Genomic DNA, 56,279 nt, shown 5'->3' with positions numbered 1-56,279 from the left:
CCGGCGAAGATGGCCTCGTAGTCGGTCCCCTGCTCGAGACCGGCCTCGTGCAGCATGTACACGGGCATGAAGTACCCGGAGCTGGAGGCCTGATCGGCGAACGCGACCGTCTTGCCCTCGAGGTCCTCGACCTTCTGGATGGGCGATTCGTCGAGCACGACGCAGGTCGAGACCGGCTTGCCGTCGCCCTGGAAGGCGACCAGCGCATCCACCTCGCCGGTGTTGACGGCGAGGGCCGACGGGAAGCCGCTCATGATGCCGATGTCGACGTGGTCGGCACGGATGGCCTCGACGACACTGAGGTAGTCGGGCACATCAGTGATCTCGACGTCGCGGCCCGTCGCCTTCTCCAGCAGGTCGGCGAACACCTCGATCGGGTTCTCGGCGGTGGGGTCGTCGCCGACGGGGATCGTGGCGATCGTGAGAGGAGCGTCCGGATCGGCCGGAGCAGCCTCGGCGGTCGGGCTCTGGCAAGCGGTGAGAGAGAGGGCGGCCACGCCCAGGAGGCCGACGACGGGCAGGGTGAAGCGGCGCATGATGACCTTTCGGGAGGAGACGTCTCGGCATTCCGAGAACATCGGTATTCCAACCCCTGAAGGTGACGCGCAATTACGAGACTGCCGTACTCCGAATGGAACGCTGCGTGAACGGACGGTATCGACGCTGCGGGCGGAGCGGGCCAGCTGTGTCCCCGGAGGTTCCTGCCTTGCCGCCGCAACAGCACGGGCGGCAAGAGCCCGCCGAGAAGTAGGCTGAACGCATCATGGACGAGTTCATCCAGGGCTTCTGGACCTTCGCGCAGCACTACTGGTGGCTCATCTTCCCGATCATGGGAATGGCCGGTGGTATCGCGAAGACGTGGGAGCGCAGCTCCAAGCGACGACACGAGCGCCGCCTGGAGACCCTTCGCATGAAGGCGCAGCTGAAGACCGCCGAGATCGAGGCGCGCGCGCTCACCCAGCAGGCCAAGCGCCGCGGACCCTCTGTCGTCGACACCACAGCGTCCGTGGCACCGAGCGATCTGGTCGCGCGCCTGTTCGCCGAGCATGACGAGATCACGGCACGCTGGCTCGACTACGAGCTCGACGTCGCCAAGCTGATCGCCTTCCCCGCCATGAGCGATGGGCGCCAGCCGCTGACCGCCGCGTTCCTGCGCGCCAAGAAGACGGCCGATGCCCTGCGCCCCGCCTCCGCCGACGCCAGGGTGTCGGAACAGCAGGTCACCGAGTACCTCCAGGCCGTCGGCGACTACGCGGTCGCTTTCGAGATCGCCGAGAAGGATGCCAGACGCCTGCGCGATTCGACCTTCACCGAGCCGGAGCGCAAGCGTCTCGAACGCGCACAGCAGCTGCTGAAGGTCGCGGTCGACGAATCCGCCACGCAGGCCGAGCGCAACGTCGCCTACAAGCGCGTGCGCGAGGAGCTCGACGGCCTCATCCTGCTCTCCGACGACGCGGTCACCGTGCTGGAGAAGCAGGTGGCGAAGGAGCTTCCCGCGCAGGCGAGCGCTCCCACCGCGACCCCGCCCGCCGCCCCCGCAGCCGAGCAGGCGGCGGAGCGCGTGCCGGAGCCTATGCCTGTCGCCGACCCGCTGCACCGCACAGCCCCGCGGACCCTCCCGCGCGACGACGCATGACTCCGGAGAACGTCACCGGCCCGATGGCGCACCATGCCGAGGCGCCCGTCTGGTGGTCGGGCTGGGGCGGATTGCGCTGGGTCGACGGGGACGCCGGCGATCTTCTGTCGCTGCGACCGGATGGCGTGTCCCGCCAGCACATCGACGACGAGTACCTGGCCTTCGCCCGCCCGCGCTCCGGTGGAGGTCTGGTGGCGGTCGGCGCCCGCACGCTCTACCTCGCGGATGACGTCGACGGACAGATCCGGGCTGTCGCCCCGCTGGGCGACGACCCCGGTGTGCGCATGAACGACGGATGCTGCGACCCTCGGGGACGCCTGCTCGCGGGGTCGATGGCCTACGACGCGGCGCCCGATGCCGGAGCCGTGCTGCGCGTCGACGCCGACCTGACGACGAGCACCGTTCTTCCGCGGGCGACGATCTCGAACGGCATCGGCTTCTCGCCGGACGGCCGACGCGCCTACTACGTCGACACCGCGACGCACCGCATCGATGTGTTCGACGTCAGCGAGGGCGAGCTGCGGGGCCGTCGCGCCGTCGTCGCGATCCCCGAGGAGCAGGGTTCCCCCGACGGATTGTGCATCGCCGCTGACGGCAGTATCTGGGTGGCCCTGTGGGGCGGCAGCGCAGTGCACGGCTACGACGCCGCAGGGCAGCGCATCGCGACGATCGAGCTCCCGGTGCCCCAGGTCAGCGCCTGCACCTTCGGCGACGACGACCTCGGCACGCTGTACATCACGACCTCGGCGCAGGGCCTCGAACCCGGCCACGGCACCGAGGCGGGCTCGCTCTTCGCCGTGCGACCCGGTGTGCGGGGCCTTCCTGTTATCCCCTTCGCGGGCTGACGCACCCGACGACCTCTACCCGGAGCACGGTGCACTCAGCGAAAGGAACCGTGCCCCGGGCACAGGCCGCCGGGGAGAGCCGAGTCAGCCCAGGTGCACCCGCTCGGTGCGCTGACGCTGGCGTCCGAGACCCTCGACCTCGATCGTCATCTCGTCGCCGTCCTGCAGATAGGGGAACCGGCCGGAGAGCGCGACACCCTGCGGGGTACCGGTGTTGATCACGTCGCCGGGCTCGAGCACCAGATACTGACTCAGCTCGTGCACGATCTGCAGCACGGAGAAGATCATGTCCGCGGTCGACGAGTCCTGCCGCGGCTCGCCGTTCACGAACGACCGCAGTCGCAGCGCCTGGGGGTCGACCTCGTCGGCGGGAACGAGTGCGGGCCCGAGCGGGTTGAACGTCTCGGAGCACTTGCCCTTCGACCACTGCCCGCCCGAGACGTCGAGTTGATACGCGCGCTCCGAGACGTCGTTCGAGATCGTGTAGCCGGCGATGACCTCTCGCGCGGCATCAGGAGACGACAGGTAGCGGGCGGGCTTGCCGATCACGATCGCCAGCTCCACCTCCCAGTCGACCTTCTCGGCTCTGGGCGGCAGCAGCACGACATCGTCCGGTCCGACCACCGTGTTGGGGTGCTTGAAGAAGACGACCGGATGCTCGGGGGGCTCCGATCCGGATTCGGCAGCGTGAGCTGCGTAGTTCTGTCCGATGCAGATCACCGCTGTCGGACGAGCGACAGGGGCGCCGATGCGCAGCCCGTCGACGTCGGCGGTGACCAGTTCACCCCGGCCGAGCGCGGAGCGCACGCGGCCGATGCCGTCGGCGGCGAGGAAGTCGCCGTCGATCTCGGCGGTGAGGGGGGACAGGTCGTACACGACGCCCTCCTCTCGCACGTAGGGACGTTCGCGGCCGACGGGTCCGAGTCGCAGGAGCTCCATGGGGGCCTTCCAGGTCAGCGCGCGGTGGCGAAGGACGGGTTGACGATCGGCACGGACTCGCCGGCCAGGTAACGGATGACGTTCTCGGCCGCGTGCACCGGAAGGTCGGCCAGCGCCTCGGGCGAGTACCAGGCGGCGTGCGGTGTGAGCAGCACCTGATCGAGGTCACGCAGCGGCGAGTCGGCGGCGAGCGGCTCTCCCGCGAACACGTCGAGGGCCGCGGCACCGATGTGTCCCGCCCGCAGCGAGGCGGCGAGCGCCTCCTCGTCGATGAGCGGACCGCGACAGGTGTTCACCACGACCGCTCCCGGCTTCATGGTCGCGAGGGCGGCCGCGTCGATCAGGTGCCGGGTGTCGTCGGTGAGCGGCACGTGCAGGGTCAGGATGTCGGCACGCGCGACGGCTTCCGCGATCTCCACGGGCTCGCACCCGGCTTCGCGCACGGCGTCGGCGGGGGCGAAGGGGTCGGCGACGAGGACGCGGAAGCCCAGCGCGCGACAACCGCGAGCGACCATCGAGCCGATGCGTCCGAAGCCGAGCACCGACACCGTGGTGGCCGAGGGGCGCACAGCGAGCGGTCGTGCGTCGACGGCCTTCCAGGTCCCGGCACGCACGGCGCGGTCGTAGGCGGACAGGCCGCGCGCCTGGGACATGATCATCGCGATGGTGTGCGCTGCCACCTCTTCGATGCAGTAGCTCGGGGTGTTCGCGACGGCGATGCCACGAACGGTCGCAGCCTCGACATCGACCATGTCGTACCCGATGCCGACACGGCTGATGATGCGGAGGTTCGGCATCCGGTCCATCACATCACCCGTGATCTGCGCCCACTGCACGACCAGCCCTTCGGCGTCGGCACCGAGGGCGGCGATGTCGTCCGGGCTTCCTGATGCGGCGCGATCGGCGCGCAGTCCTGCCTGTCGGAGCGTGTCTTCGATGACGGTTCCCGGCAGGTCGCAGTCGCTGACGAGGATGAATGGCTCGGTCATGGATGCGATGCTATAGCATCTAGCAGACCGGCGCATCGCGATACCGATGTTCGGCCCTTTCGCTGGTCCGAAATCCTGGGCCGCCCGCTCGGGCGCCCGCGAGTTCACGCGTGAGGGGTCCCGAAACCCTCCGAATCTCCGTCTGAGCAGGGGGATCGCCCGCCGTGTTCGCCAGACTGGGGGGATCGAAGGGGAGTAGTTCCGGGCTCGCGAGAGCCTGAGGCCGCATCGACATACTGACGTTCACGATGATCGTCCGGTGCCCCTGTCTCCCGGATGAACGAGACCTTCGGCCCACGCGCGGCCGGAGCTCTGTCTTGTCCTCCCTCGGTCGCGCCCGACCGAAAGGACCGTTCCCCATGCCACGCGCATTGATCGGCCGTCTCGCCCTGTGCCTCCTGATCGCCGCCCCCGCCTTGGTGTTCCGCACACTGGGCTTCCACCCGAATCCCGTGCTCGACCTCGTCGTCTTCGGGGCGGCGGTCGTGGCGGCGAGCTTCGTGCTCGCCTGGGCCGCCGAGGCCGCGCAGAAGGACATCTCCGGCGCCCTCGCGATCGCCATCCTCGCCCTCATCGCCGTGCTGCCCGAGTACGCCGTCGACCTGTACTACGCGTTCCGCTCCGGCTCCGACCCCGAGTACGCGCAGTACGCCGCCGCGAACATGACGGGATCGAACCGACTGCTCCTGGGCTTCGGGTGGCCACTCGTCGTGATCGTCGCCCTCGTGATCGCGAACCGGGCACGACGCGGCGAAGTTCGGCGCCTCGCCCTCGAGCTCCCCGTCACCGCACGCCTGGACGTCGGCTTCCTCGCGGTGCTGGCGATCCTCGCGTTCGCCATCCCACTGCTCGGGAACATCCCGATCTGGTTCGGCCTGGTGCTCATCGGGGCATTCGTCACCTACCTGTGGCGGGCAGGCCGCGCGGAGAGCGAAAGCCACGACGAGTTCGTCGGCGCCGCCGCGCACATCGCGGGCATGCCGACCCGCGCCCGGCGGATCACCGTGATCTCGTTGTTCATCGTCTCGGCGGGCATCATCCTCGCGTGCGCCGAGCCTTTCGCGACCGGTCTCGTCGACTCGGGAACCGCGCTCGGGATCGACAGCTTCTTCCTCGTGCAGTGGCTCGCACCCCTCGCCTCCGAGGCGCCCGAGTTCATCATCGCGGTGCTCTTCGCCGTCCGGGGAATGGGGGCAGCCGCGATCGCCACCCTCATCGCGTCGAAGGTCAACCAGTGGAGCCTCCTGGTCGGCTCGCTCCCCCTCGCGCACTTCTTCGGTGGCGGAGGGTCCGATCTGCCGCTCGATGCCCGGCAGATCGAGGAGTTCGTGCTCACCGGCACCCAGACCGTGATGGGTGTTGCGATCCTCCTCGCCCTCCGATTCCACCTGGGATCGGCCATCGCCCTGGCGGCGATCTTCCTCGTGCAGTTCTTCGTGACCGACACCGGCGGCCGCTACGTGCTCTCCGCTCTGCAGCTGATCATCGCCGCCGGGTTTTTGATCGTCCACCGTCGGCACATCCTGCCCACCCTCGCCGCGCCGTTCCGTCGATCGCAGCCTTCGCCGGCGATGACCGCGGGCGGATCCGCTGACGGCGCCGGAGGTCGCGGATGACCGCCCTTTTGCTATAGCGTTTAGGGATGACTATGCGCCGCGTTCTGATCACGGGGGCGAGTTCCGGCATCGGGACCGCCGCCGCCCTCGAACTCGCCCGCGAGGGTGCTGCCCTCTGGATCACGTATGCCGGACGGGAGGCCGAAGCGCTGCGCATAGCGGAGGAGTGCCGGGCGGCAGGGTCACCCGAGGTTCACGTGTCGCGCCTCGACCTGCGGGAGCGCGAGTCGATCGACGCACTCGTCGGCGAGATCACGGACGCATGGGGATCGCTCCACGTGCTCGTCAACAACGGCGGAGTCTGCCCCTACACGCCTTACGACGACATCGAGTTCGATGAATGGGACATGGTGCTCGAGACCAATGCCCGCGGCACCTTCTTCCTGACCCGCGGCGCGCTCCCCCTGCTCCGGGCAGCGGAGGGCGACCGCTCGGTGATCAACATCGCCTCGATCGCCGGCCAGGTCGGCGCGCTGCAGACCGGCATCCACTACGCCGCGAGCAAGGGTGCGATCCTGGCCATCACGCGCAGTTTCGCCCGGCACCTCGCCTCGGAGGGCATCCGCGTCAACGCCGTGACCCCTGGCCCGGTCGCGAGCGCCATCACGGACCAGCTGCAGGGGGCGGGGCGCGAGAAGCTCGAGTCGGGCATCCCCCTCGGCGCGTTCGGGCAGCCGGAGGACGTGGCCTGGATCATCGGATCCCTCGCTTCAGAGCGAGCACGCTTCATCACCGGCGCCACCTACGACGTCAACGGAGGAGTTCGCATTGACTGACCGCACCCCCCTGGACCGCTCCGCCCTCGAAACCGTGCAGGCGCAGCTCGAAGCCTTCAACGCACACGACCTCGACGCGTTCGTGGCCACCTACGCCGAGGACGCCGTCATCACCGGTGTCGCCGCCGAACCCGTGGTCGGTTCCGCCGCGATCCGTGCGTTCTACGAGCCTCGACTGCAGAACCCCGAGCTGTCGTGCGTCATCGAGACCAGCGTGCTCTTCGGCACCCGATGGGTCGTCGCACAGGAACAGGTGATCAACGCCGGCGTCGCCACCGAGACCATCGCGACCTTCGATGTGGTGGACGGGCTGATCGCCAGGGCGTCCATGCTCAAGGCCTAAGGAGGCGGAGGTCGTCGGGTCTCGAGGTGGGGTCGGCCTAGCCGGCGAGCTCGATCACATCCATTCCGAACAGGCTGGTCTTGGGAGACTCGATCGAAGCCATTCGTGGAACGGGCTTGAGTGGTCGGTGCTCGGGAGCGATCATCAGACGGAAGGGCCCTCTCGCGAGCCCCAGGGTCAGTTGCGTGTCGTACCAGCACAGCGCCTGCCTCGGAGAAGCCTTTTGAATCCAGGAGTGCAGGAAGAGCCAAGCGAGAGACGCGAACGGGATCAGGATCCAGAGCGCGAGGCCGCGCACCAACAACACGAGGAGCCATCCCGTTCTACTGAGTGCGTTCATCGACGGATTCCCCCTTCCTGGTCAGCTGTGCCGTATTGAACGTAGCGGACCACAGACGAGAGCGGCGCTATCTCCGATGCGCGGTTACGAGCAGTGTGACAATCAGTCCCAGTTCGGCGCGGGCGGTCGATACGCGTCACGGCGATGGCGGGCGCGAACCACGACCAGCGTCTCCGGCGCTTCGAGGAAGAAGAGCACGCGGTAGTCGCCGCGACGGGCCGAGCGCAGCCCCTCGAACTCGTCTTGCAGCGGTTTGCTCATCCGCTCAGGGTTCTCGGGCAGCGTGTAGACGGCGAATTCCACGATCGCCTGAGCAATCTTCTGCGGCAGCCGATCCAGGTCCCGCCAGGCAGAGTCGGCGAACGAAGTGACCCACGTCACGGGCGCCGAACCCCGTAGCGCGCGATCGTCTCATCGGCACTGCGCAGGTTTCCATCAGCAGCCTGCTGGCGGGCGCTTTCGACATCGTCGCGCGTTCCCGGCTCCGACAGCCAGAACAACGTCTCGTAAAGCGACTCCAACGCGTCCCTGCTGATCAGCACGGCAGCGCCGCGGCCATGGCGCGTGATCTCGATCGTCTCGTGCTCTCGCTCCACCTGATCAACGAGCCGGGACAACTGATCCTTTGCTTCACTTAAAGGCACCGTCTGCATGTCCTTCATACTAGCCCAAACTTTGGCCTTGGAATAGCCAGACCTCTGGCCATCGAGAGCGGATAGCTGTGACCACTGGCTGTCGGCCGGTCACTCGTGCTCGGGCAGGACCGGCGACGACCAACCCCGATCACGACCCAGCTGTGCCGCCCGCGACACGGAGTCCGCACCGAAGCGGCCGCGCAGGGTGTCGAGCACCGTGTCGAGGCGCGCTTCGTCGCCCCAGTCGATCGGCAGCTCGGGCGCCACGTTCCCTGCACGGTCGAGCTGCGACAGTGAGATGCCGAGCAGGGTGATGCCGCCCGCAGAAATCTCGGGCTGCGCGGCGGCGAGCAGCGCGCGAGCGAGGGTGAGCAGCACGGCGGTGCGATCGGTCGGAGCCCGGAGCGAACGGGAGCGGGTGGCCTTCGTGAAGTCGCCGAAGCGCAGACGCAGCACGACCGTCCGGCACACGCGATCGCCGTCGCGGAGTCGCCTGCCGAGACGGTCGATGATCTGCGTGAGGATGAGGTCGAGTTCCTCGGCCGAGCGCGGACGAGTGCCCAACGCACGCTGCGAGCCGATGGATCCCCGACGCCGCGTGGTGTCGACCGGCCGCGGGTCGCGCAGCCGGGCCAACGCATGCACGTGCGCACCCGTCGCTTTGCCCAGCATCCTCTCGGCGGTCGCGGTCTCCAGCTCGGCGAGCTGTCCGACGGTGCGGATGCCGTATCGGTGCAGCTTCTCGGCCGTCACCGCGCCCACGCCCCACAGCCGCTCCACGGGAAGGGGAAGCAGAAACTCCTCTTCCCGCTCGGGCTCGACGACCAGCAGGCCGTCTGGTTTGCTCACGGCGCTGGCGACCTTGGCGAGGAACTTGGTGCGCGCGACGCCCACCGAGATGGCTAGTCCCGCTTCCGCCCGCACCCGTTCGCGCAATCGAGCCGCGATCTGCTCGGGACTGCCCGCGAGGCGTCGCAAACCGCCGACCTCGAGGAACGCCTCGTCGATCGACAGCCCCTCGACGAGCGGGGTGGTGTCGCGGAAGATCGCGAACACGTCCTTGCTCGCGGCGGAGTACGCCTCCATGCGCGGAGGGACGACGACAGCATCGGGGCAGAGCTCGCGCGCCTGCCGGCCTCCCATCGCCGTGCGCACCCCGCGCGCCTTCGCCTCGTAGCTCGCCGCCAGCACGACCCCGCCGCCCACGATCACGGGTCGCCCGCGCAATTCCGGGGCGTCGCGCTGCTCGACCGACGCATAGAACGCATCGAGGTCGGCGTGCAGCACGGTCGCTTCCCCACGCATCCGTTCTCCCGTCGACATGCGGATCGTCGCATGGACCGGGGACATCCGTGGACGTCGCGCCCGGCCCGCACCCGGTGTCGGTCCTCACAGGTAGGTTCGGCGCGTGCCGGAACCGGTGATGCAGTGGTGGGCGCGACGGCAGTTCTCCCGCGGTCGCGCGATTCCGTATGACGTGGGAACTTATCGCGCCGGGTGGGCCGCGTACCCGGAGCTGATCCGCCAGTACCACCCCGAGCTGAATCACGGCATCGCGCTGTCGCAGATCCCTCTCGCCGCCGACGTGCTCGTGTGTTGGGAGTGCCCGGTCGGCCATCGGTTCGCCGCCACACCGACCGAGCAGCGCGAACGTCCAGGACGCGTCCGGCGCCGCTCCGCGTGGTGTCCGGACTGCTCCGCGCTCGCCCGCCCGCAGCCGGTCGTGCTCGGGGAAGCTCGCGCCATCCCCCGTAGGCCCCGTCGCCCCGCGCCTGCACTCTGCACCAAGACGCCCGACCTGCCCTCGGGGACCGCGTTCGCGAGTGAGTGCGCGCCGAAGCCCGCCTCTGCCGCGGAGGGACGTCTGCGGGCGGGACTCGGGGTCGCGATCGAGTTCGACACCACCGTGAACGCCGTCAAGGTCTCGCGCCCGTTCTTCCGCCACACCGAGATCTGGCCGGACATCGTGTTGCCGGAGCTGCGCATCGCGATCGAGTACGACACGGTCGGCCGACACGGCCTGGAGCACGTCGGCAAGCGGCAGGACGCGGATCTGCGCAAGGACCGCGCCCTGCGTGCTGTGGGGTGGGAGGTGATCCGCATCCGCACCGGGAAGCTCGAACCGCTCGGTCCGCACGACCTGGCGCTGCCCTCCGTCGGAGCGAAGAGCATCGCCCGGATCATCGACGAGCTGCGGGTGATTCGGGGAGCTCTGCTGGTGGACGCGTATCTCCGGTAGGTGCCCCGTCAGCCCTCGAAACGCTCCCGCAGACCCGGGTCGAGGGCGATGTCGCCGAAGGATGCCGTCCACGCGCCGTCGACCGCGATGGACTGCCCCGACAGGTACGGCGCCTCGTCGGAGAGCAGGAACGCCGTGAGCGCGGCCACCTCTTCCGCGCGGGCGATCCGGCCCATGGGCGGCCCCTCGGCGAGGGCACGTTCTTCGGCGGCGGGGTCGGCGGCGCGTGCGATCTGCGCCTCCAGATGCGGGGTGCGCACGCCACCGGGAGCGACCGTATTGGCTCGCATGCCCAGAGCGCCATACGACACGGCCACGCTGCGGGTGAGCGCGTCGATGCCGCCCTTGGTGAACTCATAGGCGGCGTGGTCGGTGAAGCTGGAGCGCCCATGGATCGAACCGATGTTGACGATGGCGCCCGCCACACCTTGGTCGACGAATGCGGAGACGGCCGTCGAACAGCCCCAGATGTAGCCGAAGCCGTTGATGTCGAGCACCTCGCGCACCACGGACTCGTCGAGCTCGTGCAGGGGCGTCCGTTTCGTGATGCCGGCGTTGTTGACCCAGCCGGCGAGCGGGGCTCTGGCGCGGGCAGCAGCAGCCGCGCGCTCGTGCGTCGAGCGATCCGACGCGTCACCGAGCACCACCTCAGCCACGATGCCGTCTTCGACCGTGCCCGAGCCGGCAGAGCGCTCGAGCCCAACCACGATCCATCCGTCAGCCGTGAGGCGCTCTGCGATGGCACGGCCGATGCCCTTGCCGCTGCCCGTCACGACGACGCTGCGTGCAGATTCCGTCATGTCAATCCCTCTCGAATCGGAAGACGGCGGGATCGAGAGCGAAGCCGAGTCCCGTGGCATCCGTCGGGCGCACCAGACCCTCGAACGACGGACCACCGAGGATGAACGACGGCGCGGGGTCGTACGGATTGACTCCTCGCGCGAACGTCTCCACGCCGATCCCGAGGTGTGCGGTGACCTCGGGATACACGTGCCCGGAGACCGGGACACCGCGCTCGGTCGCCCATGCGATCATCTCGCGGGCGGGCGTCACACCACCGATCGCCACGACGTCGAGGCGCAGCGCCTCGACACCACCGACCTCGACCAGCGCCTTCAGCACCGCGGGATCGGTGACCTCATCGCCGACGGCGACCGCCAGGCCCGATTCCCGGCGGATGCGCGCGACACCTGCTGCGTCTTCCGGCAGCAGCGGGTCTTCGAGCCACGCGAGCTGCGGGTCGCCCCACTGCGCGATCTCCGCGAGCGCGGTGTCAGCATCCGGCCAGCCGAAACCCACATCGACGACCAGCCCTGTGTCAGCGGGCAGCTCTGCATTCAGAGTCGCCAGGAGTTCTCGCATGTATGCCGGATCCGGAATGCGCGAGATCTTCACGTTCGTCCATCCAGCAGCCTGCGCGAGAACCTCGTCGGCGACCTCCCGCGGAGCCCGGTCCGCAGACGGGTAAGCGGCGACCAGCATCGATTCCCGGGGAGCATCACCGGTGCCGAGCAGCTTCCACAGCGGCATGCCCGCGCGCCGGGCGGCAATGTCCCAGAGGGCGATGTCGACCAGCCCCATGGCGCGCCGCACCAAGCCCACCCGGCCGACGATGGCACTGCCGCGCAGCATCCGCTCCCACGCCGCCGCAGGGTCGTCGGCATCCGCACCCACCGCGTGCGGGGCGACGAGACGGCCGACGATCTCGCCCATCGGCGCCTCCCGCGAAAGGCAGTACGCCATCCCGGTCGTTCCGTCATCGGCTGTCACCTGCACGGCGGAGTACTCTCGCCGCACGACTGTCATCGCGCCGAGCTGCAGTGGCGCAGGGAGCGGCAGTACGGCGGTGGCCGTGTCGATGCGGGCGATCGTGGTCATTCGGGCTTCTTCGCCAGGGGCACGCCGTAGTCCACCATGAAGCCACCGTCGACATACAGCGTCTGCCCGTTCATGTAGCGCGACTGGTCGGAGACGAGGAAGCTGACCGCGGCCGCGATCTCACTTGCCTCCGCCAGGCGCTTCGCGGGGATACGCGACAGGATCGTGTCCAGGCTCAGCGTCCCCTGCTCGACGCCCTGCCGGAAGACGCCCGTGTCGACGTAACCGGGCGCGACAGCGTTGACCCGCACACCGCGCGACGCCCACTCCGCCCCCGCCGTGGAGGTGAGTCCGATGACGGCGGCCTTGGTCGTGGCGTAGGGTGCCCGCCCCGCGGAGCCGCGCGAGGAGATGGAGGAGATGTTGACGATGCGGCCCTCACCACGGTCGAGCATGCGCTTCCCTGCGGCCTGGAGCGCGGAGAACACCCCGTGCAGGTTCACGTCGACGACCGCGGACCACTCATCCCACGTGAGGTCTTCGATGCCACGGTGCCGCTGGATCCCGGCGTTGTTCACGAGCACCTCGATGGGCCCGAGCTCCGCCTCGATCTCACCGAAGACCCGGTCGACCCCGGCGTGGTCGGTGACATCGAGCTCCCGCCACAGGATCCCGGCGGGGTTCTCGCCCGCGGTCAGCCCGGGGACGCGGTCGGTCGCGACGACGAGGTAGCCGTCCGCGGAGAGTCGCTGGCCGATCTCCCAGCCGATGCCGGCGGATCCTCCGGTGACGATGGCGACGGGTGCCTGACTCATGCGTGCTTCTCCTCAGTCATACGTTTGCTATAGCAGTCTACGGCCGCTCCCGTCGCGATGTTCCAGCCGAAAGCCTCGAAGTAGGTGGAATATCGCGACCGGAGCTAGGCCAACAACCCGGCCACCACCGACACGGCATGGGACTCCAAGAGCTCGAGGGCGCCGGGAGCCAAGGGCGTCTGCCAGGACTGATAGGCGCCGCGGTCGTAGGCCTCGCGGGTCGGGAGGTACACGAACCCCGGGCCGTTCGTCAGGTTCATCACCACGATCGGCGTCTGGGGGAACCGCTCCCGCAGGGTCGTCTGCAGCCGCGAGTAGGCCTCACCCGGATGCCCCACGATCACGGCGTCCCCGAGCCGCCAGGCCCACACCGGATGCGACACGGTCGGCCCCTCGATGTAACCGTCGCGGAGGTTCCGCGCTCGTCCGAGGCGCTCCTCCCGCGAGCGCGGGTCGATGTCCTTCCACTCCTCGGCGAGTTCGTCCAGGGTGGGCAGGTCGCGCAGCGGCAGCTCGACGGCCGAGACGACTCCCGCCGCCTCCTCGCCGCCGTCCGCCGGGGTCCCTGTCCAGATCGCGAGCGGAGCACCCGACTCCACGACACCGTCCAACGTCAGCTCCTCGCCGGGCACAGGCAAGCCGTCCAACGCCGCGAGCACCGCGTGCCCGAGCGCGCGTCCGTGCCGGTCGGCCACCGCCACGTCGCCGGTGTACTGCTCCCGCGGGGCCAGCTCGCCCGACGCCCCCTGCACGAACAGGCACGGTGCACCGGTCGCGGCCTCCACGATCTCGCGCATCGCGCCGACGTAGTCCGGCGACACCTCGCGGTTCTGCCAGGCCAGGGTCGTCGGATGACAGGCGTAGTTCACCAGCGTCGCCCGCACCTCCCCGTCGACGCTGATCCGGCCGATGGTCACCGTGTCGTCGGCGGTGCCCTGGGGGTTGTAGCCGACGAGCGCGCGGCCTTCGAGGTCGAGCTCGCGCTCCGCCGCGAGGGTGCAGGTGCCCGTGGTCCACTCGATCAGTCCAGGCCGGGCGGTCTCCAGCGCCTCGCGCCCGGCCGCGATACCCGCGGCGGACAGCGCCTCCAGGTACCCCGGGATGAGCTCCCCGCCCGGCAGATGCGCGTCCGCGGCGCACAGCACGGCCCCGGCGTGGGTGTGCGAGAGCGAGAGCATGAGCTGATCGGGTTCGAAGCCCAGACCGTCGAGGATGGCGCCGCGCACGCCCTGCTCGTCGGCGACTCGGCGCCACCACGTGCCGTCGACGGCGAGGAGCACCCGGGGGCGTCCGTCCGCGGCCACCACCGCGAGCGCGGTCAGCTCGAACGGCCGGTGCGCCCCCTCGGAGCGCTCCCAGTCGGCCGGGCCCCAGTTCTTGGCGCGGATGCCGACGGGCGGCGTGATGTCGCGCCGGGCGACGCCGATGCCCGCCTGCGTGCGCGGAATGCGGATGCGGTCTCCGAGGTGCGTCGCAGCTGCCGTGTCGTTCACGCGTGGTCCTCCCTGATGTCCATGATGCCGTCCGTCACGCGCTCGTCAGCACGTCTGCGATGACGACGCGCGGTCCGGCCTCCGGTAGCGCCGTCTCGACGCCGCGCTCGACGGTGTCGCTGTAGAGCAGCGTCGACGGCTCGGCGAATCCGTCCGCCAGCCGTAGTCGTCCGCCGACGAACTGGCTGCCGGTGACGCGGGCGTGGTTGACGCCGGTGCCGATGTCGAGGTGCGCCGCGCCCTTCGGCACCGTCGAGGTGACCCCGCTCACCCGCCAGGTGACGACGCCTGCACCGGCGGCCCTGCCCAGCAGAGCCCCGTCCGTGCGCTCCGTGGAGAGCTCGACGCCGTCCAGGGCGATGAGCTGGTCGCGCACGGCGGTCGCGCTCAGGCGCACGTCGCGCACGGATCCGCCGCGGATGGCGACCTTGGCGGCGCCGAGCTCGAAGGGCGCACCCGGCGCCGGGCCGCTGAGGCGGCAGTCCACGAACTCGACCGGACCCGACCCGCGAGCCTTGACCCCGTCGATCCCGGTGATCGTGCAGTCCACGAAGCGCACGGGAGCCGTGACCGGGGTCTGCACGAGCACCTGGTCCTTCGGCAGCGCGAAGGTGGAGTCCGAGATCACGGTCGGTCGCGACGAGCGCTGCGACCGTTGTCCGATCGCCAGAAGTCCCGCAGTGCACCCTCGCACCTGGGCGCCGTCTGCGTTGATGGTCATGGACGCCTGCGGATCGAAGGTGGAGCGGCCGATCACGCGCACGTTCTCCAGCGTCAGATCGCTGATCTTGGTGCCGGCGACGAACCAGGAGCAGACGTGGTCGCGCACCGTGATGCGCTTGGCGGCGGTGCCCCACTGCGCGCCGGAGTTCGCGATGTCCATCAGACCCGAGTTGCCGATGAAGGTGAGGTCGTGCTCGTACTGCCCGTGCGTGGTGAACGGGTTGCCGCCCTGGTCGTCACCGTCGCCGTGGCAGTTCTCGACGATGCAGTAGGCGCTGGCGGTGAGGTCGTTCAGGTGCCGGGCGTTCGACGACGTGCAGTCGCTGACCCGTCCGTAGAGGCTGTAGATCTGCTGCGTGAGGTAGCCCGCGCCACCGTAGAACACGGTCGGCGGGTTCTCCACCGAGCAGCGTTCCGTGGTGAAGTGCGTGTTCCAGCGCCGCATGATCACGGGCCACCAGGTGCGGCTCGCGTGCACGTCGGCGACGTCGCAGTGGATCGCGTACTCGAAGGCGATCGGGTGGGAGCCGGTGAGCTCCCGAGAGTCGGGGAAGGAGCCGTCGGTGGGGCCGTCGAAGGGTCCGGCGCCGAGGAACCGCATGTTCGCGATGCGCACGCCAGCGACCGGTTCCATCTGCCGCCAGATGAGCTTCCGACCCTTGTCGAGCGGCCAGCCGTTGAGGTAGTCGATGCGGATATGGGTGCCGTCGATCTGCTGTGTCACCTGCACGAAGCGCTGGAGTTCGCGCTCGTCCGCCCCTCCGCCGGCGACGGGATCGCACTGCACCGCCCACCAGGAGTCGACGGGGAACCGGGACGCATCGGGCACGGAGACCGCGTCGGTCAGCTCGGGCCAGGCGTCGGCCAGCGCATGCTCGACCACGACGTCCTTCGACACCCCGGTGAAGAACATCACGGCGCCGAACGGGTTATCGTGACTGTTCGGCTCGATGCCGTCGGTCGTGATGACGTGTCCGCCGAAGTCGATCTCGAGGTACGACCGGCTGAACCGGTGCCGCCGCTGGAACAGCAGGTCGGTGCTCGCCTCGATCCGGCGGATGCGGGGATCGTTCACCATCGCCGCGAGCGCATCGTCGGCCGCGGTCTCCGGTCCCGCGATGCCGAAGACCCGGAAGTCGACGGTGCCGTCGTGCTGCAGCAGCCAGCGGCTTCCCCGCTTGCCGGCGATGACCGTACCGCCGTTCGCTTCGATCTTCGCGTTCTCGGCGCCGACGTAGACGAGCAGCCCGGCGTCGCCCGGCGTGCGGTACCCCGCGACGATCGCGACCTCACCGTCGCGAGCTCGGAGGCGGGACAGCTCGGCGACGGACTCCGCTCGCGTGAGATCTTTCGCACCTGCCACGACGGGGGCCGCCTGTGCGGGCGCCGTCACGGCGAGGGAGCCGGCCGCACCGAGTGCGACCGCACCGAGTCCTGCCATGAGGGCACGGCGACTCGAGGAGCGCACGGTCTCCTCCGGCACCAGGGGAGTCCGCGCGGTCATGAGAGCTTCTTCTCGGCCAGCAGCACCTCGGCGGGAACCGTGAAGTCCGCTCGCCGGCTCAGCACGAACGCGATGGTCGCCCCGAGCAACGTGAGTGCGGAGATCAGCAGCAGCCCCCAGATCGCGGATCCCGTGGTCTCACTGATCCACCCGATCGCATACGGCCCCGCGAAACCGGCGAGGTTGCCGACGGAGTTGATGAACGCGAGTCCGGCCGCGGCCGCCGTTCCCGTGAGCACCATGGGCGGCAGGCTCCAGAACAGCGGTGTCGTCGAGAACAGCGCCGACATGCCGACGCACAGGGCGGCGAGCGCGAGCACCGGTGTGCCCTGCGCCGCGACCGCGGCCATGAGCGAGAGAGCGGTGATCGACAGCGTGATGCCGATCTGCAGCGGGATGTTGCCCTGCTTCCTGGCGGCACGCTCCCACGGCAGCATGACCAGCGCCGCGCACAGGTTCGGCAGCGCGACGAGCCAGCCCGTCGTGGTGTTGGAGAAGTCGCCCATGCTCTTGACGATCGTCGGCAGCCACATGCCCAGCCCGTACGCACCGAACACGACGCCGAAGAACAGCACGATCAGGGTCCACAGACGCCCGTTGCTGAACACCTCGCGCAGGCGCAGGCGCCCGTGCTTCTGCTCGGTCGCCGCGGTCTCGACAGCCAGGGTGTCGGTGATCCAGCGCTGCTCCGTCTTGTCGAGCCAGCGCGCGTCCTGCGGGCGATCGGGCAGCCAGAAGAAGACCACGAAGGCGAGGAGCACGGCGGGGATGCCCTGCAGCAGGAAGACCAGCTGCCAGCCGTCGAGCCCCCACATCCCGTGGAGTTCGAGCATCCAACCCGACAGCGGTGCGGCGACGGCGTTCGCGATCGGGTTCGACAGCACGAACACGACCAGCACCTGGGTGCGGTATTGCCGGGGGAACCAGAGCGTGAGGTAGAGGAGCACCCCGGGGAAGAACCCGGCCTCGGCGATGCCCAGGATGAACCGCGCGATCGCGAACTGCGTCGCATCCTGCACGAACGCGGTGAGGGCGGCGACGAGCCCCCAGGAGACCATGATGCGGGCGATCCACTTGCGGGCGCCGAACCGCTCGAGCAGGAGGTTGCTCGGCACCTCGAAGAGCAGATAGCCGATGAAGAAGATGCCGGCGGCGAACCCGAAGGCGGCCTCGGTGATCTGCAGCGCGGCCGTCATCTCGAGCTTGGCGAACCCCGCGTTGTTGCGGTCCATGTAGGCCACGAGGTACAGCAGCCCGAGGAACGGGCCGAGGCGCCAGATGGCCTTCTTCATGGCGGAGGCTCCGACCTCCTCGGGTGTGCGCGTATCGGGGGCGGTTCGGGTCCCGGACATGACAACTCCTTCGTCATCGGTGGATAGGCTTGCTATAGCATCTAGCAAATCAGGCGCCGTGTCCACCCATCGACGAAATGCCATAGCATCGATCGAACGATTGCGCGCCCGCTCGACTAGACGGCACCGCGCATCGAGAAGGGCAACCGAATGCGCAGCGTCTCGGATCAGAACATCGCCGAACAGGTGGCAGACGAACTGCGCACGGCCATCCATTCGGGAGAACTCGCCCCCGGCGAGCGTCTGGTCGAACGCAAGCTCGCCGATCGACTCGGTGTCAGCCACATCCCCGTGCGCGAGGCCCTGACCCGGCTGGCGGAAGAGCGCCTCATCACACGGGAACCCCGCCGCGGTGCACGCGTCGCTCAGCTCAGCGCACAGGACCTCGAGGAGATCTCCAGCCTGCGGATCGTGCTCGAGCAGTTCATGGCCATCCGCGTGCAGGAACGGTGGAACCAGGAATCCGCTGCGCGGCTCGGGGCCATCATCCAGTCCATGGCCGACGCCGCCCCTGGCGACATCGCCGAGGTGCTGCGCCAGGATCGCCTCTTTCACGAGACGCTCGCCGACCTCGCCGAGCACCGATTCCTCGACGAGGTGAGCGGCCAGCTGCGCGGTCGCATCACGGGCTTCATCCAGGCGGCCAACTCCGCGCTCGATCCCGCCGAGCAGGAGGAGCATGTGCGCAGCCACCAGCAGATCGTCGATGCGATCGCGAGCGGCGACCCCGAACGGGCACGCACCGTGATCGCCGAGCATGTCACCAGGGCCGTGCAGCGCATCACGCCGTCCGTCTCGGCCGAGTGAGCCGCACCATGACACCGAAGACCATCGTCCTCACCGGAGCCTCCGACGGCATCGGCGCCGCCGCCGCACGACAGCTCGCAGGACCTGCCCACCGCCTCATCCTGGTCGGCCGCTCCGCCGAGAAGACCCGTGCCGTCGCCGAGGAGACCGGAGCCGAGTGGTTCACCGCCGACTTCGCCCGGCTCGACGACGTGCGGGCGCTGGCCGGGAAGATCGCCGCCGCCGTGGGGGACACCGGCATCGACGTGCTGGCCAACAACGCGGGCGGCATCTTCGGCGATCGCACTCCGACCGTCGACGGCTTCGAGAAGACCATGCAGGTCAACCACCTGGCACCGTTCCTGCTCACGAACCTGCTGCTTCCGCGGCTGCTGCGGGCCGGAGGTGCGGTCATCAACACGTCGAGCATCGCCCATCGCCTGTTCGGGCACCTCGATGTCGACGACCTCGACAACACCCGCCGGTTCAGTCCGAACAAGGCTTACGGGGATGCGAAGCTCGCGAACGTGCTGTTCGCCAAGAGTCTGCACACGAAGTTCCAGGCCGACGGACTGAGCGCCGTGGCGTTCCACCCCGGCACCGTGCAGACGAACTTCGCGTCGGACTCGTCGAGCATCATGCGGCTGCTCTACCGCACGCCACTCAAGCACCTCATGCTCATCGGTGCAGACAAAGGCGGCGCGACCCTGCGCTGGTTCATCGAGGGAACCCCCGATGAAACGTGGTTCTCCGGCGCCTACTACGACGAGCGTCAGCTGACCGCGAAGGTCAATCCGCAGGTGAACGACGCGGCTCTCGCCGAGGCGCTCTGGCAGCGCAGCGCCGAGCTCGTCGGCCTCCCCGCCGCTTAGGCCCGCCCCCTCGCCCCGCGGGCGGAAATCACCCTTCTCGCACCCTGGTCCACGGAATCGCCATATACTTGCCATGGAAAGTAAGCCAGTGGTCGTGGAAAGGATGCGCCGTGGACCTGCATCGGCTCTTCGATGATGTGATCCGCTTCGAGATGGAGATCTGGGAGGCGGTCGACCGACGTCTCCGCGCCGAGCATTCCCTGCCGCTGAGCTGGTTCGAGCCTATGCGGGCCATCGACAGGATCGAGAACTGCCGGGCCTCCGACATCGCGACCGAGCTCTCGATCACCGAGGGCGGTACCAGCAAGCTGGTCGCTCGCATCGAAGCAGCGGGCTACTGCGAGCGCACACCGAACCCCGACGACCGACGGGCCTCGTTCATCACGCTCACGCCGGCGGGCGAGGACATGTTGACGATCGCGACCGAGACGTTCGACAGAGAGTTGGAGCCGTGGTTCCAGAGCGTCTTCGCCGCCGACCTTGAGCACTTCGCCACCACTCTCGCCACCCTTCGGGTGCGCAAGCCCGTACCGACGACAGGAGTCACCCCATGACCGAGATGATGCGCGCGATCGTGCTCGACACACCGGGCCCCGCGGAGGCGCTCACGATCCGAGAGCTGCCGATTCCGACACCGAGCGAGGGCTGGGTGCTGATCCAGGTGAAGGCGTTCGGCCTGAACCGCTCCGAGCTGCACACCCGGCTCGGCCTCGCGGAGGGCGTCACCTTCCCCCGCGTGCTCGGCATCGAGGCGACGGGCGTCGTCATCGACGCACCCGGTGGCGAATTCACCCCCGGGCAACAGGTCGTGGCGGTGATGGGCGGGATGGGACGCACCTACGACGGCGGATACGCCGAGTACACCTGCGTCCCCGCGACCCAGGTCATCGCTTTCCAGAGCAACCTCGACTGGGGCACCCTCGGCGCCGTTCCGGAGATGCTGCAGACCTCCTACGGATCGCTCACCGTGGGGCTCGATGCCCAGCCCGGCCAGTCGATCCTGATCCGCGGCGGCACCTCGTCGATCGGGATGGCGACCGCGGTGCTCGCGAAGCAGCGCGGAATGACGGTCTTCTCGACCACACGCAACCCGAACAGGGCCGACGCCCTCACCCGCATCGGCGTCGACCATGTGCTGATCGACGACGGCGACGTGCAGGCGCAGGTCAGAGCGATCCTGCCCGACGGCGTCGACACGGCCCTCGAGCTCGTCGGAACACCCACCCTGCCGGACACGCTCCGCTCGACCCGCGTACACGGCGTCGTCTGCTTCACCGGGATGCTCTCGAACCAGTGGACCGTGAAGGACTTCTACCCGATCGAGTACATTCCCCGCGGCGTGCGCCTCAGCGCCTACGGCGGAGGCGCGGCCGACCTGCCGCCGACCGTGCTCCAGGGCTTCCTCGACGCGGTCGCGGCCGGCGAGGCCACCGTGCCGATCGACCGGGTCTACGCGTTCGACCAGATCGCCGAGGCGCACACCGCGATGGAACAGGGCACCGCCGTCGGCAAGCTCGTCGTACTCACCGGCCTCTGACCCGCCGGCGCCGCAGGCATCCGCGGCCCGCCGAGTGCACGGGTTCTCGCCGAGTGCACGGCTCCTTCACGTCGAGAAGCCGTGCACTCGGCAACATCCGGTGCACTCAGCGCTGGGTCGCGGGGCAGGTCGCAGGGGCAGGTCGCGGGTCCGGGTCAGACCACGAGGTTGGCCGTGTCCACCACGCGCGGGCCCTCCGTGGGGAAGGCAGTGCGAGTCACACCCGACTCGACGTTGCCGGTGTGAAGCAGCGTGGACGAGCCCCCGAACGCGGTGTCCGTCAGCTCCAGCGCTCCGCCCTCGAAGCGGTTGCCTACCGCGCGGTAGTGGTTGGTGCCCTTCGTGACCGAGACGTGCGTGGCCGAACCTTCGGCGCGGAAGGTGCTGTCGCTCAGCGTCAGGTGCAGCTCGCCGTCGCCGGTGCGTGCGACACCGATGCCGCCCTTGTTCGCGACGTCCGATCCCGCGATCTCGACCGCCTGACGCTCTGCCCTCGCTGCCGCGATACGCACGTTGCGGAGCGTCGCTCCCTCGAAGCGCAGCCGCTCGGACGACGACACGACAGGCGCCGCATCGTCGGCGGCGGTGAGCGTCGAGCCGCGGAACGTGACCGCGCCCGCACCGGTGATCTTCATGCCGCCCACCCGATCGAGCACGGTGTCGACGAAGGTGACCGGTGTCTTGACCGTGGCGTTGGTGAGCTCGCCGGGGGCAACGAACGTGAAGTGCGAATCCGTGATGGTCGTCGGCCGTGCCGAGTTGTCCGAGGCCTGCGTGATGATGAGCGTGTCAGACGCGGTGCACCCCCGCAGCTGCGCGCCGTCGGCGTTGATCCACAGCATCCCGGAGCCCGCGAGCGACGGCTTTCCGATCACCTGCACATCTTCGAGGGTGAGGTCGGTGATGCGCACACGCGCGACGAACCACGAGCACACGTGCTTGCGCACGGTGATGCGCTTGGCCGCAGAACCCCAGGCTGCACCGGAGTTCGCGAACGTCATGAGTCCCGAGTTGCCGGTGTAGGTGAGGTCGTGCTCGTACTGCCCGTGCGTGACGAACGGGCCCTGGTCATCACCGTCGCCGTGGCAGTTCTCGACCAGGCAGTAGGCGCTCGCGGTGAAGTCGTTCAGGTGCCGGGCATTCGCGGTGTGGCAGTTGGCGACGTATCCGTACAGGCAGTAGATCTGCTGCGTCAGGTAGCCGGCACCTCCCCAGGTGACCGAGGTCGGGTTCTTCAGCGTGCAGCTCACGGTCGAGTAGTACGTGTTCCAGCGCCGCTGGATGAGCGGCCAGAACGTGCCCGTGCCGTCGATGTGGTCGACGTCGCAGCGCACCGCGTACTCGAACGCCAGCGGGTGCGAGCCGGTGTACTCGTCGGTGCCGGTGCCGAGGAACTTCAGGTTCGAAACCGTCACGTCCTGCACCGGCACGACCCGTCGCCAGGTCATCGTGCGATCCTTACCGAGCGGCCAGCCGTTCTTGTAGTTGATGCGGATGTGCGTGCCGTCGACGATCTGCGTCACCTGCACCATCCGCTGCAGCTCGCGCTCCCAGCGACCCGACAGCGCGTTCACCTCGGCGGCATACCAGTCCCCGACCGCGAAGAACGAGGAGTCGGCGACCGGGAAGATGTCACCGAGGTCGGGCACGACCTCGCCGAGCTTGGCCTCCTGCACGGCATCGGTCACCTCGCCGCGGAAGAACATGACCGCTGCGAACGGATCGTCCTTGCCGGCGTTCTCGATGCCGACGGTAGTCATGAGGTGTCCGCCGAAATCGAAGGCGATGTTCGATCGGGAGAACTTGTGGCGACGGATGAAGTTGAGGGGGCTGTGCCCCTCGACGCGATGGATGCTCGCGTCGTTCACCATGGCGTCGAGGGCGTCGTCGGCGTTGACGCTCGCATCCATGATCCCGAACATCCGGAAGTCGACGACCCCGCCGTGCACGAGCACCCACGCTCCGCCCTTGGGGCCGGCGAGCACGGTGCCTCCGTTCGCGGCAGGAGCGTCCTTCTTCACGAAGCGGTACAGCCCGGCGCCGCCATCACCCGGCGTCGCGTACCCGGCCGTGCGGGCGAGGTCGCCGTCCTTGCCCTTCCGGTTCGCGAGCGCTACCGCCGTACCGCCGTTGGCCACGCTCTTCGAGCCCGAGGAATCCTGGGGTGCCACGGGTCCGGCCGCCTGCGCCGGTGTCTGCGTGGTGACGGCGGCCACGCCGCCGATCGCGGCCGCCCCGAACCCCGCGAGCAGCATGCGCCGACTGCGCAGGACCGCGGTCTCGTTCCTCTCGCGCGCCGACGGGTCCTGCAGCGTCATGTCCGCATTCAGGGTCGTGCTCATCTTCCGGGTGGTGCTCATCTTCCGGGTGGTGCTCAATTTCTGGGCCATGCTCATCCTCCTTGCGGCGTCATCACCGCGGTCAGGCGTCCGGCTGATTGCCGGGCCGCATCATCCGATCGATCCCCAGTCCCCCAGTGCCGTCTCCGAGCGGGTCACTCAGAAGTAGTCGCCCGCCGTGAAGTGACGGATGCCGTCCAGCCGGGCCGTGCGTCGCAGCGAACGGATCATGCCGGTGCGGTCGTCCTGCCGCACGGCCTGCGGAGCGAAGGCATGAAGCGCGGACTCCTCGTCGGGCAGCGCAGGGACGGCGAGGTCACACGACGACACCCCGGCGAGCGCCCAGTCCGCGGCGACGGCGGAGAGCAGGTCGTCGCGCACACGCTCGGAATCCGGGAGCACCGCACTCTCCAGCAGGACGCCGACGCCCCCTCGATGCTCGGCGATCACGTAGCCGAGCACGGTCGAACCCTCGACGCGGCGATACAGCGTCGCACCCCGCATCCGCACCTCCGCCATCGCCGCGTCGCGGTCGCTGCGCACCGGCGCGAGGACCACCCGCCCGGCACGCGAGCGCTCGTAGACGTCACGCAGCGAACGGAGGCTCCCGAGTCCGACCGTCTCGCGCTCGACGTGTCCCTCGACGCTTTCCTCGTGCTTGCGGGGCATGGGGGCACTCCAGGGACCGGTCAGGGTCCGTGCCATGGCGAACGTCTCGAAGCCGCTGGAGCGATACACCTCCGGGGTACCCGTGAAGAGCAACGCCCACTCGGCATCGCCCGCGGTCTCCAGCGTCGCGGCCACGAGACGGCGCGCGAGCCCCTGCCCTCTGGCACGCCCGGCGACCGCGACACTGCCGATCGCGTGCACGTGCGCCACACCGCCGTCGTCCTCCCGCAGCCGCTTGGGCAGACCGTAGATGGATCCGCAGACCCCTCGATCGTCCTCGGCCACGAGGGTGTGCCGCAGCCGATCATCATCGATCAGCCACTGGTCGGGCGCCAGCGGCGGTGTGAACACGGTCGCCCAAAGCGCCGTCAGGGCGGACTGGTCCTCTGCGCAGGCGGCGCGGATCCTCTGGGCGCTCATGCCTGACCTCTCGCGATGTCGGCGGCGTGGATCGTGTTCGCCACGACCGCCCGCGCGCCGGTCCAGGGAGCGACTGTCGCACCGTCTGCGGCCGCGTCGAGCAGCGCCCGGATCAGGCCGTGGAACCCGAGCTCCGTGTTCGCGTCGTCGACGTCGAGCGCGAGCGCGCGGATCCCGTCGGCGGTCACGACCTCCAGCGTGTAGGCGTCCGGCCCGGGAGTCCCGGTGACGAGCACCTGCACCGGCACGTCACGCTGCGCACCGGGAACCCGCAGCAGGCCGTCGATGCCTGCCGCATCCTCCGACACCGCGCTCGATCCCCGCCGCACACGGGTCCACCCGGATCCCGACACCAGGGTCGCCCCCGGCAGCAGCACGTCGACCATCTCCCAGGCATGCACGCCGACCGTCACCGCGGTACCCCCACCCTGCTGCGGATCGTCCTGCCAGGAGCGGGCGGGCACCCGGAAGCCCGCGTTGTCGTGCTGGGCGTGCACACGGAGCGCGAGCACGTCGTCGAGCGTCTGCAGGAAGGGCGCGACCTCCGCGGCAAGGGCGGAGAGCGCGGGGGCGAAGCGCAGCACCGAGCTGGTGCCCACCGCGACGGACGATGCCGCGAGAGCACGGTCGACCTCGGCGAGCTGAGCCTCCGTCGCCGCGATCACCTTGTTCACGAACACCGGAGCGACCCCGCCGCCGAGAGACTGCAGGAAAGGCGCGACCTCATGCGGGCGCGGCGTCGCGATGACGAGGTCCGGTCGCAGCACCGCCAGCTCCTCGAGCGAGACCACCACCACCCCACCGAACCGCGCCGCGAACTCTCCTGCGGCAGCGGTGTCCGCATCGTGCACGCCGACCACCTCGGCCCCGAGCGCTCGCACGTTGGCGGCGTCGGTGTACGGGTGCGAATGCGCGAGTCCGGCGAAGGCCACACGCAGCGGCGTGCCGCTCATGCCATCGAAGACAGCTGGTCGCGGGTGATGGTGTGCGCGAGGGGACGCCCCGCGGCGAAGGCCTCGACCTCGTCGACGACGATCCGTCCCTGACGCAGCCGCCCCTGATGCGTGCCCGCCGCGCGATGCGGGGTGACCAGCACCCCGGGCAGCGTCCGGAACGGGCTGTCCGCGGCGAACGGCTCCTCGTCGAACACGTCGATCGCCGCGCTGAGCCGCCCGCGTCGGAGCTCGTCGAGCAGCGCGGTCTCGTCGACCAGCCAGGAGCGCGCGGTGTTGACCAGCCCCGCGCCGTCGCGCATCGACGCCAGCTCGCGGCGACCGATCATGTGGTGGGTCTCCGGCAGCGTCGGGGCGTGCACGGCGACGATCTGCGCGCGGCGCAGGGCACCGTCGAGCGGCACGAGCTCTGCGCCGAGAGCAGCAGCCTCCGAAGCGGCGAGCGTCGGGTCGACCAGCAGCGGTTCGGCCCCGAGCGCGCGGATGAGTTCGAGGTAGGCCCGCCCGGTACGCGAAGCCCCGATGACCGCGATGGGCGTGCCGAGGATCTCGCGCTGCACCCCGACCGCCGCCGCGTCGTACCAACCGTCGCCGGCGCGCAGGGCGTTGTGCATCTCGGGCACGCGGTGCAGCAGCGCGAGCGTGAAGGTGAGCGACACCTCGGCCACCGGTCGCGCCATCCCCGCGCCGGCCTGCGTCACCACGACACCGCGGTCGAACAGCTCATCGGTCGCGAAGGGCTTGATCGTGGCCCCCGTGTGCGCGATCAGTTCGAGCTTCGGCAGCGCCGAGAGCACTGCGGCGTCGAAGGGCCCGACACCCCAGCTCGAGATCACGATGCGTGCATCGTCGAGTTCGGCCTCGGCGAGACGATCGACGCGCACGAGAGAACCACCGAGACGAGCGGCGACCGCGCCCAGACGCTCGGCATCCGCCGACGAGAAGAACTCCGCGAAGAGTTCTTCCGAGACGACCGCGACCACGGCCGGTGCGCTCGCCGCGACGTTCATCGCAGCCAGTCCTCGAGGTTCTCGGCGATGAAGGCGTCGTCGTTCAGGGCCGGGTATGCCCGACGCACGCGGGCGATCTCCTCGGCCTGCCCCGGCGAGAGCCCCTCGGCGGGGTCGAGGCACCAGATCCCCTCGAGCAGCCCCTGCTGACGCAGCATCTCGTGCACGCCCGCGATCACGCCGTGGAAGTCGTTGCCCGGATCGAACACCGCCTGGTTCACGTCGACCATGTCGGAGGCGACGAGCCCGAGCTCGCGATAGGCCTCGGCGTCGCCGGCCATGGCCCGCTGCGCACGGTCGAGCAGCGCGACCGCCGCCCGCGTGCCGACCGCCCACTGGCCCAGAAGCCCGCCGACGAACCGCAGGGTGCGGGGTCCGTCGGGCGAGTCCACGTGGAACTCGGAGAGCAGATCCGCCACGATGGCGTCGTCATTGCCGGTGTAGAGCGCGATCTCGTCGGCACGGCCGGAGGCAGCCACCCCGCGCACGAGCTCGAGCGTGCGGTAGCGATCGAACGGGGCGGCCTTGACCGCCACCACCGAGGGGATCGCGGCGAACTCGCACCAGAAGTCGCGGTCGAGCACCGGGCCGCCGATCGCGGTCTGCAGGTAGAAGCCGACCAGCGGCAGCACCTCGCCGACAGCGCGGGCGCGCTCGAGCAGTGCGCGTTCGTCGGCCCCGGCGACGCGCGGGCTCACCAGCACGGCGTCGTAGCCGAGCGATCGCGCCAGCTCCGCCTCGGCCACCGCCTGGGCGGTGTCGCCGGCCACCCCGGCGATGCGGACGAGGGTCGCATCGTCTCGGGCGTCCATCTCCTCCGCGGCCAGCTCGAGCACGGGCTCGAAGAGCGCGTGCTCCGGGTCGCGGATCTCGAACTGCGTCGTGTGCACGCCGACCGCGAGACCACCGGCTCCCGCATCGAGGTAGTAGCGCGAGAGCGCCCGCTGCCGCTGCTCGTCGAGGGCGCGATCAGCCGTGAGCGCCAGCGGGTGCGCGGGGATCACCGCACCGCGGGCGAGGGTCGCCGCGGCCTCGGGGCGCAGCGACGGCACGGTCGCGGTGCGTTCGGCAGAACCGGCCATCAGAACTTCCCGTCCCGCACGGCCCACTTGGTCGGCTTGGCGATCATCGGCAGGCCCTTCTCGATCCAGTCGGCCTGCATCCCGATCAGCGTCTCGGCGGACACGGCCGGGTAGCCGAACAGGGCCATGCACCGGCGCGCGTCGCTGAGCAGCGCGGTCGACTGGGGGTCGTCCACGATCTCGACCTCGCGGTCGAACAGCGTGCCGAAACGGCGGGCGATCGACTCGACGCTCAGCAGCTCCGGGCCGGTGAGGTTGATCGTGAACGGCGCGGTCGACGCGTGCACGAGGCTGCGCAGCACGACCTCGTTCGCGTAGCCCTGCCAGATCACGTTGACGTTCGCGGTGGCCACCGAGACCGGCTGCCCGGCGTGCACGGCACTGCCGATGTCGGCGAGCACGCCGTAACGCAGGTCGACCGCGTAGTTCAGGCGGATGATCGCGACCTTGGTGCCGCGCTCCTGCGCTCCGAACTCGAACACGCGCTCACGGCCGAGGCACGACTGCGCGTACTCGCCGATCGGTGCGGGCTGCACCTCTTCGGATGCTCCGCCGGACGACGCCGGCAGGAACGGGTAGACGTTGCCGGTGGAGAGCACCGAGATCGCGCTGTCGCGATAGCGGCGGGCGACGCGGTCGGGCAGGGCGGCGTTGACCTCCCATGCCCAGGAGGCGTTGGTCGCTGCACCGAACTTCGCACCGACCATGAACACCACGTTGGGGGCGTCCGGCAGGGAGGAGAAGTCGTCGTTCTCGATCAGGTCGAACGAGACGACCTTCACTCCCGCGGTCTCCAGGCGCTCGCGGATCGCGGCATCGCCGAAGCGGGAGACCGCGTAGACCGCGTCGCCCTTCCGTCCGGCGGCATCCATCCCGCGGCGAGCGAGCATGGCCAGAGTCGGGCCCATCTTGCCGCCCGCCCCCAGGATCACGAGGTCGCCCGCCCCGCGCGCGAGGTCGGCGATCAGGCCGGCGCTCGGTGTCGCGAGCGCCTCCTCGAGCTCCGCCTCGGATGAGAAAGTGTGCTGAGTCATGTGGTGCTTTCCCTTCTTCTCAGCCCTTGATGCCCGTACCGGCCACGCCCTCCTGCACGTACCGCTGAGCGATGAGGTACGCGAGGAAGATGGGCAGCAGCGCCACGACCGAACCGGCGAGCATGGTGCTCAGCGGAACGTTCTGCTGCTGCAGCGACGAGATGCCGACGGTGAGTGTGAACATCGCGTTGGACTTCGCGATGATGAGCGGCCACAGGAAGTCGTTCCAGTGCCACAGGAAGACGAAGATGCCGAGCGTCGCGAGGATCGGCTTGCACAGCGGCAGCACGATCCGCAGGAAGATGCGGAACTCGCCGGCGCCGTCGATGCGGGCGGCCTCGAACAGCTCGTCCGGGAGCCCCGAGATGAACTGCCGCATCAGGAACACGGCCTGCGCGTTGGCGAGCGAAGGCAGGATGAGGCCCCAGTAGGTATCGACACCGCCGAGGTTCGCCATCAGGATGAACGTCGGGATGAGGGTCACGTGGAACGGCACCATCACCATTGCGAGGAACGACCAGAACATCACCTCCTTGCCGCGGAACCGCTTCTTGGCGAAGGCGTAGCCGGCGAGCGCCGACAGGAACAGCACCGCGACGACCGAGACAAGGGAGTAGATGAGGGTGTTGCCGAGCCATCCGAGGATGTTCTGCCCCGCGAGCACCTGCTCGTAGGCGTCGAACGAGATGTCCTGGAAGGGCAGCAGCGAACCAGGGAGCTCGACCACCATGCCGGGCTTCAGGCTCAGCACGACCATGGCGTAGAACGGGAAGAAGCTGAGGATCCCCGCCAGGCTCAGCCAGATCCATCGTCCGACGATCCCCCACCCCGTCGGCTGGAGCGCACGATACGCCCGGCGCTGCTTCGACGACGTCTTGGCCGGCTTCGGGGTCGTGGACGTCTCGGTCGGCGTCGGCGGCTGCATCAGAGCGGTCATTTCTGCTTTCCGATCACCAGGCGCTGGATGAGCGCGACGACGAGGGTCATGATGAACAGGGCCACGCCGATCGCGGCCGCGTAGCCGTAGTCGAAGTAGCGGAAGCCCTGGTCGTAGAGCATGTAGACGAGCGAGTAGCTGGCGTTCGCGGGCCCGCCCTGAGTCATCACGTAGATGACGTCGAACACCTGGAAGGCGGCGGTCGTCTCGATCACCGCGAGGAAGAAGAAGGTCGGCCGCAGCACCGGAAGGATCACGTAGCGGAAGCGCTGCCAGGCGTTCGCGCCGTCCATCAGAGCGGCTTCCTCGAGCTCGCGCGGCACGTCCTGCAGCGCGGCGATGAGGATCATCATCCCGTAGCCGAACCGCGACCAGACGCCGACGACGACGATGGCGGGGATCACGAGCACGGTGCTGCCGAGCCAGGAGCCGCCGAGCCCCAGCGGAGTCATCAGCGCGGACCACGGCCCGTTGGCGGAGAAGATCCAGACGAAGATCGACCCGGCGAGCACGAGCGAGGTGATGACGGGGAGGAAGAAGATCGAGCGGAAGAAGCGCGCGCCCCGGAAGGCCCGACGCACGCCGAGGGCCATGACGGTCGAGAGCACGAGCGCGATCGGCACGGCGAACACCGTATAGATCAGTGTCGTACCCATGGCCCGCCAGAACAGCGGGTCGGCGATCATGCGCTGGAAGTGGTCGAGACCCCGCCAGGAGATCTCGCCGGTGATGTCGTAGTCGAAGAAGCTCAGTGCCACACCGGCGATGCTGGGGCCGAAGCGGAAGGCGATGAACAGGAGGAAGGCGGGGAGCACGAACAGGAACGCGATCCGCGCCTCGCGTCGTGCGATCAGCCTCGTCACCCGCCCTGCGGGCTTCTTCGCCGTGGTTGCCGTGGTCATCAGTGCTACCTCACGTGGGGAGAGGGACAGGGTGCGGGGGCATGCGGAGTTCGGGTTCCGCATGCCCCCGGTCGACTACTTTCTCGATCGACTACTTCTTGATCAGAGGAGCCGCAGCCGTCGCGGCGTCCTTCAGTGCGTCCTCGGGAGACTTGTCGCCGAGGAGGGCGGCCTGGATCTCGGGGGCGAGCACACCCATCAGCGCGCGGGACGAGGCGTTGAGCTCACCCACGGTGGTGTCCGGGACGTACTTCTCCACCTCGCCGAGCAGCGGGTCATCCGCGTACAGAGGCTCGGTGGTGCTGAGCGCCGAGAAGTAGCCGGCTGCCTTGAGGTAGGGCTCGACGACGTCCGCACCGGTGGCGTACTCGACGAACTTGGCCGCCGCGTCCTGCGCCTTGGAGCCCTTGAGCACCGAGAGCGAGCCGACCGTGCCGTAGGCCACGGACTCCTTCTCGGTCAGCGGCGCCAGCACCTTGACGTTCTCCTCGCCCCAGAACGGCACGACCTCGTTGACCGCGTTGTTCCAGGTGCAGGCGACCTTGCCCTGAGCGACCGCGGTCTGCTCCAGCGGCACGTTCGTGGTGAGCGCCTCGGGGTCGAGCGCACCAGCCTCTGCCAGGTCGGTGAGGAAGGTGAGCGCCTGCACGCCCTCCTTGCTGTCGAAGCCGACGTCGCCGTCCTTGGTGTAGACCTCGCCACCGGCCTGCCACAGCAGCGGGTAGTACGTGAGGTTCAGGGTGTTCTCGGCCGATGCCGGGTAGTTCAGGGCGTACATGCCCTTCTCCGTGAACTTCGGCGCCATCGCGGTGATGTCGTCCCAGGTCTCGGGGTACTCCGTGACACCGGCGGCCTCGAAGGCGGCGGTGTTGCAGATGAGGGGCTGGGCGCTGGTGAGGATGGGCGCGCCGAGGATGTCGCCGTCGAGCGTGACCGACTTCTTCACGTTCGGCAGCAGGTCGTCCTGTCGCTCCTGGCTCAGCAGATCGTTGAGCGGAGCGATCGACTTCTGGTACGCCGCGAGCTGGTCGGGGATCAGGTAGACGACGTCGGGCCCCTTGCCTGCGGCGATCGCCGTCTGCAGCGCCTCGTCGCGGTTGGCCCACGGGAAGATCTCGTACTTCACGTTGACGTTCTCGTTCTGCTTCTCGAAGTCGGCGATCGTCGAGTCCCAGAAGTCCTTGTGCACCGCCTCGTCGGCGATGACCGGGTAGAGCCAGACCGTGATGTCCTGCTCACCCTCTGCGGTGTTGCCTCCGCCGGCCGAACATCCGGCCAACAGGGTGGCGGCCGCGAATCCCGCGACGACGCCGGTGATCTTGCTGACGCGCATGGTGCTCCTTTGCTTATACCGTGCTGAGTACGGTTCATTATGACACTGCAATGGGATAATTCGTCAAGTACAAGTTCTCAGGCCCGTGTTTCAGCGGTGTTTCCGGTTCGAGAACAACAAAGCTTGATCTGAGAATTCGGTGTGCTAATTTGATCGCACCCGACGTTGATCGCAACGAAGCCGGAGAAGAGGGGGCAGCACATGGCCGTGACAGGTCCGCTTTCGATCGTTGCTCGATCCGCACTGCAGCTGCGTGATTCCGGCCCCGCCACCGTCAACGATCTGTCTCGTTCCCTCGAGATCTCGCGCACCTCCGTCGAGAATGCCGTGACTGCCCTGACCGACTCCGGTCTGATCGTCGACGCCCCCGCGCAGAACGCCGGCGGCGCGGGTCGACCGGCCCGCCGCTACTCGTTCCACGCCGCCGCCGGAACCGTCGTCGGCGTCGACATCGGCGTCGCGAGCGTGCGGGTCGTGCTGGCCGACCTGGCCGGACACGTGATCGCGCAGCGCAGCTTCCCCGGCGTGGCCGAGCGGCCCGATGGCGCGTCCAAGCTGGCTGCCGTGATCGAGGACGTGCGGGGTACGCTCTCCGCGGTCTCGATCCCGGGATCGAAGGTCCGCGCGGTCGGCGTCTCGCTTCCCGGCATCGTCGACGACACGGGGCGCGTCACCACCTCGGTCGTCATCCCCGAGTGGTCGGGCATCGACATCGGCTCCCAGCTGCGCCAGGCGTTCGGCTGCCCCGTCGCGGTGGACAACGGCGTTCGTCTCGCGGCCGTCGCCGAGCATCACCTCGGCGTCGCGCAGCTCGTCGACGACGTCATCTACCTGTCGGTCGGCAATCGCATCGCGATGGGACTGATCCTCGGCGGACGCCCGCGCCGCGGAATCCACAACGCTGCGGGCGACATCGGCCGCCTCGCCTTCCGGGGACTGAACACCGAGACGGGCCAGATCACGTGGCGCACCGCCCCGACCGCTGCCGAGGTCTTCGCGAAGGCGCGCGGCGGTGACGCGGCCGCACAGCAGGAGCTCGACGGATTCATCGGCGAGCTCGCCCATGGCATCGCGACCCTGATCATGACGGTCGACCCGGCCATGATCGTGATCGGCGGTGGACTCTCGGCCGCGCATGAGCAGCTGCTCGACCCCCTGCGCGCGGCACTGCCCGGCCACCTCGGCCTGCCGTTCCAGGTGCCGATCGCGGAAGCGCGCCTGGGCGCCGAAGCCGCCGCCCACGGAGCGGTCGTGCACGCGTTCCAGCGGCTCGCCGCCGAGATCTACGGCATCGAGGACATGCCGGCTCCGCCGATCACCCCCCTGCGGGTCGCACCTTCGGAAGCCGCTGACCCGACCGACGAGACAACCGAGGAGAAGCAGTGAGCACGTTGAAGGTCGGACTCATCGGCGCGGGCGGGATCTCCCGCGTGCACGCCGACGCCTGGCGGGCGCTCGGGGTGGAAGGCTACGTCACCTCGCTCGTCGGAGCAGAGGAGATCGCCGCGGAGTACGGGTTCGAGCTCGTCGACGATGTCGACACCCTCATCAGCCTGGTCGACATCGTCGACATCGTGACCCCGAGCAGCACGCATGCCGACTTCGCCCTGCGCGCCATCGCCCGCGGGCTCGACGTGATCTGCGAGAAGCCGCTCGCGGAGACGGCTGAGATCGCAGCGACCGTCGCCCGCGCCGCCGAGGAAGCGGGCGTGCGCCTGTTCCCCGCCCATGTCGTTCGGTACATGGGCGAGTACGCCCAGATCAAGGCGGGCATCGACGCCGGTCGGATCGGCACGCTCGCCGTGCAGCGGTTCAGTCGGGCAGGCTCCGCCCCGCAGACCCCGTGGTTCTTCTCGGAGCGCGCGGGCGGCGGTGTCATCCGCGACCTGATGATCCACGACATCGACCAGGCGGTCTGGTTCGCCGGACCCGTCGAGTCGGTCTACGCGGTGCAGAACCCGCCGACCGTCGACGACCGCGTGCCCGCACCGGTCACTGCACACGTCGTGCTCACGCACCGCAGCGGCGTCATCAGTCACATCCACGGCAGCTGGGTCGCGCCGGGTATGCCGTTCCGCACGAGCGTCGAGGTCGCGGGGTCGGAGGGCCGCCTGCGCTACGACAGCGCCGAGGACAACGCGCTGCGCACCGACGCCGTGCTTCCCGAAGCCGACACCGACTACCTGCCGCCGATGTCGCCGCAGGAGAGCCCGTACTTCGCCGAGATCGCCGACTTCGTGGCCGCCCTGCGCGAGGGGCGCGACGCCAGGGTCAGCCCGGCGGACGGAATCGAGGCCGTCGCCGTCGCCGAGGGCGCGTACGCCTCGATCGCCTCCGGCGCCCCGGTCGCTCTGACCGTCACCACTCCCACATCATCTGCACGCACGGCCGAGGAGGCCACTCGATGACCGCCACCACCCCGCTGCGGATCGCCGTCCTCTCGTTCGCGCACACGCACGCTCTGAGCTACGTCCACGCGCTCAACGCGATGCCCGGCGTCGAGCTGATCGCCGCCGACCCCGACGGTGCCACGGCGCCCGACGACGCACCCCGAGGAGCGACGCTGGCGGCGGAGCTCGGTGTCGCCTACGTCGAGACCTACGACGAGGCCTTCGCCTGGAAACCCGATGCGGTCGTGATCGCCGCGGAGAACTCCCGACACCGCGCCCTCGTCGAGCGCGCGGCCGCCGCCGGGGTGCACGTGCTGTGCGAGAAGCCCCTGGCCACGACGGTCGAGGATGCGATCGCGATGCGCGAGGCGTGCGAGCGTGCCGGTGTGATCCTGATGGTCGCCTATCCGGTGCGGTTCGCCCCGAGCGTGCGCGACGCGATCGCCGAGCTGCGCAGCGGACGCCTCGGCACGGTGCTGGGCGTCACCGGGATCAACAACGGCAAGCTTCCGCAGGACCGGACCTGGTTCACGGATCCGGAGCTGGCGGGAGGCGGCGCACTCGTCGACCATGTCGTGCACTGCGCCGACCTGCTCGACGAGTTGCTCGGCGAGCGTGCCCAGTCCGTCCGCGCCGTGTCGAACGGGATCCTGCATGCGGAGCGCGACCTCGAGGTCGAGACCGGCGGCCTGGTGACGATCCAGTACCCGAGTGGGGTCATCGCCACGATCGACTGCTCCTGGAGCTGGCCGATGCGCTCGGCCACCTGGGGTGGACTCACCCTGCAGGTGATCGCCGAGCGCGGCACCGTGACCGTCAGTCCCTTCGCCAAGGGCGTCGCCGGGCACGATGCGCACGGCGAGACATGGAACCCTGTGGGCGCCGACCTCGACGCGCTCCTGCTCGACGAGTTCGTGCACGCCGTGCGCCAGGGACGTCAGCCGCAGCCCGACGCCGGCGTGGGCATCCGTACCGTCGAGATCGCCAAGGCCGCCCAGGCTTCGGCGGCTCGCGGCGGCGAGGTCGTCACGCTCGTCTGATCCACCGAAGCTCCGACCATCGTCCATCGACCCTGGACAAAGGTCGCTATACGGTGTTGACTGAACCGGGCCGCACGCCCGATCACCCGACTGCGGTCGGGGCGCCGCGAGTCGGCAGATCAGGATCCGCCTTCGACCCGAACGAAGGCGGATCCTGATAGCCGGCGGGTCGAGGCAGCCGCAGCGGGGCCGGCGCTCAGCATCGAGGAGTATGCTGACCGCTTGGGCCGTTCGGCCCGACGAGTCCCGAAAGGTGGTGATGGCGATGTCCGGTGATAGTTACGACGCCGCCTTCACTGCGTCGAGACTCCCTGCGCTAGCGCGTTGACCCTCTGGTCCGCTTTCGCACGTCCTTCCCCGCAGCCGTCGGCGGCGTCATCCGCCCCTGACGAACCGCGCACGGAGCTCTCCGCTGCCGTGCGCCTGCGAGAACGGAGCCGATCATGGCCCTCATCGACAACGGCGTGTACGTCCACGGACGTCGCGTGGAGACCCCCAAGAACCTGGACGAGACCTACCGGATGCTGGACGCCGCCGGAGGCATCGCGTGGATCGGCCTGTACCGACCCAGCCCGGAGGAAGTGGCGTCCGTCGCTCGCGAGTTCGACCTGCATCCGCTGGCCGTCGAGGACGCACTGTCCGGCCACCAGCGGTCGAAGGTGGAGCGCTACGGCGACACCCTGTTCGCCGTCCTCCGCCCCGCCCGGTACCGCGACAAGGAGGAGTCGATCGAGTTCGGCGAGCTGCACCTGTTCGTGGGCCCCGATTTCGTGGTGACGATCCGGCACGCCGAATCCCCGAACCTCGCCGCCGTGCGCGCCCGCATGGAGGCGAACCCCGAGCTGCTCGCGATGGGACCGGAGGCCGTGCTCTACGCGATCCTCGACGAGGTCGTCGACGGGTACGAGCCGATCGTGGCAGGGCTGCTGAACGACATCGACGAGATCGAGGACCAGCTCTTCGGCGACGGCGACGACGACAGCGCGCTCTCCCGCCGCATCTACGAGCTGTCCCGCGAGGTGATCAACTTCCAGCGGGCGGTGCATCCGCTGAACGGCATGCTGGAGTGGCTGCGTCGGGGCTCTGCGAAGTACCGCATCGACGAGGAGCTGCAGCGCTCCCTGCGCGATGTACTCGACCACACGATCCGTGTCAACGAGAAGATCGACTCGTTCCGGGCGATCCTGGAAAACGCGCTGACCGTGCACTCCGCGCTGGTCGCCCGGCGTCAGACCGAGGCCGGGTTGGCGCAGAACGACGAGATCAAGAAGATCTCCTCCTGGGCGGCGATCATCTTCGCCCCGACGCTGGTCGGCACCGTGTATGGGATGAACTTCGACGTGATGCCCGAGCTGCACTGGGCCTTCGGCTACCCGATGGCCATCGGCGCGATGCTCGCCTTCGCGGTCGGCCTGTTCGGGGTGTTCAAGTACAAGAAGTGGCTCTGACACGGGCATCGCTCATCGTTGGCGGCGGGTGCGGGCGAGGTCCGACGACCGACCGTAAGAACTTCACCCGTTCGTCGTCTTGCTCATGCCACGCTTGCTCGGCGCGTCGACAGGATGAGGATCCGTCACGCAGGCGGACGGTGAAGCCACCCGGCTCACCATCTGGTCCGCAATCAAGCACGCGGCTGCGGCGGGGATCTTCCCGGACCCGTCGCAGCCGCACTCTCCACGGGGAGTGACCCGGTGATCCTCATACGCATCGCAAGGCAAGACCATGATCCACGGCTCCACTGATCCCTCCGCTGGCACAGGAACATGCAGACAGTGGACCGGTCTTCGCCCGTGCACGCGCTACTTCACGACGATCACCGGGAACGACAGGTCACCGGCGCCGGCACTCACCGGGATCTGCAGCTGAACCTTCTGCGCCGAATCGAGCGTGAGCTTCCAACGCAGGCCCCTGTCGGTGCGCTCGACCTCGCCTGTCGGGGGCACCGGGACCTCGAAGCCGTCGTAGTCGGCGAGGTCGATGTCCACCACGGCCTCCCCGCCCGACGCCCCTGCGTTCGTGAGGTCGAGAAGGATCAGGCTGTCATCAGCGCCCGCCTGCGGGGCGATCTGCACCGAGTACGACATTGCGGATGCCGTATGGACGGAGAACTTCGTTGGGGCTGTTACGGCCGACATGTCCGATCCGACGAACGTGCGCGCCGTCAGCTCATAATCCCCTTGCGGAAGTGATGCAGTGGTCGACCACCGACCGTCCATGCCTACCTGCACGAACCGGACGAACGGCGTGAGCTCGCCGACGAAGACGTGCACACGCACCAGAGAGCCGGGGACTCCCGTGCCCGTGATGTTCGTGCTCTTGGCATAGACCGTCGATCCGGCGACGGGAGTGACCACAGTCGGAGCCGCTGGGGATTCGCGGATGATGACCGGGGCGGATGCGCTTCCGCCCGTGAGGGTGGCCTCCCCCAGGGGTGCGTCCGCGGGAACGTCGAAAACGGTGGCGAAGCGACCGGCACCGTCGGTACGCACCTGCTCGACAGCGCCGCCGATCTTCAGGTCGACGGTGGTGTTCGCCGGGTATCCGCTGCCGTTGACGCGGAACGGCTGCCCGGTGAGGGCGACCTTCGAGTAGACGCCGACCGCCGGAGTCGAGCTTGCTCCGGCGTCGACGAGTCCTGCCCCGACCCGGTCCGCGCTGAGCCCAGCGAGCGGATCCGCCGTGTCCGTGATGCGCTGGGTCAACTGGTCCGGCGTGAGACCTGGAGTCTCCGAGAGGATGCGGGCGGCGACCCCGGCCACGTGCGGGGACGCCATCGACGTTCCGGGATACAGCGCGTAGACGGAGCCGTCGTCCTGGCGCGGCACTGCTGACCACACGAAGCCCGGCGCGGTCACCGTGACCTTGCCCGCACCGTAGTTCGAGAATCCCGCACGCACGATCGCGCCCGTCGCCTCGTCCTGATCCGCGGCAGCGACGGCGATGACACCCGGCAGCGCGCCAGGTGCCTGAAGACAGGAGGAGTTCACCGGCCGAGGCTCGAGCGTCCCGTCGTTCGGACTCATCTCATCCGTGCTCATGGTGGCGAGATCCTGACCCTCATTACCGACCGCGGCGACGTTCAGCACGCCCTGGTCGTGGGAGTAGGCGTACGCGCGACGGAGCGCTTCGAGAGCCGCACCCTGTGAGTCGACATCAGCGCACCAGAGGTACCAGGGGTCGACGTAGTAGCTGTGGTTCACGATCGGGATGTCGTGGTCAGCAGCCCACATGGTCGCGCAGATGCTGGCCTCCGGGTAGATGTGGCCGTCGTCGTTGACGACCTTGATCGAGGCGACGCGCGCGTCACGGGCGACGCCGACGATGCCGGTGCCGTTCGCCGCTCCCGCCACGCTGCCGGCCACGTGCGTGCCGTGCGCGCTCGCGCCGTCGGTTCCCGGCTGCCACGCCTCGGGTCTCGTGTCCGGTACGCCGTTGACGGTGCAGCCGACGGACAACGCCGGGTCGATCTGGCCGGCGAGGTCCGGATGTCCGGTATCGATGCCGCTGTCGGCGATGCCTACCACCACTCCCTTCCCCGACGGTGACGTCGCCCCGATGGCGACGGTGTTCCACGCGGTGCCCTCGGCCGGCATCATCGTCGGCTCCGTCGTGTCGCCGGCGATCGGTGGCCCGGGTGCGGTCGGCGTGTCCGGATCGGTCGACGTTCGGGTCGGGCCAACGGACTGGACCCAGGCGAGACTCTCGAGCTGAGTGGGGAAGTCGCCGTCGGGTGCGCGGGCGACCGTCACCCCGATCTCGGGATAGGTGATCAACAGCTCCCCGCCGGCGCCTTCGATGGCCGACCGCAGCACATCCGCGCTCGGCGCTTCTGGTCTCGTGTTCACCACCCAATTCAGTGCGGACTGCTCCGCTGCTGCGGCGACGGGCACGGCGGCCGTCAGCGGGGCGCTCATCGCGAGTGCCGCGCCGACGGCGAGGACTGCACAGGTGCTGCGGACGATCACGCGGCTGGTCATTCAGGTCTGCCTTTCCGCAACGCTCGACGGAACACCGTCGAGTCGAGGACTCTCCTGCGTACAGGAGTGAAAGGTCGAGGCACGATTACGCGATCCGGTGGCGATCGGCGCGTTCCGCCTGCGGGCGTTGAGTCCTACTCCCGGCGGAACATCCCCATCAATGCGGGTAGAGCGACCATGCCCACCAGCCAGAACGCCGCGCCCCAGATCACACCATCGGCGATGAACGGCAACCACTCGTAGTCGGTCGGGTAGGCGATGCCCGTTCGACCGGTCAGGCGCAGAACCACCTCTGCCGGATAGGTGGCGAAAGGGTTGGACGAATGGTCCTGCGAGACCCACGGAAGAGGGAAGCCGAACGAGACGGATGCGAGGTCGGCGTCGGACCTCACGGGGATCCGCTGGACCGTGGTCACCCACCAGGCGACGGCGAACCCCGCAACGATCGCGCCCAGCACGGACAGCACCACGCGTGCTGCTCCCCCGACACGATACGGAGAAGACGCAGCAGAACGAGGATCCGCGGTCATCAGCAGGAGGTCGGCACTCAGCAGATCAGCTGTCGGAGCGGCTGATCTCGTCGAGCAGGTCGTCGAGGGTGTCGAAGTCGATCGTCTCCGAGCCGTCGAGGTCGCGCACCTCGACGCCGTCGACCTCGAAGTCCTCGTCGAGCTGCACGAGGATGCGCGACTCGGGGAACTGCTTCGGCGCGAGGAAGGCGAGAAGCACCGCGTCGGCGAACACGACGACCGAGGTGGCCTCGAGATCATCGCGCAGGTCGATCTGTTCCGCGACGGGCTCGTCGTCGACGGCATCCTCGATGTCGGCGACGATCTCGTCGATCACCGAGCGCCACCGAGACTCCCCGACCGAGAGGGTGCGGGCGACTGCCGCGACCAGCGCCTCATGATCCACGTCATCGCTCTGGACGTCCTCCAGCTCCGGATCGACGTTCACGTTGACGGTCGTACCGGCGGCGTCGATGATCGCGCGCCCGTACACCAGCCCGTTCTCGGCGATCGGATCCTCGAGCAGTCCGCTCTCGACGATGCGGGCCAGGAGAGTGTCGAGTGCAGGCGAAGTCATGCCTCCAGTCTTTCGCATCTCGCTCGTGCGGGGGCTGCGAGCCGTGAGTTCGCCGGAACGGGCGTCCCCCGCATCACACCTCGACGGCGACCGAGCCCCCGACGACGACGTGCGCTTCCGCATTACGTCGCGTCTTCGCCCAGCCGTTCTTCCGGCGCATGATGCGCAGGAAGGCCCGCGCGATGCAGATGTACATGTAATAGACGTAGAGCCAGACACCCAGCCCCCACATCAGGGCCGTGAACCAGCTGGCCTGCGGCTCGCAGCGCACCTTGTAGACGAAGCCCCAGACAGCGAAGGGGGCGATCGAGAACACCGAGAGAAGTCCGACGAGGCCCAGGACGCTGCCGAGCGCGAGCTGCACCTGAGCGGGATCCTGGATCAACAGCGACACCTGCGCACCCACCAGGATCGTGAATGACAGCGCGCCGAGCATCTGCAGGAACGGGAGGACGAGGTAGTAGCTGGTCTCGATCACACCAGCGCTGTCGACATGAGGAGACTTCACCACTTCGCCGATGTACTTCACGCACTGGATGTTGCCCTGCGCCCAGCGCGTGCGCTGTGTGAGGAGACGGCGGATGGACGGGAGCGCCTCCTGGTTCACATGGGTGTCGTAGACGTGCTTGACCTGGAAACCGGCGAGCACGACGTGCACGCCCAACTCGTAATCCTCCAGGAGAGCTCCGTGCCATGGTTCGCCGAACTTCTCGCCGATCGCGTCGAGAACCGACAGCCGCGTGAACTGTCCGTTCCCCCCGAGCCCCACGGTTCCCGTCTTCGCGCGCAGCGACTGCATCGCTGCGATGGTCGTGCGGAATTCGAGGTCCTGCATGCGCAGCAGGAAACGGGCGAAGGTGTTCGCGAACCGGCCACTGTTCGGGTAGGGCTTCTTGTCGTCGCGGTTCTTCATCCACACCGCGATCTGCGCCGCACCGACCGCGGGATCGCCGAAGGTGTCCTCGGCCGAGCAGATCTCCAGGGCGTTGGGCTCCATCTCGCCGTCGGCATCGATCACGACGACGACGATCCGTTCATGGTCGGCGTCTTCGGGCAGCCAGCTCAGCAGCTGGTGGTAGGCCGCATTGAGGGCGTCGCCTTTGCCGGTGCGGGCTTGCGGACGGCGGCGCTGCACCAGGTGCACGTGCGAGTCCTCTGCGGCCCACCGCGAGACGATCGCCGAGGTGGCGTCTTCGCTGTCGTCGTCGATCACCCAGGTGTGCGCACCGGGGAAGTCCCGACGGGCGCGCGAGATGGTGGTGTCGATGACCGCCTCCTCGTCACGGCACGGGATGAAGAAGTGCCATTCGAAGTCGGCGGGGTCCCCCGGGATCGCCTTCGGGTACCGGAGGTACGGAACGAGGATGAAGACGACGTAGGTGACGAAGGCGACGCCGAGAAGAATCGTGAAGGCGTTGAGTATGGAGAGCATGGAACGGCCTTTCAGGTTCGCGTCAGAGCGCGCCGTTTCGGTGGTAGCGAGGCCCCTCGGTCTCTTCCGGCACGACGCGGCGACGGCGACGCGGCCGCACGCCGACGATGAGCAACAGGGCGGCTAGCCCGAGCGCATAGCCGATGATGCCGACGACGGAACCGACGAAGACATGGCTGATCTCATAGCCGGGGTCGAGACCCCAGGTCTGCGTCGACCATCCGATGATCACGAGCCGGAGGAGGTTGACGACGAAGATGATGGCCCACATCGCCAGGATCCCGAGCACACTGCGACTCCATGGCACTCGCGTGCTGGCGAGGATGACCGCGCCGACGACCGTCAGGGGAACGCCGATCAGCAGCGTGGTGCACTCGACGGTGACGCGAAGGGCGATGAGCTCATGCTCGGGCGTCCGCACGAAGTAGTGCTCGGCGATGGGAAGACGCTGACCCTCGACGAAGGGGGAGAGAGCCCAGGTCGCAGCCGAGGCTTCGAAAGAGCGGAACGCCTCGTTGACCCAGACGAGGGCCAGCACCGCGAGGATCAACAGCAACGCCGCGAGGATTCGAGCGGCGCGGTCCCCCTTCGGCCCGCCGAGCGCGAACCGCACAGGAGGTCGGAGTTCTCTTCGCGGGTCTTCGACGATCGTGCTGCTGGCCATGACTACCTCTCACTGCGGGTGGTGCAAAACGGGGCGAGGAGAGGACCGCCCTGGAAGGACGGCCCTCTCCTGTTCGCCGGGGCGCTCCTTAGCGGGCGCTCCCGTAATAGGTGACACCGGGGAAGGCGAAGCCGTCTCCGTTGCCGTTCCAGACACCGGTGAAGGTGATCACGACGGTCTGGCCGGACGCCAGCGGACCCTTCCAGTCGATGGTGTTGCCACTGACCACGACGGTGCCGCTGTTGGCCGTGACGCTGGACGGGTTCCAGGTGGAATCATCCAGCACGCCGGCCAGGGCGTACTCGATCTCCGCATTCGCCGAGTCGACGTTGCCGTTGTTGCCGAACTCCATCCGGTACGTGACCGCCTGACCCGGCTGCGGGTCGGTCGGGTTCGAGTTGAACGTGTACTGGAAGAACTCGCGCTTGACGGTGTCGGTGTCGGTTGCGCAGACGTTCGCTGCGTTCGACGCGGCGGCGCACGCCTGGTTGGACAATGCACCCGGCGCTGCCGACTGGTTGACCTTGGCGTTCACCTTGAGCGTGACCGACTGCCCTGCGGCGAGGTCGCCGAGGTCGGCGGTCACGTTGCGCCCGGAGGCCGTGACCGTGATGCCGGCAGGACCGCTGCCCGACACGAAGTCGAGACCGGTCGGGAGCGGATCGCTGACCACGACGCTCTTGGCAGCACCGTCACCGGTGTTCCGCACCACGATGTCGTAGGTCAGGTTCTGACCCAGCTTGACGTCACCCTGCTGGTCGTCCTTGGTGATCGTCAGGACGGGCTTGGTCTGCTTGTCGATGGTCGTGTCGTCCCAGTCGCACGCCTGGTTGGACGAGGTCGCGACGGCACAGGCGTTGTTGCGCAGGTTGCCGAGCGGAGTCGACGTCCCGACCGTCGCCTTCACCGTCAGAGTCGACGAGGCTCCGGGAGCGAGCGACGGGATCGTGCCGCGCACCTGCTGTCCGGAGACCGTGACCTGACCCGAGGTACCCGCCGTGTAGGACGCGGTGATACCGGTCAGACCGGCGGGCAGATCGTCGCTGATGGCGACGTTCGTCGCCGCCGCATCGCCGGAGTTCTTGACGACGATGTCGTAGGAGAGCTGGTCGCCGATGACAGCCGCGTCGCGGTGGTCGTTCTTGTCGACGGTCAGCACGGGCTTGGTGGGCTTGTCCACATCGATGTCGATGCTGTGCAGGTCGCTCGGCACCTTGGTCCACGTGGGGATCAGGCCGAGGAAGGCACCCTTCGACCGCATCGTGACCTGGAACACGACCCTGGAGACCGTGCCATTGACCCGCACGGTTCCGCTCTTCGACGCGAAGTTGGTGGACGTGATGGTGTTCGAGGTGACGTCGAGGTCTCCGGACGTCGAGCTCAGTGTCACGCCGGAGGTCGTCAGCGTGTACTTGGCGGAGCTGTTCACGACACCGCCGAGCGCGTAGACGTCGCCACCGAGCTTGTCGAGCTTGATCTTCGGGTTCGTCACCTGCTGACCGAAGTCGACCACGACGTTGCCGCGGACGCACTCGATGCCGTTCTTGCAGGGAAAGTCCTCGTGGAAACCGATCACGTTCAGCCCCAGCTCACCGCCGTCGCGGACGGTGGCGAGGTTGACGACATCACCGGAGCTCTTCACCTGGATCTTGTCGGTGGTGGTGATCTTGGCAGTGGCGCCGGCCGCCGATGCGGTGCGGGTGTCGCCCGAACCGGTCCAGCCGTTGACGTCTGCGGCCGTGGCAGCCGGGGCCGCCGCGAGGGCGCCCACCGCCAAAGCGGCGAGCAACCCCCCGGCCAGCGCACCCCGGAGGATGGATTTCTTTTTCACTGTGGTTTCTTCCTCTTGAGTGAGCCGAGCGCGGTCAGTCGGTGGCCGTGGAACGACGGCGCAGAGCGAGCGCGCCGAGCGCGCCGACCCCGATCACACCGGCGCTGGCGAGTCCGACACCGGCATCGATCACCGGCACCGGAGGGCGCTGCGCGAACTGGTGCGCATAGTTGTAGGTGAAACGGACGTCGTCCGTGAACACTCCGCCGGTGTAGACGACTTTGGCGCTGTTGGTGATCGTCGGTCCCCAGTAGTCGTCGGCGACCGTGAACGACGCCATCGGCTGCACGATCCGCGTGCCACCGTCATGCGCCACGTTGAAGGTCCACACGACGTTGGAACCGACCAGCGCGCCGCCCTCGGTCGCCGAGGCGAACGTGGTGTTCGCCGGTACCGGAAGGATCACCTTGTAGACGCCGTCGATCTGCTCATCATTGACGAGCTGCACGACGGCACCTTCTTTGATCTCCGATCCGGGAGTGACCCCGGTGGCAGCCGTCTGTGTGGCGCGACCGAGGTAGCCGCGGACCAGCTGGGGAGAGCTGACCCTTTCCGTTCCGCTGGTGCTGGTGGTCGTCGTCGACGAATCCGGCGTGACCGGCTGGTCGTCGGCCATGGCCACCTGCCCACCGAGCACTGTGCCTCCCACGATCAGCAGGCCGATGCCGGCGGTGCAGGCAGTCTTGAGGATGCTCTTCATCTCGAGCCCCTTCCTTCCATTTGAGTGACGCGCAGAGTGCATCGCCGCCGATAGGACCGCGGATCGAACGTTCGATTACGCCCGCACGGGAAACGCCTCAACGGCATGGCCGGCGTCGATCCCGCCCGACGGGGGCGGCCCTGCGCAGCACGCGCCGACGGACGGTGAGCAACGCTCCAGCTCCCATGGCTGCCGCACCCACGATGACCCAGGTGAGCACCGAATCCGGACCGGTCATCGCGAGGAGGCCGACGGCGGCGAGAGGCGTGGTGAGATCGCTGCTGTACATCAGGACTCCTCTGCGGCGAGGCGGACGACGGAATTGATGTGCGTGGCGATGCGTGCCGTGGCCTTGCCATCACCGAACGGCGACGGCAAGGCGCTCAGCTTCTCCAGGGTCCCCTCGACATCGGCGAGCACAGCCGCCGCCTCGCTCGCGAGCGTCTGAGGTGTGACGAGCTTCGTGAACGATCCCAGCGCCTCAGGGCGTTCCGTCGAATCGCGCACGACGAGCACCGGTCGCCCGAGCACCGTAGCCTCCTCCTGGATGCCGCCGGAGTCGGATACCAGCACTGCCGCGTGTGCGGCGAGGGCGAGGAAGCGCTCATAGCTGTACGGCTCCTCGGCGATCAGGGCGTCGAGGAGATGCTCCGCGTCCAGTGAGGTGAGCATCGCCCGCGTTCGAGGATGCACGGGGAAGACGACGGGCCACCCGGAAGCGGCGATCCTGCTCATCGCGATCGCGTCGGGCATCGCCTACACGGCGTTCCGGCTGTTCACCGACATGCAGAGCGGCATCTTCGAGCGGTTCCACTCCATGCCGATCGCCCGATCGAGCGTGTTGTGGGCCCACGTGCTCACGTCCCTCACGGCGAACGCCATCACCCTGGCGATCATCTTCGGCGTCGGATTCCTCATGGGCTTCCGCACCGGAGCGAGCTTCTGGGCCTGGCTCGGAGTCATCGGCATCCTGATGCTGTTCACGCTGGCACTCACCTGGCTGGCGATCATCGCGGGCCTGAACGCCAAGACGGTCGACGGCGCGAGTGCCTTCTCGTACCCGCTGATTTTCCTGCCGTTCATCAGCTCGGCGTTCGTGCCCACCGACACCATGCCGGCACCGGTGCAGTGGTTCGCAGACAACCAGCCCGTCACCTCGATCGTCAACACCATCCAGGCGCTGTTCGCGCAGGAGCCGGTCGGGTCCGAGATCTGGGTCGCCCTCGCCTGGTGCGTCGGGATCCTCGTGGTCGCCTACGTGTTCGCGATCATCTCCTACCGGAAGAAGGTCAGCTGATCGACGCCAAGCGAGACGGAACGCTCCGACCGGGGACTTCTCCCCGGCCGGGGCGTTTCGCCGCGCTCGGCGGGATTTCGTGCGTGTCACCGGAGCCCAACCCCACGATTCGACGACATGATAAGGAGAAGGACGCGACGGTGGACAACCGGCGGGCTCCCCTGACTCCCGGCAGAAGAGGATGGCGACGTGGCTCCCGAAGATCCGCCGATGTTGCCGCTCTGGCCGCACCAGCGACGCGCCGTCGCCACCTTCGAGCGATATCTGAACGATTCGGCGGCGACGGGGTCGGCGCTCGTCTCCATGCCGACGGGTACAGGTAAGACCGCCGTCATCGCCGACATTGTCTCTCGCGTGGGCACCCTCACTCGTGACGTCATCGTCCTCACGCCCTGGAAGCCCCTCTCCCGCCAGCTGCGCGACGACCTTTCGGGGCATCAATGGACAAGTCTCGGCCTCTCTCCTCCCCCCAGCACGAAGGTCGTGGCGATCCCAACCGCCTCTGAGTGGCTGGACCTGTTGAGGGAGCAACCCGCACAGCGACGAGTCTGGGTGGGCACCATCGCAAAGGTGCACGCGGCCTGGAAGATGCTCGGCCACGACCAGGAAGCGATGCGTGCGGCGTTCGCCCGCATCGACTTCGCCGTCGTCGACGAATGTCACTACGAGCCTTCCGCACTCTGGTCGCGGGCGATCCGCGGCATGGGGGTGAAGACCTGTCTGCTCACGGCGACGGCCTTCCGCAATGACAACCGCTCCTTCGATATCGGGAGCGACAACCACTACCGCTTCCCTCACCACGAAGCGGAGGCCGAGCTGTTCCTCCGTCGGCCGGATTTCGCGTCCCTCGGCTCTCCGGGCGATCCGGTCGCTTTCGTGAAGGCACTTCTCGACGATCTGAGCGCCCGCGGGATCTCACGCGACGAACGCATCCTCGTCCGCTGCGATCGACACGAGACCGTGCGGCAGATCGTCGAGGCTCTCCATGCACGCGGCGAGACCGCGATCGGCTTCCACCATCAGTTCGAGAGGTCGGGGAACCCCGACTTCCAGCGCGCCATCCCCGCGCGCCGGGAGCGTCCTCCCCAACGCTTCTGGGTCCACCAGTTCAAGCTTCGCGAGGGATTCGACGACCCGGACCTCCGTATCCTGGCCCTCTACGACGCCTTCACCGACGACCGGTCGACGGTCCAGCAGATCGGTCGAGTTCTGCGGAATCCGTCGCTTTCCAAGCCCTTGCCCGCGCTCGTACTCGCTCCCGACATCGCGGCCACGCACGACGCCTGGCGGCGCTACATGAACTACGACGCGAAAGCGGCCTCTGCGCCGACCACCTTCGAAACCCTCGCCTCCGATCTTCTCCGGGCTCAGCCGCATGAGACCTACGAGGACGGCCGGTTCCGGCACGGGCTCGACTTCGAGTCCCACGATCTCTGGAAGGAATTCGCGTACGCGGCGAACGTGCGCGTGTGGCGCGACGAAGACCGAACCGATCCTGATGCCTCCGCCCCTCTCACATCCGCAGGATTCGATGCTCTCGTCCAATCCATCGTCGGAGAGTGGCAGCAGGCGAAGCGTCAGGTCTACGGTCCGTTCACCCCCGACGGATACGACGATGCGCGCGTCATCGCCTGGGTTGCCTTCCGTAATTCGCCCGTGCTGATGAATGCTTCCCACATCGAGACGCGAGTCGGGTACACGGCACTCATCCGGCACGGTGGATTCGTCTTCTACGCCGACAGTGAAGGCGCAGCGCCGCATTCCCTCGTCTCCGCGTTCAGTCGACCGGAGGTCGGGAGCCTCCACCGAACGCTGCCCGAGCACGCAAGAGTCACGAGCGTGTCGCTCATCAACTCGGATCTGAGCCGTGACGCCATCCGCTCACGGAGCCTGCGGGCCAGGGACCTGACGAACGTGGCATCGGAGATCGGGTCCTCGACCTACGCGTGGACGAATGCTCTTGCCGTCGTGCACGACGACGCACCCGAATCGCCCCGGGTCGCTCGCTACGTCGGCACGAAGAACAGCCGCATCCACGATCGCCAGAACGGCTCAGACACGTCCTTCGAGTCCTTTTACGCCTGGGTCTCGGCGAGAGCGAGCGAACTGAACGGTACAGCGGATGCGGCGCCTTCCCTGAACCGATACGCCTCCGAGACGTCGCCCCCGGAAGATCCCACGCCCGTCCACGTGCTCCTTGACATCGACCCCGAGTGGCTGGCCACAGCCGTCGCGCCCAACACCGCAGCTCACCTCAGCGACGAGACGGGAAGCGCAGTGGATGCCGATGGTGGGTTCTCCATATCGGTCGGCGGATCCGATATCCGGGCATCCATCGCCTGGGATACACGCGCCCGCCGCTACCGGGTCTCCTCACCGGAATTCGACGATCTGACAGCCGATCTAGCCACAGAGGATGATCGCGGCATCATCGCAACCATCAACCTCACGCAGTCTTTTCGCGTCGCGACGGCGTCCGGCCCCGTGTACTCGAACGGCTACTTCTGGGACCTCGCGGACCGGCGCACGGGGGACGACGGCATCCTGGGGATCCTGGAGGGCGAGCAAGCGTTGGCCTCCGCATTGGACGAGAAGGGCAAACCGAACTCCACGGGACGCTGGCCATCGGATTCGGTCTTCGGCGTCATCGAGAACATCCTCGTACCGAAGACGTTTACGCCGAGATCGACGTTCTTGATTTGTACCGACCTGTCCGCCGAGATCGCAGACTTCATCGCCTACGACGACGATGCCGTCGCCTTCATCCATGCGAAGGCGACCAAGAAGACCAACAAGAAGACGAAGATCTCCTCCGGTAGCGAGCTCTCCGCCGGCGCGTTCCATGTCGTTGCAAGTCAAGCGATCAAGAATTTGCGATACCTCACCCTCGGGAACGTCGATCGTCCCCACACCGACTACTGGGGAGAGGAGTGGAAGGACTCCCCGCACACCGCCCCGCGCATTCGCCTCCCTTGGGGGGCGAGTACCCGGACCGGAGCCGAGGTCTGGCAGGACATCGACCGCCGCGTCCAGTCCCACTCCTACCGGCGCGAGGTGTGGGTGGTGGCAGGTGCTTCCCTGTCGATCGCGAAACTTCGTGCGGAACTGCAGAAGGACGACCCGGCGCCACACGCCACCCAGGCGTACGTCCTGCTCACCAGCCTGTGGAGCGCCGCGCAGCAATGCGGCATACGTCTTCGCGTGTTTTGCTCCCCGTAGCGCTCCGTCACGCTGCCGCACGTTCCGGTCGCACTCTCTGTCGCCCAGAAAACCAGGAACCGACAGAAAGTGCGACCGGAGCGTGAACCCGTGCGCGACCAGGGCGAACCCAGGGCCTCAGACCGTGCGGAGCGCCGCCGTAGGCGACAGGCGCGCGGCGCTGATCGCGGGGTAGAGCCCGGCGATCACGCCCACCACCAGCGCCACGACCGGGCCACCGAACAGCACGACCGCAGGGATCGTCACCGCCTGCCCCTGGATCGAGGCGTAGACGACGACCCCGAGCGCGCCGACCGCGGCTCCGGCGAGACCCCCCAGCCCGCCGAGCACGATCGCCTCCGCCACGAACTGACCCGCGATCTGCCCCGAGCGCGCGCCGAGCGCACGTCGAAGACCGATCTCGCCGCGCCGCTCCAACACCGCCACCACCATGGTGTTCGCGATGCCGATCCCTCCGACCAGCAGAGCGATCGCCGCGAGTCCGACCGCGAGGCCGGACAGCGAGTCATCCGCGGTGTCCCGCGCACCGGCGAGGTCGCCGAGCCCGTTCACCTGCACATACGGGGACGAGGGGTTCGCTGCGCGGGCGATCGCATCGCGGACCTTCTCCCCCGTCGCACCGTCGGCCATGCGCACGTAGATCGCGGCGATCCTGCCGTCGCTCTTCTTCGCCACGTGCTCGGCCGCCCACCGGTCGCCGAGGAACGCACTCGCGTCGATGGATTCGGCGAGGCCCGCTGCGTCGAGGATCCCGATCACGGTGTACCACTGCTCGCCGATCCATACCCGCACGCCCGGCTCCGTGATGCCCATGCGCGCCGCAGCCGCCGCGCCCAGCACGGTCACCGGCAGCGAGCGATCCGTCTCGTCGAACCACGAGCCCTTCGCCACGGATCCCTCCACCGACGACAGGAAGTCGGGACTCGCCGCATAGGCGGTCAGTCCGTTGCCCTGACTCTTCGGCATGAGGTCGTTGCGGTACACCCCCGTGTCGTCCGGCACCTTCTCGAGCACCCCGATCCGTTCGACCCCGTCTACCCGCTCGATCATCCCGGCGGCCGTCTCCGGCAGCTCGACCGGCTTGTTGTCGGGCCCGTAGCCCGGCTGCACGACGATCATGTTCGCGCCGAGGGAGTCGAGTTCGGCCAGCAGCTGGGCCTGGTTCGAGGCGGCGATGCCCGTGATCGCGGTGAGCGCCGCGATGCCCACCGCCACGCCGAGCGCTGACAGCGCCGTGCGCATCTTGCGACTGCGGGGACCGATGAGTGCCGTGCGGATGCTGTCCGCGACACTGAGTCGCGGCATCCGCTCCCCTCTGCGTCTCATGCGGCGACCTCTTCCTTCACGCGCGAGCCGGTGTCGCTCACGATCCGGCCATCGTGGATGCCGACCTGCCGCTGCGTGCGCTCGGCGATGTGCGGATCGTGCGTGATGATCACGACGGCCGTGCCGGAATCGGCGATCGAGGTGAGCAGTTCGAGAATGCGATCGCCCGTCGTCGAGTCGAGCGCACCTGTCGGCTCATCGGCGAACAGCACCGATGGAGCGCCGACGATCGCCCTGGCTATCGCCACGCGCTGCTGCTCACCGCCGGACAGCTGACCAGGTCTGTGCTTCATGCGCGCGCCGAGGCCCACCCGCTCCAGCGCTGCGGCCGCCCGGGTGGAACGCTCCGCCGACGGCACGCCGGAGTAGAGCAGACCGAGCGCGACGTTGTCGAGCGCGCTCAGTGCGGGCAGGAGGAAGAACTGCTGGAACACGAAGCCGATGCGGCGAGCGCGCAGCACGGCACGCTCGCGTTCGGGCAGAGCCGCGGCGTCGGTCCCATCGATCAGCACGGTGCCGCTCGTGGGGTCGTCGAGGGTGCCCATGATCGAGAGCATCGTGCTCTTGCCCGATCCCGAGGCTCCGACCACGGCCACCAGCTCACCGCTCTCGATCGCGAGGCTCATGCCATGCAGCACGCGCAGCGGCGGGTTGCCCGGGTACTCCTTGATCACATCGACGAGCTCGACCACCGTGTCCGGGCTCATTGCGCCACCACCACGGCATCGCCGGCGGCGAGTTCTCCGCCCGTGACCTGCACCTTGGTGTCGGCGATCAGTCCGACCTCCACGGCGACGCGTTCGACCTTTCCGCCCTTGCGCAGCACGTCGACCGCGTAGCCGCCGTCGGTCGTCGCCACCAGGGCTGTGACCGGCACGACCAGAGCATCCTTCACCTCCGACGTCGCGAACACGATCTTGACCGCGCGCAGCCCGATGCCCTCGGCGACGGCCGGGTCGTCGAACTCGACGTCTGCGGTGGGCGGAGTGGTCTCGCCCTCCTTCTCGGTCGGCTGCCCGCCGGGGTCGACGGCGGTCACGGTCGCCGGCGCCTCCGTCCCGTCCGGCAGGATCACGGTCACCTTCGTGGCGGGCAGGATCTCGCGCGCCTGTGCATCCGTCAGCTTGGCGACCACGCGCAGCGTCGTGCTCGTGTAACTGAGCGGACTCGACCCCGCCGGGTCTCCCAGCTTCGCCGTGACCGACTCCACCCGCACGGATGCGGCGCTGATCGCGACGACGTCACCCAGCTTGACGATGCCGTCCTGCGGCACCCCGAGCGACTTCTGCCAGGCCTTCACGTTGGTCTCCGTGACCGCGGTGAACTCGTCGTCCACCGTCATGTTCTTGCCGAAGCCGAGATCGGCGAGCGCCTGCTCCAGCTGACGAACGTCGGGGCCCTTCTCGACGCCGACGCCGAGGTCGCGCCAGAACGGACGATCGCCGCGCATCGCGATCACCGGCTTCCCGTCCACTTCGTAGATCGCCTGCCCGACACCGATCTGCTCCCCCGCCGCCGGCAGGCGGGTGATCGTGCCGGCACGGCCCGGCAGGGCGACCGACGCCCCGTAGCTCAGGGTTCCGTTGAGGCGCAGATCGGAGGTGAGCGTGGTGAGCTCCGCCTCGACCGTCACCGGCGCCTTCTCCTCATCCGGCGACTCGGCCACCGAGCTCCAGGGCTGCAGCACGGCCACGGTCACGGCGGCCGCCACGAGCAGCACTCCGACCGGGACGAGCACCTTGGTCAGCCGGCGGCTCATTCGTCGTCCTTCGACGGAAGGACGGTGGCGGCGGAGACCATGCCCTCGAAGTACTCGCTCATCACCGCGAACCAGTCGAAGTCGACGGCTTCGATGCTCTCCTGTGTGAACATCGGGGGCATGTCGCCCGTGGTGTCCGCGCAGGCTTCGAGAAGCGTGCGCGCCTCGTCTTCACTGATCCCCTTCGGCAGGGTGAGCATGCCGTCAGCATCGGGGTCGGCGAAGTCGGCGAAGCCGTTCTTTCTGGCGCAGGAGGCGAAGGCGAGACCGGACTCGATGATCTCCTCCGGCGAGATCATCTGCGTCTGCGCTCCGGAGTCCGAGATGTCGGGCTTCGGCTGCGTGAACTCGGGGACCTTCTCTTCACAGGTCTCCCACGCGGCGCGCTGCCCGCCCTCCTCCGGGTAGCCCGATGCCGCAGTCGATGCGAGCCACGTACCGTCGTCGTCCGAGAAGACCATCGTCATGGCGAGGTCCTCGTCGTCGCCCGAGCCCGCTTCGACCGACATCATGCCGCCCGTCGAGGTGCCGCTCGCGGGACCGTCGGGCATCAGCATCCCCACCTGTCCCCCCTCGACGATCTTCGCGGTCTGCCCCTCCTCGGTGAGGCAGGTCACGAACCGGGCGGCCGCCGCATCGTTGGCCCCGTCCTTCGCCTTGTCGTCTCCCGATGGTGCGCTGCACGCGGCGAGCGTGAAGAGTGCGAAGACAGCGGGGATCGCCGCCCACGATCGGACTGCTCTCGAATCGAACATGAGGTTCCCTTTCTCGCGGTCGCAGCTCATCCGCGACGTGCAGTCAGTTCTACGGAGGCGGTGGTTTGCTGTGGGTATGACGGCGCCTAACCGGAAACTAACCGCGGCACACGCACCCTCGGATGACGGAGGTGCCATGCGACTGCTGCTGGTGGAAGACGAGGCCGACCTGGCCGACACGCTCGCCGACGGCCTGCGCCGCGAGGGCTACCTGGTGGAGGTCGCCCGCGACGGAGCCGCAGCCCTGACCTCCGCGGCCTCGAACGACGTCGACGTGATCGTGCTCGACCGCGACCTGCCGGTGCTGAGCGGCGACGCGGTGTGCCGCACTCTGGTCGCGCAGGAGTATCCGGCACGAATCCTGATGCTCACGGCCGCAGGGACCCTGAACGACCGTGTCGAGGGCCTCGACCTCGGCGCCGACGACTACCTCGCCAAGCCGTTCGCGTACGTGGAGCTGCTGGCCCGCCTCCGCGCCCTCGGCCGTCGTGGCGGATCTGCGCGGACGAGTGCCGTGCAGGAGTTCGCCGGAGTGCGCCTCGACAGCGCTCGACGCATCGTGGAGCGCGACGGCAGCCCGATCCGGCTGACGCTCAAGGAATTCGGGGTGCTCGAGACGCTTCTCGCCGCGGAGGGCGGCTACGTCAGCGCGGACGACCTCCTCGACGAGGTGTGGGACGAACCGCAGGAGCGCACACGCGGTGTGGTCAAGATCGTGGTGCACACGCTCCGACGCAAACTCGGCTCGCCCGAGGTGATCCACTCCGCGGCAGGACACGGCTATCGAGTGGGGACGACCGCATGAGACGTATGAGCTTTCGCACCCGACTGGTGATCATCATCACCGCGGTCTTCATCGCGGCCGGTGCCGCCCTGCTCACCGTGCAGTACCTCGTGGTGCAACAGCTGTTCTCCACGGCCATCACCACCACCGAGGCCAGTTGCCTCCCGATGGCGGCGGTCCTGCAGGTCGGCGAGGGGTCGAGCGCGACCGATGGATCCGACGTCAGCGAGGTGACTCCGCTCCCCGACGGCAGCAGCCTCCTCTGGGGCCAGGCCAGCACCGGCTGCGGGTACTACGCCGGATCCATCGACGCGCAGCTCGCGGTGCCGTCCCAGACCCTGACCTTCGACGCCGTGGAAGGCGCGGTGCTGCAGCAGTCGAGCTTCCTGGCCGACGAGGTGGGCAACGGGCTGCTGCTGTGGTCGGTGGTCGTGCTCGTGGCCTTCACCGGGGTGGCCGCCGCGATCGCGTTCTGGCTCGCGCGCCGCTCGCTCGACCGCATCGGAGAGGTCACGGCCGCCGCGCGCGACATCTCCGAACGCGACCTCGGCCGACGCCTCGCTCTGCCGGGGCCCGACGACGAGATCAAGGAGCTGGGCGACACGATCGACGGGATGCTCGACCGGCTGCAGTCGGCGTTCACCGCCCAGGACCGCTTCGTGGCGAACGCCTCGCACGAACTGCGCACCCCGCTGACGACGACGCGCACTGCGTTGGAGATCCCCCTCGAACAGGGAGCGGTGCCGGCGGACCTGCAGGCCAACATGCAGCGGGCACTGCGGGCGACCGAGCAGAGTGAGCGGCTCATCACGGCGCTGCTCGCCCTCGCGCGTGCCCGCACCGGCCTGGAAGAGGTCGAACCCGTCGAGCTGCGCACGCTCATCGAAGACCAGGTCGACGACCTCGACGCCCAGGAGATCGAGGTGCACACGAACCTGCGCGACCTCACGGTCGAGGGCGATGCGGTGCTGCTGGCCAGGGCCGTGCGCAACCTGCTCGAGAACGGCATCCGCCACAACGTGCCCGGCGGTGAGCTGTGGGTGCGCTCCCGACGGGAACGCGGACGAGCCGTCATCGAGATCGAGAACACCGGGGCGCAGATCACCCCTGCCACCGTGCAGCTGCTCACCGAGCCGTTCTACCGCGGCGATGCTAGTCGCACCTCGGCCGGCCCGGACGGCACCGGGCTGGGACTCGCGATCGTGCAGAGCATCGCCAAGACCCATGGCGGCGAGGTGCGCCTGCGCGCCCGTAAAGGCGGCGGCCTGATCGCCGCGATCGTCCTCCCGCTCTGACCCGGCCTACTTCCGGTCGCCCCGACCGACGACCTCCATGCGCTGCGTGAACGTCATCCGGTCCTGCACGACCCGCTCCGGGTCCCACCCCGGACCGGGGGTCGATGCGATGAGGAGCTGCGAGTACGGGTGCTGCGGGCTCCGCAGTACGTGGCCGGTCTCCCCCTGTTCGACGACCGTGCCACGGAACAGCACGAGCACACGGGAGCAGAGCTCGCGGATGACGGCGAGGTCGTGGCTGACGAACAGATAGCTCACCCCCGACTCCCGCTGGATCTCGGCGAGGAGTTCGAGCACCTGCGCCTGCACGGAGACATCGAGTGCGGACACCGCCTCGTCGAGCACGACGAGGCGCGGAGACACCGCCAGTGCGCGCGCGATCGCGACGCGCTGCCGCTGACCGCCCGACAGCTCGTGCGGCTTCGCGTCGGCGTGCCGCTCGGTCAGCCGCACGCGTTCCAGCAGCTCTCCGATCGTGCGGTCGATGTGCGCGCCCGCCCCCTGTTCCCGCAGACGCAGGGTGCGCCGCAACGCCTCGCGCACGGTCAGCCGGCGATCGAGAGAACCGTTCGGGTCCTGGAACACCATCTGCACCGCACGAGCCCTCGCAAGACGCTCGGCTCTGCCGCGCGGTCGACTGAGGCGGTCGATGCCGTCGATCACCGCGGACCCCGCGTCGGCGCGTTCCAGACCCACGAGGATCCGAGCGATCGTCGATTTGCCCGAGCCCGACTCACCGACGAGGCCGAGCGCCTCACCCGACTCGATGGCGAAGCTCACGTTGTTC

At 68.6% G+C, this 56,279-nt stretch carries 54 protein-coding genes (2 of these 54 running past the window's edge); 18 read left to right on the top strand and 36 right to left on the bottom strand.

Translation table 11 applies throughout. The features are described 5' to 3' along the window. Window positions 1-578, bottom strand: partial view of a phosphate/phosphite/phosphonate ABC transporter substrate-binding protein gene (phnD, locus tag ILP86_RS13450; protein ID WP_227751234.1) — the 5' portion only. 367 nt of this gene lie to the left of the window's left edge; the window shows 578 of its 945 coding nt (coding positions 1-578); it begins with the start codon at window positions 576-578; the stop codon falls past the left edge of the window. A gap of 185 nt (window positions 579-763) precedes the next feature. Here phnD and ILP86_RS13445 point away from each other — a divergent pair, with 185 nt between their 5' ends. Further along, the gene (locus ILP86_RS13445; RefSeq protein WP_227751233.1) at window positions 764-1,636 is read left to right on the top strand and encodes a hypothetical protein; all 873 of its coding nucleotides are present in this window, start codon (window positions 764-766) and stop codon (window positions 1,634-1,636) included. Next, on the top strand, window positions 1,633-2,481 hold the full coding sequence (locus ILP86_RS13440; RefSeq protein WP_046748154.1) for an SMP-30/gluconolactonase/LRE family protein: 849 nt from the start codon (window positions 1,633-1,635) through the stop codon (window positions 2,479-2,481). Before ILP86_RS13445 ends, ILP86_RS13440 begins: the two co-directional genes overlap by 4 nt. A gap of 84 nt (window positions 2,482-2,565) precedes the next feature. Here ILP86_RS13440 and ILP86_RS13435 read toward each other — a convergent pair whose 3' ends face one another. Together ILP86_RS13435 and ILP86_RS13430 are read right to left on the bottom strand one after the other, a co-directional pair. Continuing rightward, the gene (locus ILP86_RS13435) at window positions 2,566-3,420 is read right to left on the bottom strand and encodes a fumarylacetoacetate hydrolase family protein (protein ID WP_193762190.1); all 855 of its coding nucleotides are present in this window, start codon (window positions 3,418-3,420) and stop codon (window positions 2,566-2,568) included. 14 nt (window positions 3,421-3,434) lie between these two features. Next, window positions 3,435-4,409: a C-terminal binding protein gene (locus ILP86_RS13430; protein WP_113680171.1), complete on the bottom strand. Its 975-nt coding sequence runs from the start codon at window positions 4,407-4,409 to the stop codon at window positions 3,435-3,437. Between the two features lie 359 nt (window positions 4,410-4,768). Between ILP86_RS13430 and ILP86_RS13425 the strand changes: the two genes are divergently transcribed. Genes ILP86_RS13425 through ILP86_RS13415 form a run of 3 tightly spaced genes read left to right on the top strand, consistent with a single transcriptional unit; the run spans window position 4,769 to window position 7,144 of the window. Further along, complete coding sequence (locus tag ILP86_RS13425) at window positions 4,769-6,025, top strand: sodium:proton exchanger (RefSeq protein WP_193762189.1); 1,257 nt, start codon at window positions 4,769-4,771, stop codon at window positions 6,023-6,025. Between the two features lie 26 nt (window positions 6,026-6,051). Beyond that, window positions 6,052-6,801 carry an SDR family NAD(P)-dependent oxidoreductase gene (locus ILP86_RS13420; protein ID WP_193762188.1) on the top strand — a complete coding sequence of 250 codons (750 nt, stop codon included), beginning with the start codon at window positions 6,052-6,054 and terminating at the stop codon, window positions 6,799-6,801. Next, complete coding sequence (locus ILP86_RS13415) at window positions 6,794-7,144, top strand: nuclear transport factor 2 family protein (RefSeq protein WP_061017409.1); 351 nt, start codon at window positions 6,794-6,796, stop codon at window positions 7,142-7,144. Before ILP86_RS13420 ends, ILP86_RS13415 begins: the two co-directional genes overlap by 8 nt. A 37-nt stretch (window positions 7,145-7,181) precedes the next feature. Here the strand turns inward: ILP86_RS13415 and ILP86_RS13410 are convergent, their stop codons facing one another. From ILP86_RS13410 to dinB, 4 genes are all read right to left on the bottom strand, one after another. Next, window positions 7,182-7,484: a hypothetical protein gene (locus ILP86_RS13410; RefSeq protein ID WP_061017407.1), complete on the bottom strand. Its 303-nt coding sequence runs from the start codon at window positions 7,482-7,484 to the stop codon at window positions 7,182-7,184. Window positions 7,485-7,586: 102 nt separating this feature from the next. Continuing rightward, the gene (locus tag ILP86_RS13405; RefSeq protein ID WP_193762187.1) at window positions 7,587-7,865 is read right to left on the bottom strand and encodes a type II toxin-antitoxin system RelE/ParE family toxin; all 279 of its coding nucleotides are present in this window, start codon (window positions 7,863-7,865) and stop codon (window positions 7,587-7,589) included. Continuing rightward, window positions 7,862-8,137, bottom strand: coding sequence for a type II toxin-antitoxin system Phd/YefM family antitoxin (locus tag ILP86_RS13400; protein WP_061017402.1), 276 nt, complete (start codon window positions 8,135-8,137; stop codon window positions 7,862-7,864). The genes ILP86_RS13405 and ILP86_RS13400 overlap by 4 nt, the downstream gene beginning before the upstream one ends. 90 nt (window positions 8,138-8,227) lie before the next feature. Further along, a complete protein-coding gene (gene dinB, locus ILP86_RS13395) occupies window positions 8,228-9,424 on the bottom strand; it encodes a DNA polymerase IV (protein ID WP_193762186.1) in 1,197 nt (398 codons plus the stop codon). A gap of 103 nt (window positions 9,425-9,527) precedes the next feature. Here dinB and ILP86_RS13390 point away from each other — a divergent pair, with 103 nt between their 5' ends. Next, on the top strand, window positions 9,528-10,358 hold the full coding sequence (locus ILP86_RS13390) for a zinc-ribbon domain-containing protein (protein ID WP_374706395.1): 831 nt from the start codon (window positions 9,528-9,530) through the stop codon (window positions 10,356-10,358). An 8-nt stretch (window positions 10,359-10,366) separates the two neighbouring features. Here the strand turns inward: ILP86_RS13390 and ILP86_RS13385 are convergent, their stop codons facing one another. The 6 genes from ILP86_RS13385 to ILP86_RS13360 form a co-directional block, all read right to left on the bottom strand. Further along, window positions 10,367-11,158: an SDR family NAD(P)-dependent oxidoreductase gene (locus ILP86_RS13385; RefSeq protein ID WP_193762185.1), complete on the bottom strand. Its 792-nt coding sequence runs from the start codon at window positions 11,156-11,158 to the stop codon at window positions 10,367-10,369. 1 nt (window position 11,159) lies between these two features. Then, entirely contained in the window at window positions 11,160-12,236 is a 1,077-nt protein-coding gene (locus ILP86_RS13380; protein ID WP_179516435.1) for a mandelate racemase/muconate lactonizing enzyme family protein, read from the bottom strand. After that, window positions 12,233-12,991: an SDR family NAD(P)-dependent oxidoreductase gene (locus tag ILP86_RS13375; RefSeq protein ID WP_058631069.1), complete on the bottom strand. Its 759-nt coding sequence runs from the start codon at window positions 12,989-12,991 to the stop codon at window positions 12,233-12,235. The genes ILP86_RS13380 and ILP86_RS13375 overlap by 4 nt, the downstream gene beginning before the upstream one ends. 104 nt (window positions 12,992-13,095) lie before the next feature. Continuing rightward, window positions 13,096-14,484 carry a hypothetical protein gene (locus ILP86_RS13370; protein WP_193762184.1) on the bottom strand — a complete coding sequence of 463 codons (1,389 nt, stop codon included), beginning with the start codon at window positions 14,482-14,484 and terminating at the stop codon, window positions 13,096-13,098. A gap of 34 nt (window positions 14,485-14,518) precedes the next feature. Next, the gene (locus ILP86_RS13365; protein ID WP_227751232.1) at window positions 14,519-16,711 is read right to left on the bottom strand and encodes a peptidase C14; all 2,193 of its coding nucleotides are present in this window, start codon (window positions 16,709-16,711) and stop codon (window positions 14,519-14,521) included. Next, window positions 16,708-18,063, bottom strand: coding sequence for an MFS transporter (locus ILP86_RS13360; protein ID WP_046748138.1), 1,356 nt, complete (start codon window positions 18,061-18,063; stop codon window positions 16,708-16,710). The genes ILP86_RS13365 and ILP86_RS13360 overlap by 4 nt, the downstream gene beginning before the upstream one ends. 150 nt (window positions 18,064-18,213) lie before the next feature. On the opposite strand from ILP86_RS13360, the gene ILP86_RS13355 reads away from it, so the two are divergent. The 4 genes from ILP86_RS13355 (at window position 18,214) to ILP86_RS13340 (ending at window position 21,258) form a co-directional block, all read left to right on the top strand. Beyond that, the gene (locus ILP86_RS13355) at window positions 18,214-18,870 is read left to right on the top strand and encodes a GntR family transcriptional regulator (protein WP_046748137.1); all 657 of its coding nucleotides are present in this window, start codon (window positions 18,214-18,216) and stop codon (window positions 18,868-18,870) included. 8 nt (window positions 18,871-18,878) lie between these two features. Continuing rightward, a complete protein-coding gene (locus tag ILP86_RS13350) occupies window positions 18,879-19,721 on the top strand; it encodes an SDR family NAD(P)-dependent oxidoreductase (RefSeq protein ID WP_193762183.1) in 843 nt (280 codons plus the stop codon). Between the two features lie 110 nt (window positions 19,722-19,831). Further along, window positions 19,832-20,275 (top strand): MarR family winged helix-turn-helix transcriptional regulator, encoded by a 444-nt coding sequence (locus ILP86_RS13345; protein WP_308431939.1) that lies wholly within the window; start codon window positions 19,832-19,834, stop codon window positions 20,273-20,275. Further along, window positions 20,272-21,258 carry a zinc-binding alcohol dehydrogenase family protein gene (locus ILP86_RS13340; RefSeq protein ID WP_174799740.1) on the top strand — a complete coding sequence of 329 codons (987 nt, stop codon included), beginning with the start codon at window positions 20,272-20,274 and terminating at the stop codon, window positions 21,256-21,258. Before ILP86_RS13345 ends, ILP86_RS13340 begins: the two co-directional genes overlap by 4 nt. A gap of 155 nt (window positions 21,259-21,413) precedes the next feature. Here ILP86_RS13340 and ILP86_RS13335 read toward each other — a convergent pair whose 3' ends face one another. From ILP86_RS13335 to ILP86_RS13295, 9 genes are all read right to left on the bottom strand, one after another. Then, a complete protein-coding gene (locus ILP86_RS13335; RefSeq protein WP_227751231.1) occupies window positions 21,414-23,648 on the bottom strand; it encodes a peptidase C14 in 2,235 nt (744 codons plus the stop codon). A 108-nt stretch (window positions 23,649-23,756) separates the two neighbouring features. Further along, on the bottom strand, window positions 23,757-24,686 hold the full coding sequence (locus tag ILP86_RS13330) for a GNAT family N-acetyltransferase (protein WP_193762182.1): 930 nt from the start codon (window positions 24,684-24,686) through the stop codon (window positions 23,757-23,759). After that, window positions 24,683-25,639, bottom strand: a complete 957-nt coding sequence (locus ILP86_RS13325) for a hypothetical protein (RefSeq protein ID WP_193762181.1) — start codon at window positions 25,637-25,639, stop codon at window positions 24,683-24,685. The genes ILP86_RS13330 and ILP86_RS13325 overlap by 4 nt, the downstream gene beginning before the upstream one ends. After that, a complete protein-coding gene (locus tag ILP86_RS13320) occupies window positions 25,636-26,649 on the bottom strand; it encodes a hydroxyacid dehydrogenase (protein ID WP_193762180.1) in 1,014 nt (337 codons plus the stop codon). Before ILP86_RS13320 ends, ILP86_RS13325 begins: the two co-directional genes overlap by 4 nt. Then, on the bottom strand, window positions 26,646-27,731 hold the full coding sequence (locus ILP86_RS13315) for a dihydrodipicolinate synthase family protein (protein WP_046748132.1): 1,086 nt from the start codon (window positions 27,729-27,731) through the stop codon (window positions 26,646-26,648). The genes ILP86_RS13320 and ILP86_RS13315 overlap by 4 nt, the downstream gene beginning before the upstream one ends. Then, on the bottom strand, window positions 27,731-28,765 hold the full coding sequence (locus ILP86_RS13310; protein ID WP_127011534.1) for an NAD(P)-dependent oxidoreductase: 1,035 nt from the start codon (window positions 28,763-28,765) through the stop codon (window positions 27,731-27,733). Before ILP86_RS13310 ends, ILP86_RS13315 begins: the two co-directional genes overlap by 1 nt. Before the next feature lie 19 nt (window positions 28,766-28,784). After that, window positions 28,785-29,702, bottom strand: a complete 918-nt coding sequence (locus ILP86_RS13305) for a carbohydrate ABC transporter permease (protein WP_058631077.1) — start codon at window positions 29,700-29,702, stop codon at window positions 28,785-28,787. Next, complete coding sequence (locus ILP86_RS13300) at window positions 29,699-30,604, bottom strand: carbohydrate ABC transporter permease (protein WP_046748129.1); 906 nt, start codon at window positions 30,602-30,604, stop codon at window positions 29,699-29,701. The genes ILP86_RS13305 and ILP86_RS13300 overlap by 4 nt, the downstream gene beginning before the upstream one ends. Before the next feature lie 91 nt (window positions 30,605-30,695). Further along, window positions 30,696-31,937 (bottom strand): ABC transporter substrate-binding protein, encoded by a 1,242-nt coding sequence (locus tag ILP86_RS13295; protein ID WP_113680801.1) that lies wholly within the window; start codon window positions 31,935-31,937, stop codon window positions 30,696-30,698. Between the two features lie 201 nt (window positions 31,938-32,138). Here ILP86_RS13295 and ILP86_RS13290 point away from each other — a divergent pair, with 201 nt between their 5' ends. The 4 genes from ILP86_RS13290 to ILP86_RS13275 all read left to right on the top strand — a co-directional run bounded on the left by ILP86_RS13290 (window position 32,139) and on the right by ILP86_RS13275 (window position 36,815). Beyond that, window positions 32,139-33,323, top strand: coding sequence for an ROK family transcriptional regulator (locus ILP86_RS13290; protein WP_058631079.1), 1,185 nt, complete (start codon window positions 32,139-32,141; stop codon window positions 33,321-33,323). Then, window positions 33,320-34,345, top strand: coding sequence for a Gfo/Idh/MocA family protein (locus ILP86_RS13285; RefSeq protein ID WP_193762179.1), 1,026 nt, complete (start codon window positions 33,320-33,322; stop codon window positions 34,343-34,345). Before ILP86_RS13290 ends, ILP86_RS13285 begins: the two co-directional genes overlap by 4 nt. Further along, on the top strand, window positions 34,342-35,367 hold the full coding sequence (locus ILP86_RS13280; RefSeq protein WP_193762178.1) for a Gfo/Idh/MocA family protein: 1,026 nt from the start codon (window positions 34,342-34,344) through the stop codon (window positions 35,365-35,367). Before ILP86_RS13285 ends, ILP86_RS13280 begins: the two co-directional genes overlap by 4 nt. A 443-nt stretch (window positions 35,368-35,810) precedes the next feature. Beyond that, the gene (locus tag ILP86_RS13275; protein ID WP_045263009.1) at window positions 35,811-36,815 is read left to right on the top strand and encodes a magnesium and cobalt transport protein CorA; all 1,005 of its coding nucleotides are present in this window, start codon (window positions 35,811-35,813) and stop codon (window positions 36,813-36,815) included. A gap of 351 nt (window positions 36,816-37,166) precedes the next feature. Here the strand turns inward: ILP86_RS13275 and ILP86_RS13270 are convergent, their stop codons facing one another. The 9 genes from ILP86_RS13270 to ILP86_RS13230 all read right to left on the bottom strand — a co-directional run bounded on the left by ILP86_RS13270 (window position 37,167) and on the right by ILP86_RS13230 (window position 45,792). Continuing rightward, on the bottom strand, window positions 37,167-39,344 hold the full coding sequence (locus tag ILP86_RS13270; protein ID WP_193762177.1) for a S8 family serine peptidase: 2,178 nt from the start codon (window positions 39,342-39,344) through the stop codon (window positions 37,167-37,169). Between the two features lie 134 nt (window positions 39,345-39,478). Next, complete coding sequence (locus ILP86_RS13265; protein WP_193762176.1) at window positions 39,479-39,814, bottom strand: hypothetical protein; 336 nt, start codon at window positions 39,812-39,814, stop codon at window positions 39,479-39,481. Window positions 39,815-39,899: 85 nt separating this feature from the next. Next, the gene (locus tag ILP86_RS13260) at window positions 39,900-40,430 is read right to left on the bottom strand and encodes a hypothetical protein (RefSeq protein WP_061016051.1); all 531 of its coding nucleotides are present in this window, start codon (window positions 40,428-40,430) and stop codon (window positions 39,900-39,902) included. A gap of 73 nt (window positions 40,431-40,503) precedes the next feature. Further along, window positions 40,504-41,862, bottom strand: coding sequence for a glycosyltransferase family 2 protein (locus ILP86_RS13255; protein WP_113680072.1), 1,359 nt, complete (start codon window positions 41,860-41,862; stop codon window positions 40,504-40,506). Between the two features lie 22 nt (window positions 41,863-41,884). Next, complete coding sequence (locus ILP86_RS13250; protein ID WP_061016047.1) at window positions 41,885-42,526, bottom strand: exosortase/archaeosortase family protein; 642 nt, start codon at window positions 42,524-42,526, stop codon at window positions 41,885-41,887. 88 nt (window positions 42,527-42,614) lie between these two features. After that, window positions 42,615-44,357: a DUF11 domain-containing protein gene (locus ILP86_RS13245; protein ID WP_193762175.1), complete on the bottom strand. Its 1,743-nt coding sequence runs from the start codon at window positions 44,355-44,357 to the stop codon at window positions 42,615-42,617. Window positions 44,358-44,391: 34 nt separating this feature from the next. Then, window positions 44,392-45,057: a hypothetical protein gene (locus ILP86_RS13240; protein ID WP_061016043.1), complete on the bottom strand. Its 666-nt coding sequence runs from the start codon at window positions 45,055-45,057 to the stop codon at window positions 44,392-44,394. A gap of 97 nt (window positions 45,058-45,154) precedes the next feature. Then, window positions 45,155-45,346 (bottom strand): LPXTG cell wall anchor domain-containing protein, encoded by a 192-nt coding sequence (locus ILP86_RS13235; protein ID WP_061016041.1) that lies wholly within the window; start codon window positions 45,344-45,346, stop codon window positions 45,155-45,157. Then, window positions 45,346-45,792, bottom strand: coding sequence for a UDP-N-acetylglucosamine 2-epimerase (locus ILP86_RS13230; RefSeq protein ID WP_227751230.1), 447 nt, complete (start codon window positions 45,790-45,792; stop codon window positions 45,346-45,348). Before ILP86_RS13230 ends, ILP86_RS13235 begins: the two co-directional genes overlap by 1 nt. Here ILP86_RS13230 and ILP86_RS13225 point away from each other — a divergent pair. Both ILP86_RS13225 and ILP86_RS13220 read left to right on the top strand, forming a co-directional pair. Further along, window positions 45,722-46,354: an ABC transporter permease gene (locus ILP86_RS13225; RefSeq protein ID WP_308431938.1), complete on the top strand. Its 633-nt coding sequence runs from the start codon at window positions 45,722-45,724 to the stop codon at window positions 46,352-46,354. The genes ILP86_RS13230 and ILP86_RS13225 overlap by 71 nt on opposite strands. Window positions 46,355-46,543: 189 nt before the next feature. Beyond that, window positions 46,544-49,573: a DEAD/DEAH box helicase gene (locus tag ILP86_RS13220; RefSeq protein WP_193762174.1), complete on the top strand. Its 3,030-nt coding sequence runs from the start codon at window positions 46,544-46,546 to the stop codon at window positions 49,571-49,573. A gap of 117 nt (window positions 49,574-49,690) precedes the next feature. Here ILP86_RS13220 and ILP86_RS13215 read toward each other — a convergent pair whose 3' ends face one another. The 4 genes from ILP86_RS13215 to ILP86_RS13200 are packed head-to-tail and all read right to left on the bottom strand — an operon-like array spanning window position 49,691 to window position 53,413. Further along, entirely contained in the window at window positions 49,691-50,899 is a 1,209-nt protein-coding gene (locus ILP86_RS13215; protein ID WP_082682522.1) for an ABC transporter permease, read from the bottom strand. Continuing rightward, complete coding sequence (locus ILP86_RS13210) at window positions 50,896-51,606, bottom strand: ABC transporter ATP-binding protein (protein ID WP_061017445.1); 711 nt, start codon at window positions 51,604-51,606, stop codon at window positions 50,896-50,898. Before ILP86_RS13210 ends, ILP86_RS13215 begins: the two co-directional genes overlap by 4 nt. Next, window positions 51,603-52,658 carry a peptidoglycan-binding protein gene (locus ILP86_RS13205; RefSeq protein ID WP_193762173.1) on the bottom strand — a complete coding sequence of 352 codons (1,056 nt, stop codon included), beginning with the start codon at window positions 52,656-52,658 and terminating at the stop codon, window positions 51,603-51,605. Before ILP86_RS13205 ends, ILP86_RS13210 begins: the two co-directional genes overlap by 4 nt. Further along, a complete protein-coding gene (locus ILP86_RS13200) occupies window positions 52,655-53,413 on the bottom strand; it encodes a hypothetical protein (protein WP_058630822.1) in 759 nt (252 codons plus the stop codon). Before ILP86_RS13200 ends, ILP86_RS13205 begins: the two co-directional genes overlap by 4 nt. 136 nt (window positions 53,414-53,549) lie before the next feature. On the opposite strand from ILP86_RS13200, the gene ILP86_RS13195 reads away from it, so the two are divergent. Together ILP86_RS13195 and ILP86_RS13190 are read left to right on the top strand one after the other, a co-directional pair. Next, entirely contained in the window at window positions 53,550-54,218 is a 669-nt protein-coding gene (locus ILP86_RS13195; protein ID WP_058630823.1) for a response regulator transcription factor, read from the top strand. A gap of 5 nt (window positions 54,219-54,223) precedes the next feature. After that, on the top strand, window positions 54,224-55,492 hold the full coding sequence (locus ILP86_RS13190) for a HAMP domain-containing sensor histidine kinase (protein ID WP_170224066.1): 1,269 nt from the start codon (window positions 54,224-54,226) through the stop codon (window positions 55,490-55,492). Between the two features lie 6 nt (window positions 55,493-55,498). Here ILP86_RS13190 and ILP86_RS13185 read toward each other — a convergent pair whose 3' ends face one another. Next, window positions 55,499-56,279 carry the 3' portion of an ABC transporter ATP-binding protein gene (locus ILP86_RS13185; protein WP_193762172.1) on the bottom strand. It continues 74 nt past the right edge of the window, so 781 of the gene's 855 nt are visible here — the last part of the coding sequence; the start codon falls outside the window, past its right edge — the gene reads right to left on this strand; its stop codon occupies window positions 55,499-55,501.

Source organism: Microbacterium sp. R1, assembly GCF_015159725.1.
GTDB lineage: Bacteria > Actinomycetota > Actinomycetes > Actinomycetales > Microbacteriaceae > Microbacterium > Microbacterium oxydans.
The sequence above is the reverse complement of the archived record's forward strand: the minus strand, read 5'-3'. Positions and strand labels throughout refer to the sequence as shown.

Excerpts from the sequence above, each read along its gene's own strand:
- ILP86_RS13205 (WP_193762173.1), bottom strand. The coding sequence starts at position 52,658 with ATGAGCCGCCGGCTGACCAAGGTGCTCGTCCCGGTCGGAGTGCTGCTC.
- ILP86_RS13305 (WP_058631077.1), bottom strand. The coding sequence starts at position 29,702 with ATGACCGCTCTGATGCAGCCGCCGACGCCGACCGAGACGTCCACGACC.
- ILP86_RS13310 (WP_127011534.1), bottom strand. The coding sequence starts at position 28,765 with ATGACTCAGCACACTTTCTCATCCGAGGCGGAGCTCGAGGAGGCGCTC.
- ILP86_RS13365 (WP_227751232.1), bottom strand. The coding sequence starts at position 16,711 with ATGACCGCGCGGACTCCCCTGGTGCCGGAGGAGACCGTGCGCTCCTCG.
- ILP86_RS13300 (WP_046748129.1), bottom strand. The coding sequence starts at position 30,604 with ATGACCACGGCAACCACGGCGAAGAAGCCCGCAGGGCGGGTGACGAGG.
- ILP86_RS13360 (WP_046748138.1), bottom strand. The coding sequence starts at position 18,063 with ATGTCCGGGACCCGAACCGCCCCCGATACGCGCACACCCGAGGAGGTC.
- ILP86_RS13215 (WP_082682522.1), bottom strand. The coding sequence starts at position 50,899 with ATGAGACGCAGAGGGGAGCGGATGCCGCGACTCAGTGTCGCGGACAGC.
- ILP86_RS13295 (WP_113680801.1), bottom strand. The coding sequence starts at position 31,937 with ATGCGCGTCAGCAAGATCACCGGCGTCGTCGCGGGATTCGCGGCCGCC.
- ILP86_RS13420 (WP_193762188.1), top strand. The coding sequence starts at position 6,052 with ATGACTATGCGCCGCGTTCTGATCACGGGGGCGAGTTCCGGCATCGGG.
- ILP86_RS13430 (WP_113680171.1), bottom strand. The coding sequence starts at position 4,409 with ATGACCGAGCCATTCATCCTCGTCAGCGACTGCGACCTGCCGGGAACC.
- ILP86_RS13385 (WP_193762185.1), bottom strand. The coding sequence starts at position 11,158 with ATGACGGAATCTGCACGCAGCGTCGTCGTGACGGGCAGCGGCAAGGGC.
- ILP86_RS13270 (WP_193762177.1), bottom strand. The coding sequence starts at position 39,344 with ATGACCAGCCGCGTGATCGTCCGCAGCACCTGTGCAGTCCTCGCCGTC.
- ILP86_RS13250 (WP_061016047.1), bottom strand. The coding sequence starts at position 42,526 with ATGGCCAGCAGCACGATCGTCGAAGACCCGCGAAGAGAACTCCGACCT.
- ILP86_RS13410 (WP_061017407.1), bottom strand. The coding sequence starts at position 7,484 with ATGAACGCACTCAGTAGAACGGGATGGCTCCTCGTGTTGTTGGTGCGC.
- dinB (WP_193762186.1), bottom strand. The coding sequence starts at position 9,424 with ATGCGTGGGGAAGCGACCGTGCTGCACGCCGACCTCGATGCGTTCTAT.
- ILP86_RS13255 (WP_113680072.1), bottom strand. The coding sequence starts at position 41,862 with ATGCTCTCCATACTCAACGCCTTCACGATTCTTCTCGGCGTCGCCTTC.
- ILP86_RS13210 (WP_061017445.1), bottom strand. The coding sequence starts at position 51,606 with ATGAGCCCGGACACGGTGGTCGAGCTCGTCGATGTGATCAAGGAGTAC.
- ILP86_RS13435 (WP_193762190.1), bottom strand. The coding sequence starts at position 3,420 with ATGGAGCTCCTGCGACTCGGACCCGTCGGCCGCGAACGTCCCTACGTG.
- ILP86_RS13320 (WP_193762180.1), bottom strand. The coding sequence starts at position 26,649 with ATGAACGTCGCGGCGAGCGCACCGGCCGTGGTCGCGGTCGTCTCGGAA.
- ILP86_RS13325 (WP_193762181.1), bottom strand. The coding sequence starts at position 25,639 with ATGAGCGGCACGCCGCTGCGTGTGGCCTTCGCCGGACTCGCGCATTCG.
- ILP86_RS13240 (WP_061016043.1), bottom strand. The coding sequence starts at position 45,057 with ATGAAGAGCATCCTCAAGACTGCCTGCACCGCCGGCATCGGCCTGCTG.
- ILP86_RS13425 (WP_193762189.1), top strand. The coding sequence starts at position 4,769 with ATGCCACGCGCATTGATCGGCCGTCTCGCCCTGTGCCTCCTGATCGCC.
- ILP86_RS13195 (WP_058630823.1), top strand. The coding sequence starts at position 53,550 with ATGCGACTGCTGCTGGTGGAAGACGAGGCCGACCTGGCCGACACGCTC.
- ILP86_RS13290 (WP_058631079.1), top strand. The coding sequence starts at position 32,139 with ATGGCCGTGACAGGTCCGCTTTCGATCGTTGCTCGATCCGCACTGCAG.
- ILP86_RS13330 (WP_193762182.1), bottom strand. The coding sequence starts at position 24,686 with ATGAGCGCCCAGAGGATCCGCGCCGCCTGCGCAGAGGACCAGTCCGCC.
- ILP86_RS13315 (WP_046748132.1), bottom strand. The coding sequence starts at position 27,731 with ATGGCCGGTTCTGCCGAACGCACCGCGACCGTGCCGTCGCTGCGCCCC.
- ILP86_RS13190 (WP_170224066.1), top strand. The coding sequence starts at position 54,224 with ATGAGCTTTCGCACCCGACTGGTGATCATCATCACCGCGGTCTTCATC.
- ILP86_RS13280 (WP_193762178.1), top strand. The coding sequence starts at position 34,342 with ATGACCGCCACCACCCCGCTGCGGATCGCCGTCCTCTCGTTCGCGCAC.
- ILP86_RS13400 (WP_061017402.1), bottom strand. The coding sequence starts at position 8,137 with ATGCAGACGGTGCCTTTAAGTGAAGCAAAGGATCAGTTGTCCCGGCTC.
- ILP86_RS13230 (WP_227751230.1), bottom strand. The coding sequence starts at position 45,792 with ATGAGCAGGATCGCCGCTTCCGGGTGGCCCGTCGTCTTCCCCGTGCAT.
- ILP86_RS13335 (WP_227751231.1), bottom strand. The coding sequence starts at position 23,648 with ATGGCCCAGAAATTGAGCACCACCCGGAAGATGAGCACCACCCGGAAG.
- ILP86_RS13275 (WP_045263009.1), top strand. The coding sequence starts at position 35,811 with ATGGCCCTCATCGACAACGGCGTGTACGTCCACGGACGTCGCGTGGAG.
- ILP86_RS13235 (WP_061016041.1), bottom strand. The coding sequence starts at position 45,346 with ATGTACAGCAGCGATCTCACCACGCCTCTCGCCGCCGTCGGCCTCCTC.
- ILP86_RS13355 (WP_046748137.1), top strand. The coding sequence starts at position 18,214 with ATGCGCAGCGTCTCGGATCAGAACATCGCCGAACAGGTGGCAGACGAA.
- ILP86_RS13375 (WP_058631069.1), bottom strand. The coding sequence starts at position 12,991 with ATGAGTCAGGCACCCGTCGCCATCGTCACCGGAGGATCCGCCGGCATC.
- ILP86_RS13380 (WP_179516435.1), bottom strand. The coding sequence starts at position 12,236 with ATGACCACGATCGCCCGCATCGACACGGCCACCGCCGTACTGCCGCTC.
- ILP86_RS13350 (WP_193762183.1), top strand. The coding sequence starts at position 18,879 with ATGACACCGAAGACCATCGTCCTCACCGGAGCCTCCGACGGCATCGGC.
- ILP86_RS13445 (WP_227751233.1), top strand. The coding sequence starts at position 764 with ATGGACGAGTTCATCCAGGGCTTCTGGACCTTCGCGCAGCACTACTGG.
- ILP86_RS13340 (WP_174799740.1), top strand. The coding sequence starts at position 20,272 with ATGACCGAGATGATGCGCGCGATCGTGCTCGACACACCGGGCCCCGCG.
- ILP86_RS13260 (WP_061016051.1), bottom strand. The coding sequence starts at position 40,430 with ATGACTTCGCCTGCACTCGACACTCTCCTGGCCCGCATCGTCGAGAGC.
- ILP86_RS13200 (WP_058630822.1), bottom strand. The coding sequence starts at position 53,413 with ATGTTCGATTCGAGAGCAGTCCGATCGTGGGCGGCGATCCCCGCTGTC.
- ILP86_RS13440 (WP_046748154.1), top strand. The coding sequence starts at position 1,633 with ATGACTCCGGAGAACGTCACCGGCCCGATGGCGCACCATGCCGAGGCG.